This is a genomic window from Sphaerotilus hippei (genome assembly GCF_003201595.1).
GTDB classification, from domain to species: Bacteria; Pseudomonadota; Gammaproteobacteria; order Burkholderiales; family Burkholderiaceae_C; genus Sphaerotilus; species Sphaerotilus hippei.
Map to the genome: position 1 here is coordinate 1 of NZ_QJJS01000013.1, position 57,671 is coordinate 57,671.

Below are 57,671 nucleotides of genomic sequence, written 5' to 3' on the forward strand. Positions count from 1 at the left end.
CGGGGGGATCAAGGTGGACAACATCAGGCGGGTGGCCGATGCGGGGGCGGACACCTTCGTGGCGGGCAGCGCGATCTTCAATGCGCCGGACTACCGCCGCGTGATCGACACGATGCGGGCCGAGCTCGCCGAGGGACAGCGATGAACGCACCGCTCTACGCCATTCCCGGGTCGGCTCACCCGCCGGCGTCCGCTCCGGCCGCCGGGACCGTGCCGCGGTCCGATGCCCCCCGCACCGTCGCCGAGGTGCTGGCCGCCAGCCAGGTCGAGGCGGTGATCGACGAGCTCGAGCGTGACCTGATCGGCCTGGCGCCGGTCAAGCAGCGCATCCGCGACATCGCGGCCCTGCTGGTGATCGACCGGCTGCGCCTGAGCTTCGGCCTCGCGGCGCAGAACCCCAGCCTGCACATGTGCTTCACCGGCAACCCGGGCACGGGCAAGACCACCGTGGCGTTGCGCATGGCCGAGATCCTGCACCGGTTGGGCCATGTGCGCAAAGGCCATGTGGTCAGCGTCACGCGCGACGACCTGGTGGGCCAGTACATCGGCCACACGGCCCCGAAGACCCGCGAGGTGCTGAAGAAGGCCATGGGCGGCGTGCTGTTCATCGACGAGGCCTACTACCTCTACCGTCCCGACAACGAGCGTGACTACGGCCAGGAGTCCATCGAGATCCTGCTGCAGGTGATGGAGAACCAGCGCGACGACCTGGTGGTGATCCTGGCCGGTTACCAGGACCGGATGCAGACCTTCTTCCAGTCCAACCCGGGCATGAGCTCGCGCATCGCCCACCACATCGAGTTTCCGGACTACGCCGCCGCCGAGCTGCTGGAGATCGCCGACCGCATGGTCACGGGCATGAACTACCGCTTCGGCAGCGAGGCCCGCGACAAGATGGCTCATTACCTGAGCCTGAGGATGGGGCAGCCGCATTTCGCCAACGCCCGCAGCGTGCGCAATGCGCTCGACCGTGCCCGCCTGCGCCAGGCCAGCCGGCTGTTCGCCGATCGCCACCGCGAGCTGAGCCGCGAGGACCTCGTCACCCTGGAGGTGGCGGACCTGGCCGGCAGCCGGGTGTTCGACCTGGCCGCAGCGCCGCCCCGTCCGGCGACACAGGATTCCTGAAACGACCGCAGAACCGAGGATGCCGAGATGAACACGACATTGGAGACCTGGCTGGCGACCCAGCCGACCGCACTGGCCGACGTGCTTCGCCACATCGCCCAGGCCTGCAGCGAGATCGCCCGCCTGTGCGCGCATGGTGCGCTGACGAGCGCCTCCGGGGGCGACGGTGGCCACGGCCCGGCCGGCGAGGCCAATGTGCACGGCGAGGTGCAGCAGCGGCTCGACGTGCTGGCCGACCGGGCGATGGCCCTGGCGCTGGCCCGCAGCCCGTTCGTGGCCGGCTGGGCCAGCGAGGAGCAGACGCTGCCCGTGGTCGCCCCGCTGGCCGATCCGGCTGCGCCGTATCTGGTGCTGTTCGATCCGCTGGACGGATCATCCAACATCGAGGCCAACATCTCGGTGGGCACGATCTTCTCGGTGCTGCCCCACCTGTTCCGTGGCGCGGCACCGACCGAAGCCGCCTTCCTGCAGCCGGGGCGTCGCCAGCTGGTGGCGGGTTACGCCCTGTACGGTCCGGCCACGGTGCTGGTACTGACGGTCGGGCAGGGCGTGCTGACCTTCACGCTCGATCCCGTCGGTGGCCAGTGGCTGCTGACCCGCAGCGCCGTGCAGGTGCCGGCCTGCACGTCGGAGTTCGCGATCAACACGAGCAACCAGCGCTTCTGGGAGAAGCCGGTGCAGCGCTACGTGGCCGAATGCGTGGCCGGCGAGGACGGACCGCGCTCGCGCCACTTCAACATGCGCTGGGTCGCCAGCCTGGTGGCCGAGGTGCACCGCATCCTGTCGCGCGGCGGGGTGTTCCTCTACCCGCGTGACCATCGCGAGCCGCGCCGGCCGGGTCGCCTGCGGCTGATGTACGAGGCCGCACCGATGGCCTGGCTGATGGAGCAGGCCGGCGCCAGCGCCAGCACCGGCACCAGCGAACTGCTCGACATCACGCCCGACACGCTGCACCAGAAGGTGCCGGTCATCCTCGGCTCGCGCGACGAGGTCGAGCGCATCACGCGCTACCACGCCGATCCGAGCGAGAACGTGTCCTGGCAGCTGTTCAAGACGCGCTCGCTGTTCGTGCAGGCCCAGCCCTAGTCCGGCCCTTCCCGCACGTCCGTCTTCCGCACGGCCCTGGCGCATCGAGCCGGGCCGCCGCATGCACGGATCACCTTGTGCATCCAGGCGATCCCGTGCCGTCGTCCTTCCAGAACAGCAGAGGCCACGCCATGAGCAAGAGACATCCGATCATCGCCGTCACCGGTTCCAGCGGCGCGGGCACCACCACCGTCAAGCGGGTGTTCGAGAACATCTTCCGGCGCGAGGGCATCACCGCGGCGGTCATGGAGGGCGATGCCTTCCACCGCTACACCCGCGTCGAGATGAAGGAGCGCATCGCCGCGGCCGACCGCGAAGGCCGGCCGATCAGCCACTTCGGCCCGGACAGCAACGAGTGGGAGGCCCTCGAGGGCCAGTTCCGCGACTATGGTCGCCAGGGCCGCTGCAAGTCGCGCTTCTACCTGCACAACGACAGGGAGGCACAGCCCCACGGCCAGGAGCCCGGCACCTTCACGCCGTGGCAGGACATCGCCGCCGACACCGACCTGCTGTTCTACGAGGGACTGCATGGTTGCGTGAAGACCCCGCAGGTCGACCTGGCTCGCCACGTGGACCTGAAGATCGGCGTGGTGCCCATCATCAACCTGGAGTGGATCCAGAAGCTGCACCGCGACACCCGCGAGCGGGGCTATTCGACCGAGGCGGTCAGCGACACCATCCTGCGGCGCATGCACGACTACGTGCACTACATCTGTCCGCAGTTCGGCGAGACCGACATCAACTTCCAGCGTGTGCCGGTGGTCGACACCAGCAACCCCTTCATCGCCCGCGACATCCCCACGGCCGGCGAGAGCATGACGGTGATCCGCTTCCGCAACCCGAGCGGCATCGACTTTCCCTACCTGCTGAGCATGATCGACAACGCCTTCATGAGCCGGGCCAACACCATCGTCGTGCCCGGCGGCAAGATGGACTTGGCGATGCAGCTGATCCTCACGCCGATGATCCTGCGGCTGATGGACATGCGCCGTGCCCAGCACTCCTGAATCCGAGACCCGAGACCCGAGACGAGGAGACTCCCATGCGCACCGCCCCCCGTTCCCAGGATCTGGCCCATGCCCTGCGCGCACTGGCGATGGATGCCGTGCAGCAGGCCGCCTCCGGCCATCCCGGCGCCCCGATGGGCATGGCCGAGATGGCGGTCGCGCTCTGGACCCGCCACCTCAAGCACGACCCCGCGGATCCGCACTGGCCGGACCGGGACCGCTTCGTGCTGTCCAACGGCCATGCGTCGATGCTGCTCTACGGCCTGCTGCACCTGAGCGGCTACGCGCTGCCGATGGAGCAGCTGCGGCGCTTCCGCCAGCGGGGCAGCCTGACGCCGGGCCACCCCGAGGTCGACCACACGCCCGGGGTCGAGACCACGACCGGCCCGCTCGGCCAGGGCCTGGCCAACGCGGTGGGCATGGCGCTGGCCGAGAAGCTGCTGGCCGACCGCTACAACCACGACGGCCACACCGTGGTCGACCACCGCACCTGGGTCTTCGTCGGCGACGGCTGCCTGATGGAAGGCCTGAGCCAGGAAGCGATCTCGCTGGCCGGCGCGTGGCAGCTGGGCAAGCTGACCGTGCTGTACGACGACAACGGCATCAGCATCGACGGCCCCGTGCGGGCCTGGTTCGCCGACGACACCGCGGCGCGGTTCCGGGCCTGCGGCTGGTCGGTGATCGGCCCGGTCGACGGCCATGATGTCGAGGCCGTCGATGCGGCGCTGCAGCAGGCCCGCCGCAGCGTCGACCGGCCGACGCTGGTGATCTGCCGCACGACCATCGGCCGCGGCTCGCCCGCCCGGGCGGGCACGGCCCGGGCCCATGGCGAGCCGCTGGGCGAGGCCGAGATCGAGGCCACCCGGGCCGCGCTGGGCTGGACGGCCGCGCCTTTCGAGATCCCGCCGCAGATCGGGGCGGCCTGGGACCAGCGTGAACAGGGCGCCGCTGCGCAGGCGGCCTGGCGGGTCCGCTGGAACGACTACCGGCGCGACTGTCCGGCCGATGCGGACGAGCTCGAGCGCCGCCTGCTCGGCCGGCTGCCCGAGGGCTTCGAGATCGACTGGCTGCGTCTGCTCGCCCGCACCCAGCAGCAGGGCCGCACGCTGGCCAGCCGCAAGGCCTCGCAGCACACGATCGCCGCGCTGGCGCCCCGGCTGCCCGAGCTGCTGGGCGGCTCGGCCGACCTGACCGGCTCGAACCTGACCGACTGGCCCGACTGCGGTGCGGTGCGTGGTGGCGAGCGGGGCGGGCGCCACATCAACTACGGCGTGCGCGAGTTCGGCATGGCCGCGGTGATGAACGGCCTGGCGCTGCACGGGGGGTTCATCCCCTTCGGTGGCACCTTCCTGACCTTCAGCGACTACAGCCGCAACGCCATCCGCATGGCCGCGCTGATGAAGCGCCGCGTCATCCACGTGTTCACGCACGACTCCATCGGCCTGGGCGAGGACGGCCCGACCCACCAGCCGGTGGAGCATGCCGCGAGCCTGCGCCTGATCCCGGGCCTGGACGTCTGGCGGCCCGGCGACGAGGCCGAGACGGTGGCGGCCTGGGGCCATGCGCTGATGCAGGCCGACCGCCCGAGCGCGCTGCTGCTGTCGCGCCAGAACCTGCCGGCCCAGCCGCGCGGCCCCGAACAGACCGCGGCGATCCGGCGCGGGGCCTATGTGCTGAGCGACCGGCCGCAGGCCGTCGCGGTGCTGATCGCGACCGGCTCGGAGCTGTCGCTGGCCATGGCGGCCCAGCAGCTGCTCGACCAGCAGGGGGTGCCGGTGCGGGTGGTGTCGATGCCGTCGAGCACGGTGTTCGACCGCCAGGACACGGCGTGGCGGCAGGCGGTGCTGCCCCCCGGGCCGCCCCGCATCGCGGTCGAGGCCGGGGTCACGCCGCCCTGGGCCGCCTACGGCTGCACGGCGGTGCTGGGGCTGGATCGCTACGGTGAATCCGCTCCGGGCCCCGAGCTGATGCAGGCGCTGGGCTTCACCGCGGCGCATCTGGTCGAGCTGGTGCGGGCCGAGGTCGCCCGCTGCCCGGCGGGAGTGCCACGATGAGCGGCCCCTACACGCTGATCAGCTTCGACCTCGATGGCACGCTGGTCGACACCGCCGGCGAGATCGCCGAGGCGGCCAACCGCACGCTGGCCGAGTTCGGCGTGCCGCGCCAGGACGAGGCCTTCGTGCGCGGCTTCATCGGCGCGGGCACCCGGCAGATGATGCTGCGGCTGATGGCCCACCTGCTGCTGCGTGATCCGGCGCTGGCCGGACGGCTGCGCGCCGAGCGGGTGCTCGAGCGGCTGGAGGTGCACTACGGCCAGACCGTGGGCACCTCGGCCCGGGTCTATGCCGGTGCGCACGAGGCCCTGGCGGGCCTGCGCCAGGCCGGCCTGCGGCTGGCCTGCGTGACCAACAAGGAGCACCGCTTCGCACTGCGGGTGCTGCAGGCCACCGGGCTGGCGGAGCGGCTCGACGTCGTCATCGGCGGGGACACGCTGGCGCGCCACAAGCCCGATCCGCTGCCGCTGCGGCAGGTGATGGCGCAGTTCGGGGCTGAGCCGCACCAGACGGCCCATGTCGGCGACTCCTCGATCGACGTCGAGGCCGCGCGGGCCGCCGGGGTGCAGGCCTGGGCCGTGCCCTGGGGCTACAACGCCGGCCAGCCGATCGAGGCCGCCGGCCCGCACCGCATCTTCCACAGCCTGCCCGAGGTCGCGGCCCATGTGCTGGCGCCGCCCCGCGTGGCGCAGGCCGCCTGAGCGACTTCCCGTTCTCTCCAAGGAGCGATCCCATGGCCCTGATCTCGCTGCGTCAGCTGCTCGACCACGCCGCCGAGCACCACTACGGCGTGCCCGCCTTCAACGTCAACAACCTGGAGCAGGTCCAGGCCATCATGGAGGCGGCCCAGGCGACGATGAGCCCCGTCATCCTGCAGGCCTCGGCCGGCGCCCGGCAGTACGCCGGCGAGGCCTATCTGCGCCACCTGGTGCGGGCGGCCATCGAGAGCCATCCCGACCTGCCGGTCGTGCTGCACCAGGACCATGGCGCGTCGCCGTCGGTGTGCCTGCAGGCCATGCGCTCGGGGTTCTCCAGCGTGATGATGGACGGCTCGCTGCTGGAGGATGCCCGCACGCCGGCCCCGGCCTCGTACAACCTCGAGGTCACCGCCCAGGTCTGCCGCATGGCTCATGCGGTGGGCGTGTCGGTGGAGGGGGAGCTGGGCTGCCTCGGTTCGCTCGAGACGGGCGAGGCCGGCGAGGAGGACGGCGTCGGCGCGGCCGGCCAGCTCACGCACCGGCAGATGCTGACCGATCCGGCCGAGGCGAAGGACTTCGTCGCCCGCACCGGCGTCGATGCGCTGGCCATCGCCATCGGCACCAGCCACGGGGCCTACAAGTTCACCCGCCCGCCCACCGGCGACCTGCTGGCGATCGAGCGCATCGCGCAGATCCACGCCGCGGTGCCCGACACCCACCTGGTGATGCACGGCTCGTCGAGCGTGCCGCAGGAGTGGCTGGCCATCATCCGGGCCCATGGCGGGGACATCCGGCCGACCTACGGCGTGCCGGTCGAGGAGATCGTGCGCGGCATCGCCAGCGGCGTGCGCAAGGTCAACATCGACACCGACATCCGCCTGGTGATGACCGGGGCGATGCGCCAGCTGCTGGCGCTGCAGCCCGCCGAGTTCGATCCGCGCAAGGCACTGGCCGCCGCCCGCCAGGCCGCGCGCGGCCTGTGCGAGTCCCGCTTCGAGGCCTTCGGCTGTGCCGGCATGGCCGAGCGCATCCGCCCCGTGCCGCTCGAGGCGATGGTGCAGCGTGACCGCTGAGGGCCCGGGCATGCTGCGGGCGCTGATCTGGGATGTCGACGGCACCATCGCCGAGACCGAGCTCGACGGCCATCGGGTCGCCTTCAACCTGGCGTTCAAGGAGTTCGGCCTGTGCTGGCGCTGGGGACGGGCCCGTTACCTCGAGCTGCTGCAGGTCACCGGGGGCCGGGAGCGCCTGCTGCACGATCTGGCGCAGCGCCCGCCGTCGCAGGTGCCTGCCGGTGCCGTCGAGCGGGAGCGGTTGGTGCGTGCGCTGCACCAGCGCAAGAACCAGCTGTATGCGCAGCGGGTGGCCCGGGGGGAGGTCCGGGCCCGCCCGGGCGTGCTGGCGCTGATGGCGCAGGCCCGCGCCGCGGGACTGCAGCAGGCGATCGCGACGACGACCAGCCGCGGCAATGTGCAGGCGCTGATGAGCAGCCTGCTGGGCGAGCGCTGGAGGGCGGGTTTCGCGGCGGTGGTCTGCGGCGAGGACGTCGAGCGCAAGAAGCCCGATCCGCAGGTCTACCACCAGGCGCTGGCGCAGCTCGGGGTGGCCGCACACGAGGCGCTGGCGCTCGAGGACTCGGCCCCGGGCCTGGCGGCGGCCGTCGCTGCAGGCGTGCCGGTGCTGCTGACCCGCAGCGCGGCCGGTGCCGTGGGGCCGATGCCCGCGGCGCTGGCCGAGGGCGGGGATCTGGAGGGTGAGTTCCACGGCCCGGCCGGGGCCTGGCCGGGGGGCGCGCAGCTGCTGATCGCACTGCAGGCGCACTGGCCGGGCCTGCCGACGGCCGATGGCCCCGCGGGGCACGAGGCCCCGGCCACCCGCGCCGGCCCGTGGCTCAGCGCACCTTGTTGAGCAGGGTCTGGACCTCTTCGAGCATCTCGCCCAGGATCGGGCCCTGTGCCTCGGTCATGCCCAGGCGCTGCTGCAGCTCCTGCTGCATGAAGCACACCGTCATGCGCACGTAGGCGCTGTCGAGGGCGTTGCGCACGGCCGCCATCTGGCTGGCGATGTCCAGGCAGGGCTCGCCCCCTTCGATCATGCGCTGGATGCCACGCAGCTGCCCTTCGGCCCGCTTGAGGCGGTTCAGCAGGTCGGTGCGCGATTTTTCATCCTGGAGTTGAGCCATGGTGCAGGGGTCCGACTTCTTGTGGGGGGCTGGGAAGTCGGTCATTTTGTCCGCTGCGCCCGGGTTGCGTGCACACGCTGACGAATTACTTGCAAGGACAAGGGCCGGACTGTTCCGGAATGCCCATTTTTTTCAGCATCCAGCCCAGCGGGCAGACGTCGGTGAAGCCGAACTGCAGCAGATTGGCCCCGACGAAAGCCGTGAAAGCCAGTGCCCACTTGCTGAAGAACAGCGGGCTGCCCTCGATGCCGAGGGCCAGCGAGATCAGGATGAAACTGCCCGCGAAGATGCGGATGAGGCGGTCGACGGTCATGGCGAAAGCTCCTGGTTGCAAGGGGGAAGGGGTGAGTTCAGGTCGTGGCACGGGCTGCCGTGTCGTGCTGCTGGTGATACATCGCGTAGTACAGCACCGGGATCACCACCAGCGTCAGCATGGTCGAGACCAGGATGCCGAAGATCAGCGAGATGGCCAGGCCGTTGAAGATCGGGTCGTCGAGGATGAAGAAGGCGCCGATCATCGCGGCCAGGCCCGTGAGCGCGATGGGCTGGGCGCGCACGGCCGCCGAGCTCATCACCGCCGCCTTGAAGTCCATGCCCTGCGCCACCTGCAGCTCGATGAAGTCCACCAGCAGGATGGAGTTGCGCACGATGATGCCGGCCAGCGCGATCATGCCGATCATGCTGGTGGCGGTGTACTGCGCACCCAGCAGCGCATGGCCCGGCATCACGCCGATGAGGGTCAGCGGGATGGGCGCCATGATGATCAGCGGCGTCAGGTAGCTCCTGAACTGAGCCACCACCAGCAGGTAGATCAGGATCAGGCCCACGCCGTAGGCCGCACCCATGTCGCGGAAGGTCTCGTAGGTGATCTGCCACTCGCCGTCCCACTTGACGGCGTACTGGCGGTAGGGATCGCCGGGCTGCCGGATCCAGTATTCCTCGATCTTGCCGGTGCCGGGCAGGGCGGCCTTCTCCAGGTTCGGGCGGATGGCGAACAGGCCGTACAGCGGCGAATCCAGCTTGCCGGCCATGTCGCCGAAGACGTAGCTCACGCCGTGCAGGTCCTTGGTGAACAGCGGCTTGTCGATGACGGCCTTCTCGACGCGGACCAGCTCGGACAGCGGCACGAGCTGGCCGTTGCCCGCGCGCAGCGGCAGCGCCAGCAGGGCCTCCAGGCCGACCTGGGATTCGGGCGGCAGCTGCAGGCGCACCGGCACCGGGTACTTGCTCTGGCCGTCGTGCAGCCAGGCCGCATCCATGCCGGACAGCGCGCCGTGCACGGTCTGCGCCACGGCGGCCACCGGAATGCCCAGTGACGCGGCCCGCTGGCGCTGCACGCGCAGGAAGGTGCGCGGCGCATCCTCGCGCAGCGTGGTGTCGATGCCGACGATGTCGGGCGTGGCGGCAAAGGCCTTGGCCACGTTGGCGGCCAGTTGCTGGCGTCCTGCTTCATCGGGGCCATAGATTTCGGCGACCAGCGGGCTCATCACCGGCGGGCCGGGCGGCACTTCCACGACCTTCAGACGCGCGCCGTGGGCGGCGGCGATCTTCTCCAGCTCCGGGCGGTGGCGCTGGGCGATGGCGTGGCTCTTTTCACTGCGGTGGTGCTTGTCGACCAGGTTCACCTGCAGGTCGCCCTGCTCGGCGTCGGCGCGCAGGTAGTACTGGCGCACCAGACCGTTGAAGGTGATGGGGCTGGCCGTGCCGGCGTAGCACTGCAGGTTGCGCACCTCGGGCTGCTTGGCCAGCCAGGCGCCCAGGTCGTTCAGGGCGGCGGCGGTGTTTTCCAGCGGCGTGCCGGCGGGCATCTCGACCACCACCTGGTACTCCGACTTGTTGTCGAAGGGCAGCATCTTCAGCACCACCCACTGCACGCCGGCCAGGCCGACGCTCAGCAGCAGCGCGACGAGGATGCCGGCCAGCAGCAGCCAGCGCTTGCGGGCGCTGTCCAGGAAGGGCGAAAGCACGCGGGCGAAAAAGCCCGGCAGCCTGGCCGCCAGCCCGGTGGGCGCAGCGTGTGCCGACGCGTCGCCGGGGCCGTGCGACTTCATCAGCCGCGCGGCCAGCCACGGCGTGACCGAGAAGGCGATGGCCAGCGAGATCGCCATGCCCAGGCTGGAGTTGATCGGGATGGGGCTCATGTACGGCCCCATCAGGCCGCTGACGAAGGCCATCGGCAGCAGCGCCGCGATCACCGTGAAGGTGGCCAGGATGGTGGGGCCGCCCACCTCGTCCACCGCGCCGGGAATGATCTCCAGCAGCGGACGCCCCGGGTGCAGTTGCTGGTGGCGGTGGATGTTCTCGACCACCACGATGGCGTCGTCCACCAGGATGCCGATGGAGAAGATCAGCGCGAACAGCGAGACGCGGTTGAGCGTGAAGCCCCAGGCCCAGCTGGCGAACAGCGTCGCCGTGAGCGTCAGGATCACCGCCGCGCCGACGATCACCGCCTCGCGCCGCCCCAGCGCCATGCCCACCAGCAGGATCACCGAGCCCGTCGCGAACGCCAGCTTCTGGATCAGCTTGTTGGCCTTCTCGGCCGCGGTCTCGCCGTAGTCGCGGGTGATGGTCATCTCCACGTCGGCGGGGATGACGGTGTTGCGCAGCTCGTCCAGGCGGGCGCGGACAGCGCGGGCCACGTCCACGGCGTTCTGGCCGGGCTTCTTGGTGACGGTGATCGTCACGGCCGGATGGACGCTGCCCGGGCGGGCGCCGGCACCGCTGGCACCGGCTTCGGCAGCCTTCGTGGCTTCCCCGTCGGCCGGGGCCGATCCGGGGGTGAACCAGACGTAGCGCGTGGGCTGAGCGGCACCGGCCTCGATGCGGGCCACTTCACGCAGGTACACCGGCTTGCCGGCGTGCGTGCCGACCACGAGCTGACCGACGTCGTCGGCCGAGCGCAGGAATTCACCCGTCTCGACGGTGATCATCTGCGGCGCGGCGCTGTCGCGGTTGACCACGCTGCCCGAAGGCATGGCGAGGTTGGCCGCGGCCAGCGTCTGCTTGAGCGAAAGCACGTCCACGCCGCGTTCGCGCAGCCGGGTCGGGTCGAGCAGCACCTGCACGGTCTGGCCGGGGCCGCCGATGGTTTCCACCTCGCGGCTGCCGGGCACACGCTTGAGCTCGGCCTCGACGGAATGGGCCACGCGCTCCAGGTCCACGCCCGGTGTGCCGTCCTTGCTCCACAGCGTCACGCCCAGCACCGGCACGTCGTCGATGCCCTTGGGCTTGACGATGGGAGCCAGCGTGCCCAGGCCGGCGGGCAGCCAGTCCTGGTTGGCGTTGAGCACGTCGTACAGGCGCACCAGGGCCTCGGTGCGCGGCACGCCCACCTTGTACTGCACCGTCAGCACGGCCACGCCGGGGCGGGCCACCGAGTAGGTGTGCTCGATGTCGGCGATCTGGCTGAGCACCTGCTCGGCTGGGCGCGCGACCATGTTCTGCACGTCCGCCGCGCTGGCCCCGGGGAAAGGGATCAGCACGTTGGCCATGGTCACGTTGATCTGCGGCTCTTCCTCGCGCGGCGTGACGAGCACGGCGAACAGGCCCAGCAGCAGCGCCACGAGGGCCAGCAGCGGCGTGAGGGCGTTGTCCTGGAGCCGGGCGGCCAATCGGCCCGAGAAACCGAGCGGCGCCCGGGTGTTCGATGGGGTGGGCGAGTTCATGGTGTCGTGTCCGGCCTGGGCTCAGCGAGCGGCCGCGGGGCGGGCATCGGCCAGGCCGGCGCGCACCGCGTCGGTGGCGACCCGTTCGCCGGCGCTCAGGCCGGCCAGCACCTCGACGCGGTCGCCCTGGGTGGCTCCCGGTCGCACCGCCCGCAGCACGAACTGGCCGCCCCGCGCGACGTAGACCGCCGTCAGCTCGCCGCGCCGCAGCAGGGCACCGACCGGCACGCTCAGCGCGGTGGCCGACGCGGTCGTGGCACCGGCCGGGTCCGCGAAACGCACCCGCACGGTCTGGCCGGGCAGCAGGCTGCCGCCGTCGGCACCCGACAGGTCGAGCCGCCATTCGACGGTCTGCGTCACGGCATCGGCCGTGGGCAGGTCGGTGCGGCGCACCGGAGCGACCCAGCGCTGGTCGGGCAGCTGCACCTCGATGCGCCGGGCCGTGCGGGCCAGCATCGCCTGCGAGGCCGGCACCTGCACCACCGCCCGCAGCGCGCCGGGCTGGTAGACGGTGGCCACCGCTCGGCCCGGGATGGCCAGGTCGCCGGTGTCGAGGTGGGTGGCCAGCACCACCCCCTCGAACGGTGCGGTGACGCTGGCGAAGCTGCGTGTCAGCGCCGCCTGCTGGCGCCCGGCGCCGGCCTGGGCCATGCCGGCCTCGGCGGCCTTGAACTGGTTCTCCGCGTTGTCCAGCGCCGACTGGCTGACGTAACCCTGGGCGCGCAGCTCGCGGCTGCGCTCCAGCTGGGTGCGGGCGTTGCGCAGGTCGGCCTCGGCCTGGGCGACCCCGGCACTGCTCTGGGCCAGCGCCGCCACTGCGCCGCGTTCGTCGATGCGTGCCAGCGGCTGGCCGGCCTTGACCTGATCGCCGGCCCGGACCTGCAGCTGCAGCACGTTGCCGCTGACCTGCGCGGCAACGGTCGCCTGGCGCACCGCCTGGACCGCCCCGTCGATCTCCAGCCCCCGGCGCGTGGCCTGCGAGCGCACCTCGACCACCGGCACCTCGACCGCTGCCCGGGCCTGCAGCGGGCCGGCCATCAGGGCTGCCAGCAGCAGCGTGCGGCCACGCCGAAGGGCCACGAAGGGGAGGGGCGGGGCGGGCGTGCGGGGCATGACGGACTCCTGTATACCCTGCATGGTATATCAGAACGATGTTTCCGGGAGCGACCGTCCCATGTTGGTCCGCCGGTCACGCCGATGGGGTGAGCGCCCTCAGTGGCCGATCGGACGGACCTCGGCGGGCCTGGAAACTGCATCGCTGGGCTACAGTTCCCGTCGTTTCAATCGCGGAGTTCGCCCATGGCCATCGCCACCCTGACCCCCGCCCTGGCCGCTGCGCTCGACGCGCTGCCCGCGTCGCGCCTGCCGGCCCTGCTGTGCACGATGCCCAAGGCCGAGCTGCACCTGCACATCGAGGGCTCGCTCGAACCCGAGCTGATCTTCCGCCTGGCCGAGCGCAACGGCGTCACGCTGCCGTATGCGAGCGTCGAGGCGCTGCGTGCGGCCTACGCCTTCACCGACCTGCAGAGCTTTCTCGACATCTACTACGCCGGTGCCAGCGTGCTGCTCCAGGAGGCGGACTTCTTCGACATGGCCTGGGCCTACCTCGAGAAGGCCGCGGCCGAGAACATCGTGCACGCCGAGCTGTTCTTCGACCCGCAGACCCACACCGACCGGGGCGTGCCCATCGACGTCGTGATCCGCGGCCTGGCCCGGGCGGTCGAGCGGGCCCGCACCGAACTGGGGGTCAGCGCGGCGCTGATCCTGTGTTTCCTGCGCCACCTCAGCGAGGCGGCGGCCTTCGGGACGCTGGAGGCCGCGCTGCCGTGGCGCGAGCACTTCATCGGCGTCGGGCTCGACAGCAGCGAGCTCGGCCACCCGCCGTCCAAGTTCGAGCGGGTGTTCGCCCGCTGCCGCGAACTGGGCCTGCACGTCGTCGCCCACGCCGGCGAGGAGGGGCCGCCGGCCTACATCCACGAGGCGCTGGACCTGCTGCACAGCGAGCGCATCGACCACGGCGTGCGCTGCCTCGAGGATCCGGCGCTGGTGCAGCGCCTGGCGGCCAGCCGCATGCCGCTGACGGTCTGCCCGCTGTCGAACATCAAGCTGTGCGTCTTCGACTCGCTGGCCGGGCACAACCTGCCGGCGCTGCTCGACGCCGGGCTGTGCGCGATGGTCAATTCCGACGATCCGGCCTACTTCGGCGGCTACCTGAACCAGAACCTGGTCGAGACCTTCGCCGCGCTGCCGCAGCTGGGGGCCCGCCAGGCCTGGCAGCTGGCGAGCAACAGCTTCGAGGCGAGCTTTGCCGATGCCGCCGAGAAGGCCCGCTGGCAGGCCCGGCTCGACACGTTCTTCCTCACCGCCGCGGCCTGACCGCCGGCCGGCGCCACCCCACCGGGTTTGGGGGGGGTGGCGCCGCTCCAGGGGGCGAACAGGCCGTCGCTCGCTGGTTTTATCGGCCGTTGAAGGCCCGGGACGGCAGCCTACATTGGCTTGGCCATGTCCGCCCAGCCCCCGACCCTCGACCTGCCGCCCGCCTTGCGCGATCCGGCCGCCCTGCGCCGCATCGAGCGGCTCGTGCTGCTCGGGTTCGTGCTGCTGTGGGCGCTGATCGTCGTGGTCAGCGTGCTCGACATGCGCGCCGACGTGCGCCTGCGCACGGCCGACCTGATCCACGAGGCCGAGCTCGGCACCCGCACCAAGGCGCAGGAGCTGCAGGCGATGTTCCGCGAGCTGCACGTCTCCATCCGCACGATGAGCCTGCTGCCGCCGCTGCGCGAGGCCGAGGCCCGCAACCGCGCCAGCCCGGACGACGATGTCGTCGACGGCCGGCGTTTCCGCAGCAGCGACGCCCAGACGCTGCAGCAGCTCTACAACCACCAGGCGGCCTTGCTGTCGGTCTCCGAGGTCTACGTCGTCTACGACGGCTTCCAGCCCGACCGGGGCGAGGTGCCGTTCCTGATGTTCGACCAGGTCATCGTCGACCGCTTCCGCTCCCGCATCGGCCGCCACCTGGCGGTGCTGGGCCTGCCCGATTTTTCGGCCATGGAGGCCACGGCAGCCGGCGTGCTGGCTCGGCCCGGACGTGACGAGGCCGCGGCCCGGGACCGCTGGCATGGCGCGCTGTCCGGCCCCGCCCGGGACGATGCCGACATCCCGCTGGAGGACGAGCACGAGGAGTACGCCTACCTCGAGCGCCTGCTCGCCCGGGAGCGTCAGGCCCATGCGCAGCTGCCGGCCACCGGGCCGGAGGGCATTCCGATGACGGTGTCGCCGCTGCTGCGCACCTGCGACAACAGCCAGTTCCTGTCGATGCGCCACGGGGATGAGCGGGACCGCACCGGCCTGATCTTCAGCAGCCCGATCTACGACGCCCGCAGCGGCCGCTTCAAGGGCGTGGTCGCCACCACGGTGCGCACCAACATGATCGAGGCGCGGCTGATCGGCTGGCCTTTCCTGCCGGTCTCCGAGGCCGATCGCGGCGAGGCGGTCCAGGCCGGCATGAACCTGCAGGCGCCACCGGCCGAATGGGTGCTGGAGCACGCCGGGCTGGGCGTGCGGGTGATGGACCGGCGCCACCCGCAGCTGGCGAGCTGGCTCGAAGCCCCGGGCGGATCCGCACAGGGCTCGATCGTGCGGGTCAGTGCCGAGGTGCCGGTGGCCGGCGAGGCCGGCTGGATGCTGCATCGCTACCTGGCGCCCGCGCAGATCGAGCAGATCGAGCGGCAGGCCGGCCTGAGCCTGCTCTGGCGCGCCGGGGCGGCCACCGTGCTGCTGCTGCTGCTGGGCGGCACGGTGCTGCACAGCCTGCGCAGCCAGCGGCGCGGCCATGTGCAACTGCATGCGCTGGCCAACTTCGACCCGCTCACCGGGCTGCCGAACCGGCGCCAGCTGCAGTCGCGCATCGAGGCTGCGCTGCTCGGCGCCCGCCGCCGCCACGCACGCATGGCGCTGGTGATGATCGACCTCGACGACTTCAAGCAGGTCAACGACACGCTGGGCCACGGCGCGGGCGACCGCCTGCTGGTGGAGCTGTCGCGCCGCTTCGGCGAGCGCCTGGCCGCCGACGACCGCGCCCGCCACGTGCCCGGCTGGGGCGAGACCCCGCTGCGGCTGATGGCCGATGCCTCGTCCGAAGGGGCGCTGCTCGGCCGGCTGGGCGGGGATGAGTTCCTGGTGCTGCTGCCCGAGGTGTCCGACGACCGCGAGGCGCTGGCCGTGGTCGACAGCCTGCTGGCCGCGCTGATCGAGCCGGTCCACATCGACGGCCAGCCGACCTACTGCCGCGCCAGCATCGGCGTGGCGCTCTACCCGCAGCATGGCCACGATGCCGACACCCTGCTGCGCAGCGCCGACCAGGCGATGTATGCGGCCAAGCGCGTCAACGGCAGCAGCGTCGCGCTGTTCGAGCAGGAGCTCGACCAGGATTCAGTGCGCCGGCTCAAGCTGCTCACCGAGCTGCACGGCGCCCTCGAGCGCGGCGAGTTCCTGCTGCACTACCAGCCGGTGCTCGACGTGGCCAGCGGCAGCTTCCGCAGCGCCGAGGCGCTGCTGCGCTGGCGCCACCCGCAGTTCGGCCTGGTCTCGCCGGGCGAGTTCGTGCCGCTGCTCGAGCGCTCGGGCCTGATCGTGCCAGTCGGCCGCTGGGTGCTGGGCGAGGCCGCCCGCCAGGTGCAGCGCTGGCGCCTGGCGGGCTCGCCGCTGCGCGGCGTCAGCGTCAACCTCTCGGCGGTGCAGATCGCCCAGACCGACTACTCCGCCGAGGCGGTGCACATCGTCGAGACCATCGGCGTCGAGCCCGAGGCGCTGACCGTCGAGATCACCGAATCGGTGCTGATGGACAACTCCGAGCGCAACATCGCCCAGCTCGAGGTGCTGCGGGCCGCCGGCATGCGCCTGGCCATCGACGACTTCGGCAAGGGCTACTCCTCGCTCGGCTACCTGCGCCAGTTCCCGGTCAACGTGCTCAAGATCGACCGCGCGCTGCTGACCGACGCCAACAACGCCACCGGCCGCGCCATCCTCTACACCGTCGCCGACCTGGCCCAGCGCATGGGCATCGACTCGGTGGGCGAAGGCGCGGAGGACCGCGAGCAGTTCGACAGCCTCATCGATGCCGGCTGCACCGCCGTGCAGGGCTACTTCCTGGCCCGCCCGATGCGGGCCGACCTGGCCGATGACCTCGCCCGGCACTTCGACCTGGACGATCACCTGATCGAGCACCCCGCGCTGCCGCCGCTGCCCACGCCGCGCCGGCCGCTTCCGGGCCCGGGCGCGATGTTCATGCCCGGCACGGCCTGAGCCGGCGCTGAGCGACAATCAGGCGCTGCTCGCGTGCCCCCGCGGGCAGCGCCTTTTGCATCCGGGGCCATGTGGAGGAACACCATGTACAAAAACCTCGTGCGCGCCAGCGTGGCCGCCGTCGTTGCCGCCGCCTGCGGGTCGGGCCTGGCGCAGGGCACCGCCCCCGCGCCCCGGGCCCCCGCCGAAGCCCTGAAGGTCGCCTTCGTCTACGTCAGCCCCGTCGGCACCGCCGGCTGGACCTACCAGCACGACCTCGGCCGCCTGGCGATGGAGCGCCACCTCGGCGCGGCGGTGCGCACCACCCGGGTCGAGAACGTCGCCGAGGGGCCCGACTCCGAACGGGTGATGCGCGACCTCGCGGCCCAGGGCCACCGCCTGATCTTCGCCACCAGCTTCGGCTACCTCGAGCCGGCGCTGAAGGTCGCGGCCGAGTTCCCGCAGGTCGCCTTCGAGCACATGGGCGGCTACAGGACCGCGGCCAACCTCAACACCTACAACGCCCGCTTCTACGAAGGCCGCTACCTGGCCGGTCTCGTCGCCGGCCGGATGAGCAAGACCGGCACCGCCGGCTACGTCGCCGGTTTCCCGATCCCCGAGGTCGTCCAGGGCATCAACGCCTTCACGCTGGGCATGCGGGCGGCCAACCCCAAGGCCACGGTCAAGGTCGTCTGGCTCAACACCTGGTTCGATCCTGCCCGCGAGCGCGAGGCCGCCCAGTCCCTGCTCAACGACGGGGTGGACACGCTGACCCACCACAGCGGCTCCACCGCCATCCCGGTGCTGGCCGAGGAGAACGCCGCCCGGGGCGTGATGCTGCTGGGCTACCAGAGCGACATGCGCCACATCGCGCCCCAGGCGCAGCTCACCTCCGTCACGCACGACTGGGGCGCGCACTACACCGCGGTGGCACGTGCCGTGATCGCCGGCACCTGGAAGCCGCAGCCCTTCTGGGGGGGCGTGCGGGAGCGCATCATCCACCTCGCGCCGTTTTCCGAGCGGGTGCCCGTGCCGGTGCGCCAGCAGGTCGCGGAGATCGAACGGGCCCTGGCGGCCGGTCGCCTGCACCCGTTCACCGGCCCGCTCGTCGACCAGGCCGGCTCCGTGCGTCTGGCCCGCGGTGCGATGCCCGATGCCGAACTGGCGAAGATGGACTACTTCGTCCAGGGTGTGGTGGGCACCTTGCCCAGGCACTGAGCGGCGTGCAGCGCATGGAATCGCGCTGCGATGACACCATCACGGGGAGCCTTCATGGACATGAAATCGAATCCTTTCCACCGGGCACGGTGGTCGATCGCCGTGCTGGGCGCGCTGGCGCTGGTGGCCTGTGGCGGTGGGGGCGGCACCGGCGACGCGGGCACCCCGTCGACCGAGGGCGTCTATGCCGGCGTGCTCAACGGCAGCAGCAGCGGCAGCACGGCCTTCCAGTTGCTGATGCTCGACAACGGCGAGCTCTGGTCGATGTACGGCACGCAGGGGGCCAGCGCCTTCGTGGCGGCCGGTTTTGTCCAGGGCTCGGGCACGCAGGTCAGCCACGCCTTCGTCTCGACCAACACCCGCGACTTCGGCACCGTGCCGGCGCAGGGCGTGACCACGAGTGCCCTGCACGACCCCACGGCCAACACCCTCTCCGGCACCGTCGGCTCGACCTCCTTCGTCGGTACCCCGCTGCCGACGTCGCTCTACACCTACGGCACCCCGGCGGTGCCGGGCACCGTGACCGGCTCGTGGACCACCACCAGCCTGAGCGGCGAGCGCGTGACGGTCGACATCACCCCCGGCGGCACGTTCACGGCCACCTCCAGCCTCGGCTGCAGCCTGTCCGGGACGATCGTGCCGAGGCCCTCCGGCAAGAATGTCTTCAACGTGGCCGTCACCTTCGGCGCCTCGCCCTGTGCGCTGCCGTCGCAGGCCGCCTCGGGCATCGCGATCGCCTATCCCCTGCCCACGGGCAGGACCCAGTTGCTGGTCGCGGTGGTGAACCCGGCCCGAACGGCAGGCCTGGCCCTCGTCGGCACGAAGTGAGGCCGGGATCGGGAGGACAATGCCGTTCGATTCCCAAGAAGGCATTCCATGAGCATGAAAAAGACCGATCTCGTCAAGGGCCTGGCGAAAAAACTCGAAGGCAGGATGAAGACGGTCGGTGTGCCGCCCCGGTTCGGCCAGGGGTCCGCCGCGGCCGCCGAACCACGCGGTGCGCGTGAAGCCGCGACCGTCGCCCGGCCGGTGTCCGTCACCTGCCGCCTGCCCGCCGATCTGGCCCGTCGCCTGCGCGAGCGGGCCGTCGGCCAGGAGGGCGGGGTCAACACCGTGATCGCCCAGGCGCTGGAGCAGTGGCTGGCCGCCGACACCACGGCCCCTGCCCCGGCGTCCGAGCCTTCGCCGGACTGACGTCGGCACGAGACGCTGGCGTCGTGGCGCGTCCATGGCACGATGCTTCTCCCGAAGGAGAAGACCATGGCGATGGACACCAAGGATTACCTGAGCTTCAGCCTGTCCGTGATCGCGCTGGGGGTGTCGCTCTACAACCTGTGGCGCGCCCGGCGCGACGCGCTGCTGCAGAACCAGCGCAGCTTCGAGCAGAAACGCTTCGAGGCCGCGGCCCTGGCCTCGGACATCAAGAGCCACTACCTGCAGAGCGAGGGGGCGCTCGAGGCGGTGCGCTTCGAGGCGAAGCGGGCCAGGGATGCGTCGCTGGTGTCGGATCTGGAGGTGCACATCGCCTCGGGCAAGTCGTCCCTGCAGACCTTCACGGCCGTCGAGGCCGAACTGGCCGGCCTGCCGCCGTCCAGCGGCGATCCGGCCGAGCTGCTGGTCATCGAGAAGCTGCTCGGCCAGATCAAGGTGCAGAAGGCCGCCGCGGCCGAACGCGACCGGCGGGTGCTGAACTTCATCGAGACCGCCCGCCGCAAGCTGCTGGCGGCATCGTTGGTGCCACCGCCATCGCCTTCTCCTGTCCCCTGAGCCGCCCGACGGTCAGGTCTGCCGCAGCAGGCGGTCAATCCTCCGGATGCCCGTCCCAGCGCTTCACCATCTCCGCCTGCACCGTTGCGGGCACGGCGTCGTAGTGCGACAGCGCCAGACGGTAGCTGCCGTGGCCGCGGGTGAGGGCGTGCAGGCGGATCTGGTAGCCGGTCAGCTCCGACAGCGGCACGAGTGCCCTGATCACGCCCTGGTCGGTGCCACGCACCTCGCCGCGGCGTGAGGCGAGGTCGCCGGTGATGTCGCCGATGCCGGGACCGGCCGCGGTGATCTCGACCTCGGCGATCGGCTCCAGCACGACGGGGCGGGCCTCGCGCACGGCCGCGATGAAGGCCTTGCGGGCGGCGGTGATGAAGGCGATCTCCTTGCTGTCGACGCTGTGGTGCTTGCCGTCGAGCACGGTGACCCGAACGTCGACGACGGGATGGCCGGAAATGACCCCCTGGGCCATGGCCAGCCGCACGCCTTTTTCCACGGCGGGCATGTACTGGCCGGGGATGGCGCCGCCCTTGACCACGTCGACGAACTCGAACCCGGCGCCCCGTGGCAGCGGGTCGACCTGCAGGTGCACCTCGCCGAACTGGCCGGCGCCGCCGGTCTGCTTCTTGTGGCGGTACTGCGCCTGGGCGGTGCCGGTGACGGTCTCGCGGTAGGCGATGCGCGGCGGGGCGGTGTCGACCTCGACGCGGTAGGTCTCGCGCAGGCGTTCCAGCATCACGCGCAGGTGCAGCTCGCCCAGGCCGTAGACGACGGTCTCGTGGGTGTCGGGCACCTGCTCGATCCGCAGGCAGGGGTCCTCGGCGCCCAGGCGCGCCAGCACTTCGGTGAGGCGCTGGTCGTCGCCGTGGCGCCGGGGCCGCAGCGCCAGGCCGTGGACCGGCATCGGGAACTGCAGCGGCTGCAGGTGGATGGGGTCGTCCTCGGCCGCGTCGTGCAGCACGGCGTCGTGGTGGATGTCGTCGATCTTGGCCACGGCGGCGATGTCGCCCGGGCCGGCCTGCGCGATCTCGACCACGTCCTTGCCCTGCAGCCGGAACAGGTGCCCGACCTTGAAGGGCTTGCGGCCGTCGCCCACGTGGAGCAGGCTGTCGCGGGTGACCGTGCCCTGGTGGACGCGGAACACGCCCAGCCGGCCCACATAGGGGTCGATCACCACCTTGAACACGTGCGCCAGCACGTGCGCGGCCGGGTCCACTGCCGCGTGCATGAGCCGGGCGGCCTCACCTTCGCCTCGAAGGAAGTCGGGCGGGTTGCCTTCGCCGGGGTCGGGCAGCAGCCGGGTGATCACGTCGAGCAGCGCGGCGACGCCGGCGCCGGTGCGCGCCGACACGAAGACGACCGGAATCAGGTGGCCCTCGCGCATGGCCTGCTCCAGCGGCGCGTGCAGCTCGTCCGCCTGCACGTCGCCGTCGTTCAGGTAACGCTCGACGAGGTCGGCATCGATCTCCACCACCTGTTCGACCAGCGCCCGGTGCGCCGCCGCCACCGAGGAGAAGTCGGCCTCGTGGCCCGGCTCAGCCTCGGGGGCGAACCAGCAGTCGACCACCTCCCGGCCACCGTTGGCGGGCAGGTTGAGCGGCAGGCATTCGCGTCCGAACACCTCCTGGATGCCGGCCAGAAGCGCGGCGAGGTCCACGCCCGGGGCATCGATGTGGTTGACGACGATCAGGCGGTCAAGGCGGCGTCGGGCGGCCTGCTCCATCATGCGCACCGCCATGGGCTCCAGGCCGGTCGGTGCGTTGATGACGATGGCGGCGGTCTCCACCGCCTCGAGCGCCGGCAGCGAATGGCCGAGGAAGTCGGGGCTGCCGGGCGTGTCGAGCAGGTGGATGCGGACCTGCCGGTGCTCGAGGTGCAGCACGCTGGTCGACAGCGAATGCTGCATGCGGCGCTCGATCGGGTCGAAGTCGCTGACGGTGCTGCCGTGTTCGATCGAGCCGGCCGCGCCGATCATGCCGCCGGCCTGCAGCAGCGCCTCGGCGAGGCTGGTCTTGCCGGCGGCGGCCGGGCCGAGCAGCGCCAGGTTGCGGATCGGCAGCGGGCTGCCGGACGGGAGCTTGGCAACGCTGGACGCGTTGCCCGGGGCTGGGCTGGACATGACGAGTCGCCTCCTCAGCACCCGGATCACCGGAATCGGTCAGGACAGGCCGGGCACCGTCTGTTCGAGCCGATCCAGCCTACGCCGCTTGCCGGATGCGCACAAGCGAGCCACCCTGCCGCCGCCGTGGAGGACACGCGCCGGGCGCCGTCCTCAGCGGGCGCGCATGCCGTCGAGGTAGAACCTCAGCGCGTGCTGTCCGGTGAGCACCGCCTGGTCGGGTGACAGGTTCAGCGTGGCCTGGCTCAGCAGGCCGTCGACCAGCGCGAACAGGCCGCGCGCGCCCGACTCGATGTCGAAGTCGTCGCGGATGCGGCCACGCTCCCGCGCGATGCGCAGCAGCGCCGAGATGTCGGCGATGTAGCCGTTGATGCAGTCGAGCTGGCGCTGCTGCGCGCTCTGCATGTCGGCGCTGTATTCGGTGCGGTGGATCGCGATCGTGAACACCCGCCGCGTGCGTTCGTCGTCGCGCAGCGCGCGCAGCGGGGTCATGGTCAGCTCGAACAGCAGCTGCAGCGGGTCGGCCTGCTCGGGCATCTGTTCGGCGCGGGTCACGGCCTCGCAGGGCATGGTGGCGCGGTCCATCATCGCGATGAACAATTCGGCCTTGTCCTTGAAGTGCCAGTAGATGGCGCCTCGCGTCACGCCGGCGGCGGTGGCGATGTCCTGCAGCGTGGCGCGGGTCACGCCATGTTCCAGGAAGACCGCCTCGGCCGTGTCCAGCAGCCGCTCGCGGGTGGCCGCGGCTTCTTCTTTGGTGCGTCGAGCCATGGTGGGATGTGGTGTCGTGTCGTGATGTGTTCACGCCCTCAGGTCGGCGTCAAGCAACGACCGTCCGGCGGTGCGGGCTTTCCCTAACAGCTGTTCTGCATACATGCATGATTGTATGTAAACTCTGAACACTTCTTCTGCCGGAAGTTCCCCCGTTCGGGGTGCGCCCGGTCAATCCTTTGTGTTTCTTGAACGACGGGGCGGGCCGTGGCGCGCTTCGATGGGGATGTTCTGATGCGATCCGAGTCTCGATCCATGTTGATGTCGACCGGCACGGCGCTGGTGGCGGTGGCCGCGGCGGTGCTGCTGGTGGCCTGCGGTGACAAGGGTGCGGCCGCGGCCGGCCCGGCAGGCGCGGGCGGCATGCCCCCGCCGCCGCCGGTGGGCGTCGTCACCACCGCGCTCGGCTCGGCCGGCCTGAGCACCGAGCTGCCCGGTCGCCTCGAGGCCTGGCGCACCGCGCAGGTCCGTGCCCGCGTGACGGGCATCGTGCAGAAGCGCCTGTTCACCGAAGGCGCCGACGTCAAGGCCGGCCAGTCGCTGTTCCAGCTCGACGCCGCGCCGTATCGCGCCACGCTCGACAGCGCCCAGGCCGCGCTCGGCAAGGCCGACGCCAACCTGGCCCAGGCGCAGGCCACCGCCCAGCGCAACGAGCCGCTGGCCGCCGCCAAGGCGATCAGCCAGCAGGAATGGATCGCCACCCAGACGGCGGTCAAGCAGGCGCAGGCCGACGTGGCCTCGGCCAAGGCTGCGGTGCAGACCGCCCGGCTGAACGTCGACTACGCCTCGGTGCTGGCGCCGATCGGCGGGCGCATCGGCCGTTCGCAGGTCACCGAAGGGGCGCTGGTCGGGCAGGGCGAGGCCACGCTGCTGGCCACGATCCAGCAGATCAACCCGCTCTACGTGAACTTCACCCAGTCGGCCAGCGAGGCGCTGCGCCTGCGCCAGGCGATCGAGCGTGGTGCGCTCAAGCGCTCCGGGGACGCCAGCCGCGTCACCGTGGTGCTCGACGACGGCAGCGAATACCCGCTGGCCGGCAAGCTGCTGTTCAGCGACCTGACGGTCGACCCGACCAGCGGCCAGGTCACGCTGCGCGCCGAGCTGCCCAACCCGAAGGGCGATCTGCTGCCCGGCCTGTTCGTCAAGGTGCGCCTGCAGCAGGCGCAGACCGAGTCGGCCATCCTGCTGCCGCAGCAGGCGGTCAGCCGCGGTTCGTCCGGCGACACGGTGCTGGTCGTCGGTGCGGACCACCAGGTCAGCCCGCGTCCGGTCAAGGTCACGGCTGGTCTGGACAACCAGTGGGTGGTCACCGACGGCCTGAAGCCGGGTGAGCAGGTGGTGGTCGACGGCTTCCAGAAGATCCGTCCCAAGACGCCGGTCACGCCGGTGCCGTGGTCGCCCGCGGGGGCGGCCTCCGGCGCCGCGCCGGCTGCGGCACCGTCGGCTTCGGCCGCGGCCAGCCGCTGAGGAGGCGCCGACATGTCATCCAAGTTCTTCATCGATCGCCCCATCTTCGCGTGGGTGATCGCGCTGTTCATCCTCGTGCTCGGGGGGGCGGCGATCACCAAGCTGCCGGTGGCGCAGTACCCGACGGTGGCGCCGCCGTCCATCATCATCACCACCGCCTACCCGGGAGCCTCGGCCCAGGTGCTCGAGGACAGCGTGCTGGCCGTCATCGAGCAGGAGCTCAACGGCGCGCCGGGCCTGATCTACATGGAGTCCAGCGCTGACGCGACCGGCGCGGGCACCATCACCGTCACCTTCGAGCCGGGCACCGACGTGTCGATCGCCCAGATCGAGGTGCAGAACCGCCTGAGCCGCGCCACGCCGCGCCTGCCGAGCTCGGTGGTGCAGCAGGGCGTGCGGGTCGACAAGGCCCGCGCCAACTTCCTGATGTTCGTCACGCTGATCTCCAAGGCCGGCACGTTCGATCCGGTGGCGCTGGGCGACTACGCGGTGCGCAACCTGCAGCCCGAGCTGCTGCGCGTGCCGGGGGTCGGCCAGGCCCAGCTGTTCGGCACCGAGCGTGCGATGCGCGTCTGGATCGATCCGGCCAAGCTGGTCGGCTACGGCCTGACGCCGGCGGACGTCAACGCCGCCATCCGTGCGCAGAACCTGCAGGTGTCGGCCGGCTCGATCGGCGGCCAGCCCAACGAGGCCCGCCAGACGGTCTACGCCACCGTCACCGTCAGCGGCCAGCTGACGTCGGTGCGCGAGTTCGGCCAGATCATCGTGCGCGCCAACGCCGACGGCTCGTCCGTGCGGCTCAAGGACGTCGCCCGCCTCGAGCTGGGCGGCCAGTCCTACGCCACCTCGATGCGCCTGAACGGCGTGACCGCCACCGGCATCGGCATCCAGCTCGCGCCGTCAGGCAACGCGCTGGCCACCGCCCAGGCGGTCAAGGCCCGCATGGCCGAGCTGCAGAAGTTCTTCCCCGAGGGCATGAGCTACGAGGTGCCCTACGACAGCTCGAAGTTCGTCTCGATCTCGATCGAGCAGGTCATCAAGACGCTGCTGGAGGCGATCGCGCTGGTGTTCGTCGTGATGTTCCTGTTCCTGCAGAACTGGCGCTACACGCTGATCCCGACCATCGTCGTGCCGATCGCGCTGATGGGCACCTTCGCCGTGATGCTGGTGGCGGGCTTCTCGATCAACGTGCTGACGCTGTTCGGCATGGTGCTGGCCATCGGCATCCTGGTCGACGACGCCATCGTGGTGGTCGAGAACGTCGAGCGCCTGATGGCCGAGGAGGGCCTGTCGCCCGCCGCGGCCACGCGCAAGGCGATGGGCCAGATCACCGGCGCCATCATCGGCATCACCGTGGTGCTGGTGAGCGTGTTCGTGCCGATGGCCTTCTTCGCCGGCTCTGTGGGCAACATCTACCGGCAGTTCTCGCTGTCGATGGTGGCCTCGATGCTGTTCTCGGCGCTGATGGCGCTGACGCTGACGCCCGCGCTGTGCGCCACGCTGCTCAAGCCGGTCGATCCGGAGCACCACGAGAAGAAGGGCTTCTTCGGCTGGTTCAACCGCGGCTTCAAGCGCACGACCCATGGCTACGAAGGCCTGGTGGCGCGCATCATCCGCAAGGCCGGTCGCTACATGGTCATCTACGTGGCGGTGGTGGCGGCGGTGGGCTTCCTCTACAGCCGCCTGCCGACGTCCTTCCTGCCCAACGAGGACCAGGGCTACATCGTGGTCAACGTGCAGCTGCCCCCGGGCGCGACGATCGGCCGCACCGAGGCGGTGATCAAGCAGGTCGAAGGCTTCTTCATGCAGCAGCCCGAGGTCGACAAGATCGTCGCGGTGCTGGGCTTCAGCTTCTCCGGTTCGGGCCAGAACGCGGGCATCGCCTTCGTGCCGCTCAAGGACTGGAGCGAGCGCCACGGCGCCGGGCATTCCGCCCAGGCGCTGGCCGGGCGGGCCTTCGGTGCGCTGATGGGCATCCGTGACGCGTTCATCTTCCCGCTCAGCCCGCCGCCGATCCCGGAGCTGGGCAACGCGACCGGCTTCACCTTCCGCCTGCAGGACCGCACCGGCCAGGGCCACGAGGCGCTGCTGGCCGCGCGCAACCAGCTGCTGGGCATGGCCGGCCAGAGCAAGGTGCTCGCCGGCGTGCGTCCCGACGGCCTGGAAGATGCCCCGCAGATCAAGCTCGACATCGACCGCGAGCGTGCGGCCGCCCAGGGCGTGGGCTACGACAGCATCGCCAGCGTGCTGGCCACCGCGTTCGGCTCCACCTACGTCAACGACTTCCCCAACCAGGGCCGTCTGCAGCGTGTGGTGGTGCAGGCCGAAGCGGCTGCCCGCATGCAGCCCGAGGACCTGCTCAAGCTCTACGTGCCCAACAGCAAGGGCCAGCAGGTGCCGTTCTCGGCCTTCGCCACCACCCGCTGGGTGACCGGTCCGATCCAGACCACCCGCTACAACGGCTACCCGGCGATGAAGATCGCCGGTGACGCCGCCAAGGGCTACAGCACCGGCGACGCGATGAACGAGATGGAGAAGCTGGCCGGCCAGCTGCCCCCGGGCTTCGGTTTCGAGTGGACCGGCCAGTCCCGCGAGGAGAAGCTCTCGGGCTCGCAGGCCATGATCCTGCTGGCGTTCTCGATGCTGGCGGTGTTCCTGTGCCTGTCGGCGCTCTACGAGAGCTGGAGCATCCCGGTGGCCGTGCTGCTGGTGGTGCCGCTGGGCATCCTCGGCTCGCTGCTGGGCGTGTGGATGCGTGACATGCCCAACGACGTGTACTTCAAGGTCGGCCTGATCACCATCATCGGCCTGTCGGCGAAGAACGCGATCCTGATCATCGAGTTCGCCAAGGACCTGATGGCCGAGGGCAAGGGCCTGCTGGCGGCGACGCTGGAGGCCTGCCACCTGCGCTTCCGCCCGATCATCATGACCTCGTTCGCCTTCATCCTCGGCGTGCTGCCGCTGGCCATCGCCAGCGGTGCCGGCTCCGCCAGCCAGCGGGCCATCGGCACCGGCGTGATGGGCGGGATGATCACCGCGACGGTGCTGGCCGTGTTCCTCGTGCCTGTGTTCTTCGTGGTGATCCGCCGCCTCTTCCCGGGCGGTCACGAGGTCGAACACCCGACGGGCGTCAGCTCCCACGTGACCGATGCCGCGACGGCCGGCCTGATCGCCGACCTGGAGGACAAGAAGTGAAGTCGACCCTGACCCTGACCACGCTGGCGCTGGCCGCAGCCCTGAGCGCCTGCACCAGCCTCGCGCCCGACTACCAGCGTCCGGCCGGCGCCGTGCCGGCCCGGCTGCCGGTGCCGGCCGAGACGGCGGTCGCGGCGCCGGCCTCGCCGATGGCCTGGACCGAGTTCGTGCGCGAGCCGCGGCTGCGCCAGCTGGTGCAGCAGGCGCTGGAGCACAACCGTGACCTGCGCGTGGCCGCCCTCAACGTGCAGCGGGCGCAGGCCCAGCTGGGCGTGACCCGGGCGGACCGCTGGCCGACGGTGGGCGCCGGCCTGAGCGGCTCGCGTGCGCCCAACAGCTCGGGCGTGCAGACCACCACCCTGCAGGCCGGCCTGCAGGTCAGCGCCTGGGAGATGGACTTCTTCGGTCGCATCGCCAGCCTGACCGACGCCGCCCAGGCCCAGCTGCTGGCCACCGAGGCCGGCCGGCGCAGCGCCGAGCTGAGCCTGGTGGCCAGCGTGCTGGCCGCCGACCGCACGCTGGCGGCCGACGAGGCCCTGCTGGCGCTGGCCGAGCGCACCGTCGCCTCGCGCGCCGAAAGCCTGAAGCTGACGCGCCTGCGGGATCACCACGGCGCCGCATCGCAGCTGGAGCTGCAGAGCGCGCAGAGCCTGTCCTCGCAGGCCGAGGCGACGCTGATCCAGGCGCGCCGCCAGGTGGCGCAGGACCGCAACGCGCTGGCCCTGCTGCTGGGCGCACCGGTGCCGACCGAGCTGCTGCCCGCGGCCGCGACGGTGGTGGTGCCGGGGGCCGATGCCGCCGCCACCCCCGAGGTGCTGGCCATCGTGCCCGCCGGGCTCGACTCGTCGGTGCTGCTGCGCCGTCCCGACGTGCAGCAGGCCGAGCAGCAGCTGATCGCGGCCAACGCCAACATCGGCGCGGCCCGGGCGGCGTTCTTCCCGCGCATCACGCTGACCGCCAGTGCCGGTCTGGCCAGCAACCAGCTGTCCAGCCTGCTGGAGGCGGGCAGCTTCGCGTGGACGATCGCGCCACAGGCGCTGCTGACCGTGTTCGACTACGGCCGCAACCGCAACAACCTCGAGGCGACCCGGCTCAGCCGCGACATCGCGGTGGCGCAGTACGAGAAGTCGGTGCAGAGCGCCTTCCGCGACACCGCCGACGCGCTGGCGGGCCTGGCCACCTGGCGTGACCAGCTCTCCGCGCAGCAGCGCCAGGTCGATGCCACGCGCGACATCCAGCGCCTGACCGAGCTGCGCTACAGCAACGGCGCGGCCAGCGAGCTCGAGCGCCTGGACGCGCAGCGCAGCCTGTTCGGCGCCGAGCAGCTGCTGATCCAGACCGCGCTGGCCGAGCAGCAGAACCGCATCGCGCTGTTCAAGGCCCTGGGCGGCTGATCCGCCCGGCCGTGCCCCGGGAGCGGCCTTCCGGCCGCCCCGGGCACGCTCCTCGCTTGTCTGCCGCGGCCCGACCCGCACAGGAGACAAGACGATGCGCACCTTCATCCAGGTCACCGAAATCTGGACCCCGAACGAGGATCGCACGGTGCTGCGCTACCACGACGGGCTCTACGGTCGCCACCAGACCTTCCGCCTGGCCAGCCAGAAGATGAGCTTTGGCTACGACGAAGGGCTGCCCGGGCGGGCCTGGGCCGCCCGCGAGCCCATCCTGCTCAAGGACCTGCAGCACTCCTACTTCCTGCGGGGCGAGGCGGCGGCCCGTGCCGGCCTGACCTGCGCGGTGGCGCTGCCCATCTTCGCGGGCGACTTCCTGCTGGCGGTGGTGGTGTTCTTCTGTGGTGCCGACGATGACCACGTCGGTGCGATCGAGCTCTGGCGCAACGATCCCCGCAGCGAGTGGGACATGGGCCTGGTGGACGGCTATTTCGGCATTGCCGAGAGCTTCCAGTGGGTCGCCGAGCACACCCGGTTCATGCCCGGCTTCGGCCTGCCGGGCATCGTCTGGCAGAGCGGCCTGCCCGAGGTGCTGCAGGACATGGTGCATTCGGCGCGTTTCGTGCGCCGCGACGACGCCCGCCGCATCGGCCTGAACAAGGGCCTGGGCCTGCCGGTCTTCTCCGACCCGCAGCGCCACCACGTGATGACCTTCCTGTCCGCGCTCGGCACCCCGATCGCGCGGCGCTTCGAGGTCTGGCGCCCCACCGAGGCCGATCCCGGCGTGCTCGAGTTCGCCAAGGGCGACTGCGACCGCCGCCCCGGCTTCGCGCTCGACTACCACGGCGTTCAATTGCCCCGCGGCAGCTGCCTGCTGTCCCGGGTCGCCGCCAGCGGCGTGCCCGCCGTCAGCGCCAGCATCGCCACCGAAGCCTCGCCGGTCGGCGAGTCCGCCCGCCAGGCCGAACTCGCCGAGATGCTCGCCCTGCCGGTCATCGAGCACGGCCGCCTCAAGGCGGTGGTGGGGTTCTATTTCTGAGCCTCACTCATGCCGCAGCGCCTCGATCGGATCGAGCATCGCGGCGCGGCGGGCGGGGAAGTAGCCGAAGACCACGCCGATGGCGGCGGAGAAGACGAAGGCCAGCAGGTTGATGCCGGTCTGGAACTCGTAGGCCACGCCCATCAGGCTGGAGATGCCGATCGAGGCGAGCGTGGCCAGCACGATGCCGATCAGGCCGCCCAGCGCGGACAGCGCGACCGCCTCGATCAGGAACTGCAGCAGCACCTCGCGCTCGAGCGCGCCGATGGCCAGGCGGATGCCGATCTCGCGGGTGCGCTCGGTGACGCTGACCAGCATGATGTTCATGATGCCGATGCCACCCACCAGCAGGCTGACCGCGGCCACCGCGCCCAGCAGCGAGGTCATCAGCTGGGTCGTGCCCGACAGCGTCTCGGCGATCTGCTTGGTGTCGAGCACGTTGAAGTTGTCGTCGTCGGCGGGGCCGAGCTTGCGGCGGTCGCGCAGCAGCTGGCTGACCTGGCGCGACACGGCCGCGCTGTCCGCCCCGTCCTGCAGCGAGACGAGCAGGGTGTTGACGGTGGTCTTGCCGGTGACGCGGCGCTGCGCGGTCTGCAGCGGCACGAGGATGGTGTCGTCCTGGTCCATGCCCATGGCGGCCTGGCCCTTGGCGCCGAGCGTGCCGATGACCTCGCAGCTGAAGGACTTGACCCGCACCTGGCGGCCCAGCACGTCGGTGCCGGCGCCGAACAGCTCACGCTGCACGGTCGCGCCCAGGATGCACACGGCGGCCCCGGCCTTGAGCTCGTCGCCGGAGAACAGCCGCCCGGAGGCGAGCGTCCAGTTGTTGGTCTGGAAGTAGCTGTTGGTGCTGCCGGTGACGGTGGTCGACCAGTTGCGGCCGTCGGCGATCACGGTCACCGCGCCCCGCACCTCCGGTGCCACCGCGGCGATGCCGCCGATCTCCACGGCGATCGCGTCGAGGTCGCTGAGGTTGAAGGGCGGCGCGCCGGCGCTGTCGCGTCCCGGGCCCAGGCGCTGGCCGGGGCGCACCTGCAGCAGGTTGCTGCCCAGGCTGGAGATCTGCGCCTTGACGGCCCGGGTCGCGCCGTTGCCGACGGTGACCATGGTGATGACCGCGGCCACGCCGATGACGATGCCCAGGATGGTCAGGAAGGAGCGCAGCAGGTTGCGGCGGATCTCGCGCAGCGACAGCAGCAGGGTGTTCCACAGCATCAGGCGGCTCCGGTGCCTGCGGCCGGCGCGGGCGGGCGCTGCAGGGCGGTGGGGTGCGGGTTGCGCTCGTCGCGCTCGATGCGCCCGTCGCGGAAATGCACGACCCGCCGGGCATAGGCGGCCATGTCGGGCTCGTGGGTGACCATCAGCACGGTGATGCCGTGGTCGGCGTTGAGCGCCCAGAGCAGTTCCATGATCTCGTTGCTGCGGGCGGAGTCGAGGTTGCCGGTCGGCTCGTCGGCCAGCAGCACCGTGGGCTGGGTGACGATGGCCCGCGCGATCGCCACCCGCTGCTGCTGGCCACCCGACAGCTCGGCGGGCGTGTGGTGCTCCCAGCCGGTCAGGCCGACCTGGGCCAGCGCGGCCTGGGCGGCACGGTGCCGGTCGGCGGCGCTTTCGCCGCGGTAGAGCAGCGGCAGCTCGACGTTCTCCTGCGCCGAGGTGCGGGCCAGCAGGTTGAAGCCCTGGAACACGAAGCCGAGGTGGCGCCGCCGCAGCCGGGCGCGCTGGTCGCGGCTGAGCTGCTGCACCTCGATGCCGCGGAAGCGGTAGCTGCCGTCGGTGGGCACGTCCAGGCAGCCGAGCACGTTCATCACCGTCGACTTGCCCGAGCCGCTCGGTCCCATGACCGCGATGAACTCGCCGGCCTGGATCTCGAGGTCCACGCCCTTGAGCGCCAGGAAGGCGGCCTGGCCGGTGCCGAAGGCCTTGGTGATGCCGCTCAGCCGGATCAGCGGCTCGGCCGTCGCGGCGGCCGCGGCCTCGGTCACGGCGCCGCTCCGGCGCTGCCCTGCTCGGTGATGACGGCCAGGCCTTCGCTCAGGCCCTCGCCGCTGACCTCGGTCTGGCGGCCGTCGCTGAGGCCGGCCTGCACCGCCAGCGCCACCGGCTGGCCGTCGCGCAGCACCCAGATCTGCTTGCTGCCGCCGCTGCTGCTGCCGGCCTTCTTGCTGGCGGGCGCACCCGGCGGGCGCGGCATCAGCTTCGACAGGATGCTGGTGCCACCCGCACCGCCGGGCGCGCCCCCCGTGGCCGCGCCGGCCGCGGCCGGCGTGAAGCGCAGCGCGCGGTTGGGCACCAGCAGCACCCCCTGGCGTTCGGTGGCGGTGATCTGCGCGGTCGCGGTCATGCCGGGGCGCAGGCTGAGGTCGTCGTTGGTGACGTCCATCAGCGTGGTGTAGGTGACGACGTTGTCGGTGGTGGTCGAGCCGTAGGCGACCCGCCGCACCGTGGCCGGGTAGCTGCGGCCGGGCCAGGCGCTGACGGTGAAGCTGGCCCGCTGCCCGTTCCTGACCTGGCCGACGTCGGCCTCGTCGACGTTGACCGACAGCTGCAGGCGGCTCAGGTCCTCGGCGATGGTGAACAGCGTGACCGCCTGCAGCGAGGCGGCCACCGCATAACCCGGGTCGACGCTGCGCGTCAGGATCACGCCGTCGATCGGCGAGCGGATCGAGGCCTTGGAGAGGTTGATCTCGTTGGTGCTGAGCGTGGCGCGTGCGCTGGTGACGTTGGCCCGCGCGCTGGCCTCGGCCGCGACGGCCTTGTCCAGCGTGGCGCGCGCGCTGTCGAGCTCGGTGGCCGACGGCACCTTGCCGCCCGACAGCCGATGCACCTCCTCGAGCCGCTGCAGGCTGGCGCGGGCCTCCTTGACCGTGGCCACGGCCTGCTGCACGGCGGCGTCGGCGGCGGCCACGGCCGCCCGGGCGCTGGTGATCTGGTCGCGCAGCTTGGCGGTGTCGAGCTCGACCAGCACCTGTCCCTGGCGCACCCGGTCGTTCACGTCGACCTGCACCCGCGCGACCGTGCCCGACAGCTCGCTGCCGAGGCTGACGGTGCGCGTCGACTGCAGCTTGCCGGTCGCGGTGACGGTGAGCTGCAGGTTGCCGCGGGCCAGCGGCTGGGTCAGGTAGCGGGGCTGCGCCTGGGCGGCGCTGCGGCCGAGCCAGAACCAGCCGGCCAGCGCCAGCAGGATCACGGAGGCCGCCAGCACCCAGGGCAGCGTGCGGCGCCAGGCGGGCCGCACGGCCTCTTCGCCCAGCAGGTCTTTCAGGGAGGATGCAGGGGTGGACATGTTCAGGAGGCGGTGAAAGTCGTCGGGGCGGTGGGGTCGGCCTGGTCGTCGGACCAGCCGCCACCGAGGGCCTTGTAGAGGCGGATCAGGTTCAGGCTGGCGTCGGTGCGGGCGCTGGCGAGGCTGTCGGCCGCGCTCAGCGCGCTGCGCTGGGCGTCGAGCAGCGTGCCGAAGTCGATCAGGCCGGCCTGGTAACGCTGCTGCGCCAGCAGCAGGGCGTTGCGCGCGGCCTCGTCGGCCTGCTGCAGCGCCTCGGTCTGGCGGTGGGTGGCGCCCAGCGCGACCAGCGCGTTCTCGACGTCCTCCAGTGCCGTCAGCACCACGCTGCGGTAGCTCAGCCGGGCCTGCTCCAGCACCTCCTGCTGCTGCTCGATCAGCGCCCGGCGCTCGCCGGCGTCCCACAGCGGCCAGCTCACGGCCGCCCCGATGGCGCTGGCCAGCGCGCCGGGTCCGGTCAGCGCGGCCAGCGTGCCCGCCTGCAGCGCCAGGCTGCCGGTGATGGCGAAGCTCGGCCAGCGCTCGGCGCGGGTGCCGGCCAGGCGCTCGGCCTCGGCGCGCAGGCTCCATTCGGCCGCCCGCACGTCGGGCCGCTGGCGCAGCACCTCGGCGGGCACGCCGGCGGGCAGCGGGCTCGTGTCGATCGGCAGGGCGCTGGTGTCGCCCAGCAGCGGCCGCAAGGCCTCGGGCGAGCGCCCCAGCAGCACGGCGATGCGGTGTTCGTACTGGGCGATTGCCGACTCGCGCGCGGGCAGGGCCGCGCGCAGCGTCTCGACGCTCAGGCGCGCCTGCTCGGCATCGAGCGAGCTGGCCAGGCCGGCCTGCACCCGCCAGCGCATCAGCGCCAGCGTCTCGTCCTGGGCGGCGAGGTTGTCGCGGGCGATGCCCAGCGCCAGCCGGGCCCCGCGCAGCTGCACGTGGGCGAGCCCGACCTCGGCGGCCAGGCCCATGCGGGTCGTGGCCAGGTCGGCGGCGGCGGCGGCCACGTCGGCCTCGCGGCCGCGCAGGCGGTCGGCCTGGGCGCCGTGGAAGTCGGGTTCCCAGCTGGCATCCAGCCCCGCCGACAGGCTGGTGCTGCCGACCTGGCGGGTCCGGCTGCGGCTGGCGCTGGCGCTGCTGCCCAGCTGCGGCGAATCGACGGCCTGCTGCTGGTCACGCAGCGCACGCGCCTGGCGCAGCCGGCTGCCCGCCAGCGCGAGGTCGGTGTTGGCCTGCAGGGACTCCTCGATCAGCGTGGACAGCAGCGCATCGTCGAAGCGCTGCCACCAGCGGCCCAGCGCACGGGCCTCCAGCGCCCCGGTTGCCTGCAGCACCGCCGTCGGGGTGGCGCTCCACTGCGCGGGCAGGGCGGGGGCTGCGGGCACCGCGGCGGCGGAGGCCGTCCGCAGGCTGGACTGGGCACAGCCCGGCAGCCACGGCAAGGAGGAGAGGCACAGCGCCAGCAGCGCCAGTCGGGAAACAGGGGGCATCGCTCGCATGGAAGGTCCGGTCAACCCCGTGCCGCCTGCACCCAGGTCCGGGGATCTGGCCATGGTTGTACCAAGCGCTGCCCGGCGGCTTGATGCCGCTCATGTAAAGAAGCTTGTCTTCAGGGGGCGATGACGAGCTGGCCGCGGCCAGCGTGTTTCGCTTCGTAAAGCGCGTGGTCGGCCCGGCGCAGCATGTCGTCGAGCGTCTGGTGGTCGGCGTGGAAGGCCGCCAGGCCCGCGCTGTAGTCGATCGGGAAGCCCAGCTCCTCGGTCGAGACCCGCCGCAGCGTCTGGCGCAGGCGCTGGTCCAGCGCGATCGCCGCGCCTTCGCGGGTGTGCGAGAGCAGCAGGCAGAACTCCTCGCCGCCGTAGCGTGCGGCCAGGTCGCCGGTGCGCAGCTGCTCGCGCAGCAGGCGTGCCACCAGCATCAGCGCGGCGTCGCCCTTGGCGTGGCCGTGCTGGTCGTTGACGACCTTGAAGTGGTCGAGGTCGAGCATCAGCACGATCAGCGGGTGGCCGTAGCGCCGCGCGTCGGCCAGCAGCGCGGCGGCCCGCTCGGACCAGGCCCGCCGGTTCAGCAGGCCGGTCAGCCCGTCGGTGATGGCCAGTGCGCGCAGCTGGCGCTCGGCCTCCTCGCGGTAGGCCATCAGCAGGCTGGCGGCCACCAGCAGCAGCGTCAGGTTGCTGACCAGCGCGGCGGCGATGTTGACCGGATGCGGGCTCTCGAAGTGCGGGTAGGCCGAGGTGAAGAAGGCGCCCAGCACGCCGCGCCAGCTGGTGACCACCGACTGCAGCGCCATCGCCAGCGCGAGCAGCGCGCGCCAGCGCCAGCTGGCCTGCTCGGTGGGGCGCAGCAGCTCGACGCAGAGCAGGCCCATCTGCAGAGCCAGCACCGCGTTGGCGATGCCGACCCGGAAGGCGTAGTGCTCGAAGCCCAGCGCATAGGCCAGCGGCATCAGCACGGCCAGGCTCCACATCGTCCAGTGGCCGTCGCGCGGACTGATCCAGCGCTGCAGCGCCTTCCACAGCAGCACCAGGCTGGCCGACAGCGCGGCCATCGACGCGGTCGACAGCAGCAGGTCGAACACGGTGCCGGCCCAGCGGGACGAGGCGATCAGGCACACCCAGCCGACCGCCTGCAGGCCCATCGACCACTGTGCCCGGCGGGCTGCGGCGCTCACCTTCAGGCCCATCAGCAGGGGCAGGGCGAGCGCGACGGCGATCAGGTTGACGGTGAAGACGACCAGCAGGGTGTGGACGTCGAGGTGGGAGAACACGGGCGGCGGTGACGATGGAGTGGGGTCTGGACCCAAATGTAACGGGCGGCGCCCTCGACGGCGCCGCCATCCCCCTCGACAAGGGCCCCGGAACGGGCCGAAGTGTTACTGGAACGCCACTTCCGCGAAGCTGCGCAGCTTGCGGCTGTGCAGCTGGTCGAGGCGCTGCTGGCGCAGCAGGTCGACCGCGTGCATGCCGATGCGCAGGTGCTGGTCGACCCGCTCGCGGTAGAAGTGGTTGGCCATGCCGGGCAGCTTGATCTCGCCGTGCAGCGGCTTGTCGCTCACGCACAGCAGCGTGCCGTAGGGCACCCGCAGGCGGAAACCGTTGGCGGCGATGGTCGCGCTCTCCATGTCCAGCGCCACCGCGCGGCTCTGGCTGAAGCGCCGCGCCGGCGTGCTCTGGGCGTTGCGGAAGGGCAGCAGCTCCCAGTTGCGGTTGTCGGTGGAGGCGACGGTGCCGGTGCGCATGATCTTTTTCAGTTCGTAACCCGAGAGCTGGGTGATCTCGGCCACCGCCGACTCGAGCGCGACCTGGATCTCGGCCAGCGGCGGGATCGGCACCCACAGCGGCAGCTCCTCGTCGAGCACGTGGTCCTCGCGCACGTAGCCGTGGGCGAGCACGTAGTCGCCCAGCTGCTGCGTGTTGCGCAGGCCGGCGCAGTGGCCGAGCATCAGCCAGGCGTGCGGGCGCAGCACCGCGATGTGGTCGGTGATGGTCTTGGCGTTGCTCGGGCCCACGCCGATGTTGACCATCGTGATGCCGCTGTGGCCGTGGCGCTTGAGGTGGTAGGCCGGCATCTGCGGCAGGCGGGGCGGCGTCGCCCCCAGCTCGTCGCCCGGCTCGGCGGCCAGGCCGGTGCGGCGCGTGACGACGTTGCCGGGTTCGACGAAGGCGACGTACTCGCTGGACTCGTCGGCCATCAGCTCATGGCCCAGGCGCACGAACTCGTCGATGTAGAACTGGTAGTTGGTGAAGAGCACGTAGTTCTGGAAGTGCTCCGGCACCGTGCCGGTGTAGTGGCGCAGGCGGTGCAGCGAATAGTCGATGCGCGGGGCGGTGAACAGCGCCAGCGGGTGGCGCAGCGGGCCGCCGTCCGCGCCCGGCTGGGGCTCGTAGGTGCCGTTGGCGATGCCGTCGTCCATCGCCGCCAGGTCGGGCAGGTCGAACAGGTCGCTCAGGCGGGCCCGGCGCTCGCGGCTCATCGAGCCTTCGATGTGGTCGTTCTCGGCGAAGCTGAAGTGCACCGGGATCGGCTGGTTCGACAGCCCGACCTCCAGCGCCACGCCGTGGTTCTGCAGCAGCAGCCGGAACTGCTCGCGCAGGTAGTGGCGGAACAGGTCGGGCCGGGTCAGCGTGGTCTCGTAGACCCCGGGGCCGGCGACGAAGCCGAAGGCCAGCCGCGAGTCGGCCCGCTCGACCGTGTCCACCCGCACCCGCACGAAGGGGTAGCAGGCCCGCACCCGTTCGGTCAGGTCACGCCCGCCGACGAACTCCTGCAGCGACTGCCGCAGGTGGGCGATGCCCGAGTCGTAGATGGCCTTGGCATGCGCGAGCGCGGCCTCGGCGTCGGTGAAGCTCTGGGTGGTGATCAGGGTGCGATGCATGGGCCATTGTCACCCTGACCGGCCGGTTTCTGCCGGGTTACAGGCGGCCCAGCAGCTCGGCTTTCTTGCCGATGAACTCCTGCTCGCTCAGCAGGCCGCGCGAGTGCAGTTCGCCCAGGCGTTCGATCGACGCGAAGATCGCGTCCGCATCGCTCGGTGCACCGCTGGCCGGAGCGGCCGGCGGTGGCGCCACCGGTGGCGGCGGGGCGTAGGTCACCGGCTCGAAGGGCGGCGGGGCGATCGCCGGGGCCGGGATGGGCATCGGGGTCTGCACGGCCTGGCCGTTGCGCATCACCACCGGCAGGCTGCCCAGGTCGACGGTGCCGTACTGGCTCGACAGCGTGATGCCGCTGCCCGAGCCCTGCTGCTGCGAGAAGCCGCCGATGTGGTGGTCCAGCGTGTCGTAGACCCACACGTCGCCGCCGCTGTCGACCGCCAGGCGGCGGCTGTCGGCGAACCAGGCGTAGCGCAGCTGGTTCTGGCCGCCCGAGGCGCTGGGCGAGCCCAGGCCGTCGGGCCACCACGAGGTCGGCGCGACCGGCGCGGGGATCAGGTCGCGCTGGCTGGCCAGCAGCTGGCTGAGGTCGTTGCACAGCGCGTCGACCCGGCCCTTGAGCTGGTTGTTGAACATGTCGCCCAGCATGATCATGCCCCCGCGCATCCACTGGCCGCTGCCGGCGAACTCGCCGTGGCTGAACTGGGCCATGCTGCCGTTGCCGTGGTAGACGGCCCACAGCATGTGCGTGGTCGCGTCGATGCTGAAGCCGTGGCGGGATGCGATCTGCGCGATCGCCTGCTGGCCCTGCGGGCTGAGTTGTTGCATGTCGGGCTGCTTTCTTGGGGGCTGGGAGGCGGCCCCGGATGGGACCAGACTATCAGACTGTGATGGCGGAGCCGGGGTTCAGGGTGACGCGGGGTCGGCCGCGGCGGCGTAGCGCTCGCGCCCGGGCTGGGCCTTGCAGGGCTGGCGCAGCACCCGCAGCAGCTGCCGGGCCTCGCCGAGGTCGCCGGCCTCGGCCTGCCGGACGGCCTGCTGCAGCAGGTGCTGGCGGGGCACGTAGAGCGGATTGACCCGGTGCATGCGGGCGGCGCGGCCGAGGTCGTCGATGCTGCCTTCGGCGACCAGGCGGGCCCGGTAGTCGCGCACCCAGGCGTCGAATTCCGGCAGCACCCGCGCGAACGAGTCGCGCACGCCGTGGGCCACCCGGTCGGACACCGCCTGGATCAGCGCCAGCGCCCGGAAGGTGCGGGTGAAGTCGCAGCGCCCGGCCTGCATCAGCGTGAGCAGGCGGTTGAGCAGCGCCTGGTCCTCCGGCCGTTCGGTCGCCAGGCCCAGCTTGGCGCGCCAGCGCAGCATCACCTCGCGGTTGTACCGGGCCGAATAGGCCGGCAGCAGCGCCTGGGCCAGCGCGCGCGCCTGCGGCCAGTCGCTGCGGTCCTGCTCCCCGGTCTCGTGGGCCAGCAGCGGCAGGCAGGCGTCGAGCAGGCGCTCGCAGTTCCAGCGCCCGACGCGGGCCTGTTCGCCGTAGGCGTAGCGGCCTTCGCCATCGGCCGGATTGCAGACGTGGTGATCGCGGAAACGCTCCATGAAACCGAACGGGCCGTAGTCGAGCGTCAGGCCGAGCACGGAGAAGTTGTCGGTGTTCATCACGCCGTGGCAGAAGCCCAGCGTCTGCCACGTCGCGATCAGCCGGGCGGTGCGGCCCAGCACGTCGGTGAGCCAGCGGCCATGGCGCTGCGGCGTCCCGGCCAGATCGGGCCAGTGCGCCGCGATGACCTGATCGGCCAGCCGCAGCAGGCCGTGGAACTCGGTCGCCGGCGGGGGCAGGGCCGTGCTGCGCCGGTTCGCCCCGGGCGCGCCCAGCCCCCCGAGGCCGTGGTATTCCAGATGGCCGAAGCGCACGAATCCGGGCGCCGTGCGACACAGCACCGCGGCCGGCTCCGGGCGCTCCCGCTCGATCACCAGTCCGGTGCCCGTCAGGCTGAGCGCGCGGGTGGTGGGCACGCCCAGCGCGGCCATGGCCTCGCTGGCGAGGTATTCACGCAGCGCCGAGCCGAGGGTGCAGCGCCCGTCGAGCCCGCGGCTCCACGGCGTCGGGCCGCTGCCCTTGAGCTGCAGCTCGGTGTGGTGGCCGGTGGCGGCGGTGATCTCGGCGATCAGCAGCGCACGCCCGTCACCGAGCTGGCGCACCGGGTTGCCGAACTGGTGCCCGGCGTAGACCGAGGCGGTCGCGCCGTAACCCGGCCAGGGGTGCTGGCCCGACAGCACCGCCAGTCCGTCGGGGGTCTGCAGCCAGTCCAGCGGCAGGCCGAGCTGCTGGGCCAGCGTCTCGTTGTAGAGCAGCGCGTGGGCGCCGGGCACCGGCTGGGGCGCGACCTCCACCGACCAGGGGGCACCGAGGGCCGCCCATCGGCGGTCCGGGGGCGTCAGCAGCTCGGGCAGCGGGGCCGGGCTGCGGGGAGGGGCGGGGTCTCGAAGGATCACGGAAGCACTGCGGGTCGACGGGGCCGGGCGGGTTGACCGCGATGGTGGGGCGCCAGCATGTCAGCCGTGCGGGTCCGATCGGGACGGTGCGGCGACCTGCCGGCGCGGGCGGGGCATTCACGCCCGCAACGCATGCAAGACGGGTGCCCGTCAGCCCGGCGTCGGTCGCACGGCCGCGTAGAGCCAGACGTCGCGTGGCTGGTCGCTGATGTTGGGGTGCAGGCTGTGGCGGCGCATCAGGCCCTCGCGCTCGAAGCCCTGGCGCTCGAGCAGGCGCGCCGACGCCAGGTTGTCGACGTCACACACCGCGTCGATGCGCCACAGCCCCGGGTGCAGGCGCCAGGCCTGCTCCAGCACCGCGGCCAGCGCCTCGCTCATCAGCCCCTGTCCCCAGCGGTCGCGGGCCAGCAGGTAGCCCAGCCGCAGGTGGTGTGCCGGCCCGTCCAGCCGCTGCGGGGTCAGGCTGACCAGGCCGATCGAGCGCGCCGGACTCGCCGGCTCGTCGGTCAGCAGCAGCCAGGTCCATGCACTGCGCTTGTGCCAGCGCGACTCCTCCCAGCCCAGCTGCACCCGGGTCTGGTGGGCGTCGGCGTGCGGGCGCAGGCCGAGGTAGCGCAGCACGTGCGTGTCGCGGGCCCAGCCGTCGTAGGCCGCCGCGGCGTCACTGGTGCGGGGCGGCCGCAGCCGCAGTCGGGGCGTGTGCAGGTCCGCTTGCATGCGCCGGGACTAGCCAGCCGCGTGCCAGCCCGGGTCGGCACGCCTGGCTCGGAAGATGCATCGAGGCGTTCATGATCACCGCACCGATGTTGGATTTGATACAACGCGCCGGCGAAGGTGTGCTGACCCTGACAGAAGACGTCAGCGAAGCCGACTTCCTGCGCTCCCGCCTGACCCGCAACGAGACCCGCCGCCAGATGGCCCTGCTGGCCGACAGCCTGCTCGGCCTGCCCGAGGCCGCCCGCGCCTGCATGCCCGAGATCGACTGGGCGATCTGGCACACCACCCGCGTGGAGCTCGACCGGATCGGCCCCACCCACGACGAGGCGCTCTGGTTCGGCGCGCGCTCGCTGGTGCCGGCGACCCTCAGCTGGCTGCGGGTCTACCGCCAGGAAAGGCCCGAGCTGTTCCGCTGGGGCTGAGCACCCGGGTCGGCCCCTCATCGGGGGGCTGCTGTCCGACATGTAAACAAATGCAAAATGTGTGACGTTTACCTGTGAGACCGACCCCCTTCCATGACCGCACCCGGCGCGCCCGACTCCGCTGACGCTTCACCCCTGTTCCGATCCGAGGTCATCGAGGGCCGCCGGCCGCAGATGACCGGCGAGGTCCTGCTCACCGCCCGCCGGGCCAGCCGCTGGGCGGCCGGGCTGGCCGGGGTGTCGGCGCTGGCGCTGGTGACGCTGGTGGCGGCGGGCAGTTACACCCGGCGCGCGGCGGTGTCGGGTTACCTGGCGCCCGACCAGGGGGTCGTGCGCCTGTATGCCCCCGCCACGGCCACCGTGCTGGAGCAGCGGGTGCGCGAGGGGCAGCAGGTCGATAAGGGCGAGGTGCTCTACGTGCTCAGCACCGACCGCATCGGCCCGGGCGAGGTCGACTACCAGCAGGCCATCAGCGGCACGCTCGAGGAGCGGCGGCGTTCGCTGGAGGTCGAGCGCCAGGCCGTCGACGGGGCCGGGGTGGTCGACCTGCAGGCCCTGCGCCAGCGGCTGCAGGTGAGCCGCCACGAGCGTGAGCAGCTGGGCCGCCAGCTGCAGGCGCTGGAGCTGCAGATCCAGGGCGCCGAGGAGACCCGGCTGCGCTACCGCGACCTGTTCCAGCAGGGCCTGGTGACCCGTGACGTCTGGCAGGACAAGGAGCGCGAGACGCTCGAGCTGCGCCAGCGCCTGCAGGGCCTGGTGCGCGAGCAGCTGGCGCTGCAGCGCCTGGGCGTGGAGCTGGGCCAGCAGCTGGAGGCCGCCCAGGCCCGCCGGGTGACGCAGCAGCAGTCGCTCGGCCGTGAGCTGGCGGCGCTGCGCGAGCAGTACACCGGCTCCGAGGCGCGCCGCCGGGTGATCGTCACGGCGCCCCACGGCGGGCGGGCGACCCTCGTGCAGGGCCTGCCCGGCAGCACCGTCGACGGCAGCCGTCCGCTGCTCACGCTGCTGCCCGAGCAGGTCACGCTGCAGGCCCAGCTGTATGCGCCCAGCCGGGCGGTCGGCTTCATCCGGCCCGGCACCTCGGTCTGGCTGCGCCACGAGGCCTATCCGTACCAGAAGTTCGGCCACCAGGAAGGCGAGGTGGTGTCGGTGTCGACCTTCCCGGCCGAGCTCGACGAGCTGGTCGGCCTGGCCGCGTTCGCCGATGCCGCCAACCGCGAGCCGCTGTACGCGATCACGGTGCGCCTGCGCAGCCAGTCGATGCCGGTGCAGGGCCAGGCCCAGCCGCTGAGGCCGGGGCTGCGTGTCCAGGCCGACCTGATGATGGAGCGGCGCCGGCTCTACGAGTGGATGCTCGAGCCGCTGTTCGGGCTGCGCCGGGCGGTGTCGCTGTGAGCGCGTCCTGGCGTTCGCCGCTGCAGGACAGCCTGCGCATGGCGCTGGCGATGCGTGCCGGCGTGCCGCTGGTGCTGCAGACCGAGGCGGCCGAGTGTGGCCTGGCCTGCCTGGCGATGGTGCTGGGCCATTTCGGCGTGCGCACCGATCTGGTGGCGCTGCGCCAGCGCCACCAGGTGTCGATGGCCGGGGTCACCCTCGGCGGGCTGATCGGCATGGCGGCGCAGGAGCAGCTGGGCACCCGCGCGCTGCGCCTGGAGGTCGACGAGCTGTCCCAGCTGCGCCTGCCCTGCGTGCTGCACTGGGACCTGGGGCACTTCGTGGTGCTCAAGTCCTGCGATGCGCGCTCGGCGGTGATCCTCGACCCGGCCCGTGGCGAGCGCCGGGTCGGGCACCACGAGCTGTCGGCGCATTTCACCGGCGTGGCGCTGGAGCTGTGGCCGGCCGAGGGCTTCCGGCCGCGCAGCGAGCGCACCCGCGTGTCCGTGCGCCAGCTGATCGGCCAGATCCGCGGCGCCCCGGCCATCGCCGTGCAGCTGCTGACGATGTCGATCGCGCTGGAGCTGTTCGGCCTGGCCCACCCGCAGTTCATGCAGTGGGTCACCGACCAGGTGCTGGTGTCGCGCGACGAGCCGCTGCTGACCGTGCTGGCGCTGGGCTTCGTGCTGATCACCGTGGTGGAGCAGGGCCTGGCGCTGATGCGCTCCTGGCTGCTGGAGACGATCTCGGCGTCGGTGCGCCTGCAGTGGCGCAGCAACGTGCTGCGCCACCTGATGCACCTGCCGGTGACCTGGTTCCAGAAGCGCCACCTGGGCGACGTGATGTCGCGCTTCAACGCGATCGACCACATCCAGCAGGTGCTGACCACCACCTTCGTCGAGGCCACGCTCGACGGCGTGATGGCGCTGTTCGCGCTGGTGCTGATGGCGCTCTACAGCCCGAAGCTGGCGGCCGTGGCCGTCGCCTCGGTGCTGCTGTACGTGCTGGTGCAGGCGCTGCTGTTCAAGCCGCTGCTGCGCGCCCGCGAGGAGGAGATCGTGCGCGAGGCGACGCAGTCCTCGCACGTGCTGGAGTCGCTGCGCGGCGTGCGGGCGCTCAAGCTGTTCGGGCGCCAGGCCGAGCGGCTGGCGCACTGGCAGAGCCTGCTGGCCGCCGAGCTCAATGCCGGCCTGCGGGTGCGCTCCATCCAGCTGCTGCGTGGCCTGGCGCGCGGCCTGACGTCGGGCCTGGCCACGATCGCGCTGCTGTGGCTGGGCGCGGGCGACGTGCTGCAGGGTGAACTCACGCTGGGCATGCTGCTGGCGTTCATCGCCTACCGCACGCAGTTCGACACCCGCATGACCGACCTGGTGGCCCGGCTGATGGACCTGCGGCTGCTGAGGCTGGAGGCCGAGCGCCTCGCCGACATCGTGCTCACGCCCACCGAGCTGGCCGAGCAGGGCATCCACCGCCTGGCCCACCTGCCGCTGGGGGCGGCGCGCCAGGTCAGCTTCCGGCAGCTGCGCTTCCGCTATGCCGACCAGGAGCCGTTCATCCTCGACGGCATCGACCTCGAGATCCCGGAGGGCCAGTGCATCGCCATCGTCGGCCCGTCGGGCTGCGGCAAGACCACGCTGATCAACCTGCTGCTCGGCGACCTGAAACCCACCAGCGGCGACGTGCTGGTGGCCGGCGTGTCGCTGCAGCGCCTGGGGCGCACCGCCTGGCGGGGCGAGCTGGCCGCGGTGATGCAGGACGACGCGCTGTTCGCCGGCACGATGGCCGACAACATCTGCTTCTTCGACCCCGAGCCCGATCACGCGCTGATCGAGCAGGCGGCCCGGCTGGCCGCGATCTGGGACGACATCACCGCCATGCCGATGGGCCTGCAGACGCTGACCGGCGACATGGGCACGACGCTGTCGGGCGGGCAGAAGCAGCGCATCCTGCTGGCCCGCGCGCTCTACAAGCGGCCCCGCGTGCTGGTGCTCGACGAGGCGACCAGCCACCTCGACGTGCTGCGCGAGGCCCGGGTCAACGCCGCGATCGCCCGCATGGGCATCACCCGCATCGTCGTGGCCCACCGGCCGGAGACGGTGGCCGCCGCCTCGCGGGTGGTGGCCCTGCAGTCCGGCCGCATCGTCTTCGATGGCGCGCCCGCCGAATACCTGGACCGGCTGCGGCGCACGCCGCCATGAAAAAAGCCGCCCGCAGGCGGCTTGGCATGACGGCCCGGGCCGATCAGCGGCAGGTCGGGGCCGGAGCCGGCTGGCAAGGAGCCGGTGCGGGGGCCGGGGCCGGCGCGCAGTAGCTGCTCGACTTGAAGCTGAACAGCGAGAAGATGGACTTGAACAGACCACCGGTCAGGCAGAACGTGCCACCGGAAACGGCTTGCAGTTCGTTGCTCTTGAGTTCGCGCATGGTGAAACCTCCTGATGACTTTAAGGACAGGCGCCGTGAGGCGCCGCGGCGTCGCTCCACATCGATCCGGGACTGCAATCATTGGTACGACGGGGTCCAGTTTCCATCAGGCCGAAACACTTTGCAACATTTGTTTACATTTTGGGGCGCCGCGCAGGGAAATGCACCTCGATTTGAGGGGGCGGCCGGTCTGCGGCAGAATTTTCACCCCCTGGAATCGAGGTCGCTCAGTAGGTGTACACGCCTCGACCGGTCTTGCGGCCCAGCCGGCCGGCGGCGACGTATTCCTTGAGCAGCGGGCAGGGCCGGTACTTGGAGTCGCTGAACTCCTTGAAGTAGACGTCCATCACCGCCAGGCAGACGTCCAGGCCGATCATGTCGGCCAGCGCCAGCGGGCCGATGGGCTGGTTGCAGCCCAGCTTCATGCCCGCGTCGATGTCCTCGGGCGTGGCCAGCCCTTCGGCGAACACGAAGAAGGCCTCGTTGATCATCGGGATCAGGATGCGGTTGACCACGAAGCCCGGGGCGTTCCTGACCGTGATGGGGCTCTTGCCCAGGCGCTGGGCCAGGTCCTTGACGCGGTCGTGGGTCTCGTCGCTGGTCTGCAGGCCGCGGATGATCTCCACCAGCGCCATCATCGGCACCGGGTTGAAGAAGTGCATGCCGATGAAGCGGTCGGCGCGCTTCGTGGTGGCGGCCAGCTGGGTGATCGAGATCGAGCTGGTGTTGGTGGCGACGATGACCTCCGGGGCCAGCAGGGTGTCGAGCTGGTTCAGGATCCTGATCTTCAGCGCCTCGTTCTCGGTGGCCGCCTCGATCACGAACTGGGCCGCATGCAGGTCCTCGTAGTTCGTCGAGCCCTTGATCAGCGCCAGCGCGGCGTCCTTCTGCCCGGCCGTGAGCTTGTCCTTCTTGATGAGGCGGTCGAGGCTGCCGGCGATGGTGGCGACCCCCTTGGCCACGGCCGCCTCGTTGATGTCGATCATCACCACGCCGATGCCCGCCTGGGCGCACACCTGCGCGATGCCGTTGCCCATGGTGCCTGCACCGATGATGCCCACTGTCTGGATGCTCATGAAGGATTCCTCTCCGTGTTGGGATGAAAAAGCACGACCGTTCGATAGCGCCAGAGATTTTGCCTCGGGCCCGCGGGCCACAGTTCATAAAATCTCGGCTCCGCTTGCGCGACCACACCAGAACCGATTCCATGACCGACGCCCTCTCCAAGTCCTTTGAACCGTCTCCGATCGAGGCCCACTGGGGGCCGCTGTGGGAGTCCAGCGGCGTCTACGAGCCCACGCTGGACCCGGCGCGGCCGAGTTTCTGCGTCCAGCTGCCGCCGCCCAACGTGACGGGCACGCTGCACATGGGTCATGCGTTCAACCAGACCATCATGGACTCGCTGACGCGTTACCACCGCATGAGCGGCGACAACACGCTGTGGGTCCCAGGCACGGACCATGCCGGCATCGCCACGCAGATCGTGGTGGAGCGCCAGCTGCAGGCCCAGGGCATCAGCCGCCACGACATGGGCCCGACGCCGGCCGAGGCGCGCAAGAACTTCGTCGCCAAGGTCTGGGAGTGGAAGCAGCAGTCCGGCTCGACCATCACGCAGCAGATGCGCCGCATGGGCGACAGCGTGAGCTGGCCGCACGAGTACTTCACGATGGACGACAAGCTGTCCAAGGTGGTGACCGACACCTTCGTCAAGCTGTACGAAGAAGGCCTGATCTACCGCGGCAAGCGCCTGGTGAGCTGGGACCCGATCCTGAAGTCCGCCGTGTCGGACCTGGAGGTCGAGAGCGAGGAGGAAGACGGCTCGCTGTGGCACATCCGCTACCCGGTGGACGGCTCGGACGAGTCGCTGGTGGTGGCCACCACCCGCCCCGAGACCATGCTGGGCGACACCGCCGTGATGGTGCACCCGGAAGACGAGCGCTACACCCACCTGATCGGCAGGCAGGTCAAGCTGCCCGTCACCGGCCGCCTGGTGCCGGTGATCGCCGACGAGTACGTGGACAAGAGCTTCGGCACCGGCGTGGTGAAGGTCACGCCCGCGCACGACCAGAACGACTACCAGGTCGGCCTGCGCCACGGCCTGCCGATGCTGACCATCTTCGACCTGGCCGCCAAGGTCAGCGCCCATGAAGCCACGGACATCCCGGCCGAGTACGTCGGCCTGGACCGCTTCGTCGCCCGCAAGCAGCTGGTCGCGCGCTTCGAGGCCGAAGGCCTGCTGGTCGAGGTCAAGAAGCACAAGCTGATGGTGCCGCGCTGCGCCCGCACCGGCCAGGTGATCGAGCCGATGCTGACGGACCAGTGGTTCGTGGCCATGACCAAGGCCAGCCCGAGCACCGGCAAATCCATCGCCCAGGGCGCGATCGAGGCGGTCGAGTCCGGCGACGTGAAGTTCGTGCCCGAGAACTGGGTCAACACCTACAACCAGTGGATGAAGAACATCCAGGACTGGTGCATCTCGCGCCAGCTCTGGTGGGGCCACCAGATCCCGGCCTGGTATGGCGAGAGTGGCGAGCTGTTCGTGGCCACGTCGGAAGAGGACGCCCGCGCCAAGGCGACGGCCGCCGGCTACACCGGCGCGCTCAGGCGCGACGAGGACGTGCTCGACACCTGGTACTCGTCGGCGCTGGTGCCCTTCAGCACGCTGGGCTGGCCCGAAAAGACGATCGAGCAGGACCTCTTCCTGCCGTCCTCCGTGCTGGTCACGGGCTACGACATCATCTTCTTCTGGGTCGCCCGGATGATCATGATGACGAAGCACTTCACCGGCAAGGTGCCGTTCAGGCACGTCTACATCCATGGCCTGGTGCTCGATGCGCAGGGCAAGAAGATGAGCAAGAGCGAGGGCAACGTGCTCGACCCGGTCGACCTGATCGACGGCATCGACCTGGCCCCGCTGCTGGACAAGCGCACCACGGGTCTGCGCAAGCCCGAGACCGCGCCCAAGGTGCGCAAGGCCACCGAGAAGGAATTCCCCGAGGGCATCCCGGCCTACGGCGCCGACGCGCTGCGCTTCACCTTCGCCGCGATGGCCACGCTGGGCCGCTCGGTCAACTTCGACAGCAAGCGCTGCGAGGGCTACCGCAACTTCTGCAACAAGCTGTGGAACGCGACGCGTTTCGTGCTGATGAACACCGAAGGCCAGGACTGCGGCCTGCAGGAGCACACGGCGGCCGACTGCGCGGGGGGCTACCTGAGCTTCTCGCCGTCGGACCGCTGGATCACCGGCGAGCTGCAGCGGGTCGAGGACACGGTGGCCCGCGGTTTTGCCGATTACCGCCTCGACAACGTCGCCAACACGATCTACCAGTTCGTCTGGGACGAGTACTGCGACTGGTACCTGGAGATCGCCAAGGTGCAGCTGCAGGTGGCCAAGGAGGCCGGCGACGAGGCTTCGGCCCGCGGCACGCGACGCACGCTGATCCGGGTGCTGGAGACCACGCTGCGCCTGCTGCATCCGGTGGCGCCGTTCATCACGGCCGAGCTGTGGAACACGGTGGCGGTGGTGGCCGGACGCAAGGCGGCCGACTCGAGCGACACGGTGGCCACGGCGGCCTACCCGGTCGCCCAGCCCGGCAAGATCGACCCGGTGGCCGATGCCTGGGTGGCACGCCTGAAGGACGTGGTCGGTGTCGTGCGCAACCTGCGCGGCGAGATGGGCCTGTCCCCGGCCGAGCGGGTGCCGCTGCTGACCTTCGGGGATGCCGACTTCATCACCCAGGCCGCGCCGGTCATCCGGGCGCTGGCCAAGCTGGGCGAGGTCCAGGTGATCGCCGACGAGGCGGCCTTCGCCACGGCCACCGAGATGGCGCCGGTGGCGGTGCAGGGCGCGGCGCGCCTGGCGCTGAAGGTGGAGATCGACGTGGCCGCCGAGCGCGAGCGCCTGGGCAAGGAAGTGGCGCGCCTGGAGGGCGAGATCGTCAAGGCCAATGCCAAGCTGGGCAACGAGAGCTTCGTGGCCCGGGCTCCGGCCGCGGTGGTCGAGCAGGAGCGTGCGCGTCTGGCCGACTTCAGCGCGACGCTGGCCAAGCTGCGCCAGCAGCTGGAGCGCCTGGCGGCCTGATCAGGCCCGAGGCCGTGGGGCCGGCCGGTGGCGCGGCCACCGGCTTCATCGGCTCGTCGGTGGCGTGGCTGGCCCGGCGGGTGCCGCTGCGGGCGACCGCCGGGGTGCAGCGCAGGATCTCGTCGAGCCGCCGGGCCACGCCCCAGGCGCTGCGCAGGCGGGACTCGCGCGTGTAGCTGGCCAGCCGCGGCGTCGTCATCAGGCCGCGCACCCGGTGCAGCACCTGGCCGGGCGCCTGCAGGTCGAGTTCGGCCTGGTCCAGCCAGGCCGAGGTCATGCGTCCGCTGCCCAGCACCCGGGCCAGCGTCGCGTGGTCGAACAGCGCGGACGAGGCGGTGCACACCAGCACCTGCCCCGGCTTGCACGCCGCCAGGTTGCGCTCGCCCAGCACGCCGCGGTAGCGGCTGAAGTAGGCCAGGCCGACGCAGACCACGTCGGCCGTCTCGAACAGCTCCCGCAGCGCGATCGGCTGCACTTCCCACTCGTCCCAGCGGCGGTCGCTGGCGTGCACCGTCGGGTCGTAGCCGATGACGGTGCAGCCGAACGGCCTCACCAGCTGGGCCAGCCGGCGGGTGGCCGCCGTCATGCCCACCAGCCCGATCGTGCTCTGGCCGAGCTCGCGGCCGGCCAGCCGCCCGAGGTCCTCCGGCGCGGGTCGCAGCAGCGACAGCACGGCACCCAGCATGAATTCGGCCTCGGCGGGCACGGTCGCGTCCATGCAGCGCACCACTTCGATGCCGGCCCGCTTGCAGGCGGCGTGGTCGATGTTCTCGGGGCCGCCGACGATGCGCCCGATCGCCCTCAGCATCACGGCCTGAGCCAGCGTGCGTGCGTCGACGCGGGTGCGTGCGGGCAGCATCGCCGCACGAGCCTGCGAGAGGGCTTCTTCGAGCAGGGCGGGCTCATCGGCCAGCCGTGGCGCATAGTGCAGTGCGTGGCGGCTGTCGAGCCACTGCAGCACATCCGCCTCCAGCGGCTCGGCGATGAGCAGATCCATGATGAATATATTCAAATGTTTCACGAAGAGTTGCCATCTTCACCGCGAATGAGCTGATCTGTCAGGATTTCCCCCGTGAACAGGGGTCGCAATGCCGTGTGCTCATGCCAGAATCAAGAGGATTCAGCAGCAACAGGGATTCCCCTCATGAAAGTCAGAAAAGCGATCTTCCCCGTCGCCGGTCTCGGCACCCGGTTCCTGCCCGCGACCAAGGCGCAGCCCAAGGAAATGCTGCCGGTGGTGGACAAGCCGCTGATCCAGTACGCGGTCGAGGAAGCCTACGCGGCCGGCATTCGCCAGATGATTTTCGTGAACGGCCGCAACAAGCGCGCCATTCCTGACCACTTCGACACCGCCTACGAGCTCGAGGCCGAACTGCTGGCCTCGGGCAAGAACGAGCTGCTGTCGATGGTGCACTCGATCAAGCCCGACGACATGGAGTGCATCTACATCCGCCAGCCCAAGGCCCTGGGCCTGGGCCACGCGGTGCTGTGCGCCCAGTGCGTGGTCGTCAACGAGCCGTTCGCGGTGCTGCTGGCCGATGACCTGATGGTCGGCAAGCCGCCGGTGCTCAAGCAGATGGTGGACCAGTTCGCCGAGTGGCAGGCCTCGATCCTGGCGGTCCAGGAAGTGCCCACCGAGCACACCAAGCGCTACGGCATCTGCGCCGGCACGCCGGTGTCGGACCGCATGATGGACCTGACCCACATCGTCGAGAAGCCGTCGCCCGAGGAGGCGCCTTCGCGCCTGGGCGTGGCCGGGCGCTACATCCTGACGCCGGGCGTGTTCCGCGAGATCGCCAACCAGCCGCGTGGCGTGGGCGGCGAGATCCAGCTGACCGACGGCATCGCCGCGCTGATGCGCCGCGAGAAGGTGTTCGCCTACCGCTACGACGGCAAGCGCTACGACTGCGGCAGCAAGGAAGGTTTCCTGGAGGCCAACGTCGAGCTGGCGCTGCAGCACCCGCAGCTGGGCGAGTCCTTCCGCAACTACCTGCGGCAGCTCGACGTCTGAGCCGGGTCCTGTTCCCGCGATGAACGACGGCCGCGATCGCGGCCGTCGTCGTTTCCGGGGTGGTGGTTCAGCGCCGGCGCAGCACGTGCACGAACTCGCCGTCCGCGGGGGCCTGCTGCTCGACCAGCTCGTTGCCGGTCTGCCGGCAGAAGGCCTGGAAGTCGCGCATCGAGCCCGGATCGGTGGCCAGCACCTTCAGCAGCTGGCCGCTGTCCATGTCCGCCAGCGCCTTCTTGGCCTTCAGGATGGGCAGCGGGCAGTGCAGTCCGCGGGCGTCGAGTTCCTTGTGGATGTCCATGGCGTGCGGGTTCGGGGCGGCAGAAGCGGTGGTGTCGATTCTAGCGAGCCGCCCCCCGGGCCGCTTCAGTCCTGGTAACGCCGCGTCAGCGCCTGCTGGGCGCCCGGGCCGGTGCGGTCCACCCGGTGGTAGTGCCCGTCGGCGTCCAGCGACCAGGCGTCAATGCGGTCGTGCAGGTAGGGCACCAGGCATTCGTCGATCACCTGCTGGCGCATGTCGGCGTCGCGGATCGGCCAGGCCACCTCGATGCGCCGCATCATGTTGCGGCTCATCCAGTCGGCGCTGCTGAGGTAGAGCGCCTCGTCGTTCTCGCCCGCGCCCCAGCGGAAATACAGCACGCGGGTGTGCTCGAGGAAACGCCCGACCACCGAGCGCACCCGGATGTTGTCGGTCTGTCCCGGCACGCCGGGGGCCAGCATGCAGGCGCCGCGCACGATCAGGTCGATCTGCGCCCCGGCCTGGCCGGCCGCGACCAGCGCGGCGATCAGGCCCGGATCGGTCAGCGAGTTGAACTTGACGACGATGCGCGCCGGCTGGCCGAGCAGCGCGGCCTTGCGCACCCGCTCCATGCGGGCGCACATCTCGCTGTGCAGGTTGAACGGGGCGACCAGCAGGCGGCGTGGTGTCTTCAGCGGGTTCAGGCTGGCCAGATGCTGGAAGATCGCGTCGGCGTCGGCCGTGATGTCCGGGTCGGCGGTCAGGTAGCCGACGTCGGTGTAGAGGCGCGCGGTCTTGGTGTTGTAGTTGCCGGTCGACAGGTGGGCGTAGCGTGCCATGCGCAGCCCCTCCTTGCGGGTGACCAGCAGCAGCTTGGCATGGGTCTTCAGCCCGACGATGCCGTAGACCACCTGCACGCCGACGGCCTCCAGCCGCTCGGCCCAGTTGATGTTGGCCTCCTCGTCGAAGCGGGCCTTGAGCTCGACCACCGCCAGCACTTCCTTGCCCCGCTCGGCCGCCTCGATCAGCAGCTCCATCAGCACCGACTCGGTGCCGGTGCGGTAGATGGTCTGCTTGATGGCCAGCACCTTCGGGTCCTGCACGGCCTCGCGCAGCAGCTCGATGACGGGGTCGAAGGACTCGAAGGGGTGGTGCAGCAGCACGTCACGCTCGGAGATGCTCTCGAACATCGAGCGGCCCCGCGGCAGGCGCTGGCGCGGCCACATCGGCTCGTGCGGCGGGAACCGCAGCGCCGGCGCCTGGCACAGGTCGATCAGCGTGTTCAGCCGCACCAGGTTGACGGGGCCGTTGACCCGGTAGAGCGCGGCCTCGGGCAGGTTGAACTGCGAGCGCAGGAAGTCCGACAGCACCGGCGGGCAGGTGTTGACCACCTCCAGGCGCACGGCCTTGCCGAAGTGGCGCGAGGCCAGCTCGCTGCGCAGGGCCTGGCGCAGGTTGGTGACGTCGTCCTCGTCGACATCGAGGTCGGAGTCGCGGGTGACGCGGAACTGCGAGAAGGCCTCGACCACCCGGCCCGGGAACATGTCGGCCAGATGGGCGCGGATCATGCTGGTCAGCAGCACGAAGGCCTGGCGCCCGTCGCTGAGCCGGTCGGGCAGGCGGATCACGCGCGGCAGCACCCGTGGCACCTTGACGATGGCGATCGAGTTCTCGCGCCCGAAGGCGTCGGCACCCGAGAGCTGGATGATGAAGTTCAGCGACTTGTTGAGCAGCTGCGGGAAGGGGTGCGACGGATCGAGCCCCAGCGGCACCAGCAGCGGCTGCACGTCGCGGTGGAAATAGCGCGCGACCCACTGGCGCTGCGCCTCGTTGCGCTCGGCGTGGTTCAGGATGACGACCCCTTCGCGCACCAGCGCGGGCATCACCTCCTGGTTGAAGATGGCGTACTGCTCGTCGACCAGCTCGTGCGCCTCGGCGGCCACGGCCCGCAGGTCGGTGCGGGCCAGGCCGCTGCCCGGGCCGCGGGCCGCCTCGACGGCGTCCGAGAAGCGCACCTCGAAGAACTCGTCCATGTTCGACGAGACGATGCAGATGTAGCGCAGGCGTTCCAGCAGCGGCAGGTCCGCGCGACGAGCCTGGGCCAGCACCCGGCGGTTGAACTCCAGCATCGACTGCTCCCGGTTGAGCAGCGGCAAGGATTGGGTGACCGATTTGATGACAGGCATCCGAATATCCTATGAAGATTCGGTGACGCCTTGATGAAAACCGCGGGCGTGTTGCGAACGGTTCGTGAATAGGCCGCGCCCGCGGCGCAAAAGCGCCGGACGCGTCGATCGGGGCAGGCCGGCGGTGCGGGTCAGGCCGTGACCACGGCCGGTGCGCTCGCTTCGCCCCGGGCGCGCAGGCGCATCGTGGCGGCCCAGTCGATGATTTCCAGCCGGCCGTCGTCGTGCTCGACCAGCGCGGTCAGGCTCTCGACCCAGTCGCCGTCGTTGGCGTAGAGGATGCCGTCGATGTCACGCAGCTCGGCATGGTGGATGTGGCCGCAGACGACGCCCTGCACGCCGCGGCGGCGGGCTTCGCGCGCGACCGCCTGCTCGAAGTCGCTGATGAAGCTGACCGCCCGCTTGACCTTGAGCTTGAGGTAGCCCGACAGCGACCAGTAGGGCAGGCCCAGGCGGGCGCGTGCCGAATTCAGGTGGCGGTTGAGCCTGAGGGTCCATTCGTAGGCGGTGTCGCCCACGTGGGCCAGCCAGCGCGCGCACTGCACGACGCCGTCGAACAGATCGCCGTGCGTGATCCAGAGCCGGCGGCCGTCGGCGGTGGTGTGGATGCAGTCCTGCACCACCTCGATGCCGCCGAACTGGTGGCCGATGTAGCGCCGCGCGAACTCGTCGTGGTTGCCGGGCACGAACACCACGCGCGTGCCCTTGCGGGCCTTGCGCAGCAGCTTCTGCATCACGTCGTTGTGGGCCTGAGGCCAGTACCAGCGCCGGCGCAGCTGCCAGCCGTCGATGATGTCGCCGACCAGGAAGAGCTGCTCGCACTCGACGGTGCGCAGGAAGTCCAGCAGCGCGTCGGCCTGGCAGCCGGGCGTGCCCAGGTGCACGTCGGAGATGAAGACCGTGCGCACCGACAGCGGGGTCGCCGCCGCGCCGCTGTCCTCGGGGGTTCGGGCGGGGGCCGGTTCGCTCGCCGCGAGCGGCGCGAACCAGGCATCGATGCGGGGGGCTTGGGCAGGCATGGGTGCATCGTCGGCCGTGGCCGTGACGGTGCGTTGAAGCCGATGTGAAACCCCGATGACGCCCGGCCGGGGCCGGACGCCGCCAGCGTCAGGACTGCACGCGCAGCTTCAGGCTGTTGACCCGGGTCCAGGCATCGAGCTCCTCGCGCAGCAGGTGCAGGGTGCGCGGGTGCTGCGCGGCCCAGGCCGCGTCGAGGTGCAGCAGCGCGCCACCGCCCCGCGGATCGGCCTGCAGCGTCGGCGCCTGGGCGTCGGGCTCGCTGCGGGCGTGGCACAGCAGCACGGCCAGGCGCAGCGCCAGCACCTGCCAGGCCATCTGCACGTCGGCCAGCGCCAGCTCGATCTTGCGCAGCCCGCCGCGCTGGCCCATCACCAGGTCGGCCAGGCGGCGCTGCTGGTTCTGCGAGAAGCCGGCCGCATCGACATGGCCCATCAGGTAGGCGCAGTGGCGGTGGTGATCGTGGTGCGAGATCATCATGCCCATCTCGTGCAGCGCGCCGGCCCAGCCCAGCTCGCGCCGGTGCTCCAGGCTGGCGCGGGGCTGGGCGTGCTGGAACAGCGCCAGCGCGGCCTGCTGCACCCGGTGCGCCTGGGCGACGTCGACGTGGAAACGCTGCTGCAGCTCGACCACGGTGTCGTCGCGCAGGTCGTGGTGGGCCGGGTCGCGCTGGGCGGCCAGGCGCTCGTCGAGGTCGAAGATCACGCCCTGGCGCAGCGCCCCGCGGGCGGGCTGCAGTGCCTCGATGTCGAACTGCGTGGCCAGCGTGCGCAGGATGGCCAGGCCGCCGCCGAGCACGGCCCGGCGCTCGGGCTTCAGGCCCGGCAGGTTCAGCGCGTCGATGCTGCCGGCGGCGATGCACCGGGCGATGCACCAGTCCAGGCCCGCCAGCGTGATGCGCCCGTCGGTGATCTGGTTGGCGGCCAGCAGCTGCGAGACCGCCCCGGCCGTGCCGGAGGAGCCCAGCGCCTCGACCCAGTGCTCGCGCGCGAAGGGCTCGAAGGCCTCTTCCAGCTCGGCGCCGGCGGCGATCTGGGCGGCCTCGAAGGCCGGTGCGGTGAAACGGCCGTCCGGGAAATACTGCATCGACAGGCTGACGCTGCCGATGCGGAACGACTCGGCGCGCAGCGCCTGGCTGCCCTGGCCGAGGATCATCTCGGTGGAGCGCCCGCCGATGTCGATCACCAGCCGCTGCAGCGCCGAGGGCTGCAGCCGGGCGACCCCCTTGTAGATCAGCCGGGCTTCCTCGCGGCCCGAGATGACCTCGACCGGGTGACCCAGCGCCTCGCAGGCCCGCTCCAGGAAGGCGTTGCGGTTGGTGGCCTCGCGCAGCGTCTGGGTGGCGACGGCGCGCAGCTGCTGCGGCGGGATGCCCTGCAGGCGCTGGCGGAACCGTGCCAGGCAGGCCAGGCCGCGCGCGGCGGCCTCCTCGCCGAGCCGGCCTTCGCCGTCGAGGCCGGCGCCCAGGCGCACGGTGTCCTTCAGGTAGTCGATGCGGCGGTAGCGGCCGCGGCTGAGCTGGCCGATCTCGAGCCGGAAGCTGTTGGAGCCGATGTCGATGGCGGCGAGCACGCCGCGCCAGGTCAGTCCGGCGCCATGCGCGGAGGGATCGGCCGCGGCGGCGGCACGGGCGGCGTCGTTCGAGGGCAGGGAAGACATGCCGGGATTGTCCATGCTGAAGACCCTTTCATCCCGCGCCTGCAGGGTCGCTTCCTAGAATCGTTGTTTTCCTCGACCAGGAGACGGTGATGGACGATGCGGTGGACCAGAGCGATTTCGACAGCCTCGTGCCCGGGCGCGGCGAGCTGAGCCGACGGGCCTTCGTGCGGACCTCGGTGGGCTGCGGCTTTGCCGCCGCGGTGCTGCCGGTGGCGGCGCAGAGCGTCATCTCGACGCCGGCCGACGGGCTGGTCGCCGGCCCGGTGAGCATCGACGTGGCGGGTGTGCGCATGCCGGCCTACCGCGCGGCGCCAGCGGGCCGCACCGGCCTGCCCGTGGTGCTGGTGGTCAGCGAGATCTTCGGCGTGCATGAGCACATCGCCGACGTGACCCGCCGGCTGGCGCGCCAGGGTTACCTCGCGATCGCGCCCGAGCTGCTGGTGCGCCAGGGGGACGCGGCCCGCTACACCGACATCGCCCGGCTGATGAGCGAGGTCATCGCCAAGGTGCCCGACGCCCAGGTGATGAGCGACCTGGACGCCACCGTGGCCTGGGCCGCCACGCAGGGCGGTGACGTGAAGCGCCTGGCGGTGACCGGCTTCTGCTGGGGCGGGCGCATCACCTGGCTGTACGCGGCGCACCAGCCGATGGTGCGTGCCGGCGTGGCCTGGTACGGTCGCCTGATCGGCAACGGCACCGAGCTGACGCCGCGTCATCCGGTCGACCTGGCCGGCAGCCTGAAGGCGCCGGTGCTCGGCCTGTATGGCGGACAGGACGGCGGCATCCCGCTGGCCACGATCGAGCAGATGAAGACCGCGCTGGCCGCCGGCAGCGATCCGGCCCGCCGCTCGATCTTCATGGTCTATCCGGACGCGCCCCACGCCTTCCACGCCGACTACCGGCCCAGCTACCGCAAGGAGGCCGCCGAAGACGGCTGGCGGCGCTGCCTGGAGTGGTTCCAGGCCCAGGGCGTGGCCTGAGCGGCACGGGGCGGGCCCGGCCCGCCTCGCTGATCCGCCTCGTTGATGCGCATCAGCGAACCGGCCGGGCCTGTCGCGGGAATGCTGCAGTCGCGCCCCTACACTCGCCGGGCTCGTGCTCATTGGAAACGTCTTGAAGAACTCTGCAGATCGTCGTGGCGGCTTGGCCGCTCGCTGGTGCCGGCCCGTCGGCGTGTGGTCGGCCGCAGTGCTGATGTCCGCCCTGGGGGCGCCGTTCGCCCTGGCGCAGCCGGCGGTGCCGGCGGCCACGGCGCCTGCCGTGGTGGCCTCGGGCAAGCCGCCCATCTTCGTGCTGAACTCGCTGGATGCGACCATCAGCGTGATCGATGCGGTCACGCAGGCCGAGATCCGCCGCCTGCCCACC

General features: G+C 71.2%; 46 protein-coding genes and 1 pseudogene (1 of these 47 running past the window's edge). 25 read left to right on the plus strand and 22 right to left on the minus strand.

What is annotated here, in order from left to right; translation table 11 throughout:
- From C7444_RS13660 to C7444_RS13695, 8 genes and pseudogenes are all read left to right on the plus strand, one after another.
- Positions 1-145: pseudogene (locus tag C7444_RS13660) on the plus strand (ribulose-phosphate 3-epimerase); the annotation flags it as partial.
- Complete coding sequence (cbbX, locus tag C7444_RS13665) at positions 142-1,125, plus strand: CbbX protein (protein WP_110401410.1); 984 nt, start codon at positions 142-144, stop codon at positions 1,123-1,125. The pseudogene C7444_RS13660 and the gene cbbX, both read left to right, overlap by 4 nt.
- Before the next feature lie 27 nt (positions 1,126-1,152).
- Complete coding sequence (locus C7444_RS13670; protein ID WP_110401411.1) at positions 1,153-2,211, plus strand: class 1 fructose-bisphosphatase; 1,059 nt, start codon at positions 1,153-1,155, stop codon at positions 2,209-2,211.
- A gap of 131 nt (positions 2,212-2,342) precedes the next feature.
- Positions 2,343-3,218: a phosphoribulokinase gene (locus tag C7444_RS13675; protein WP_110401412.1), complete on the plus strand. Its 876-nt coding sequence runs from the start codon at positions 2,343-2,345 to the stop codon at positions 3,216-3,218.
- A 35-nt stretch (positions 3,219-3,253) separates the two neighbouring features.
- On the plus strand, positions 3,254-5,272 hold the full coding sequence (gene tkt, locus C7444_RS13680; protein WP_110401413.1) for a transketolase: 2,019 nt from the start codon (positions 3,254-3,256) through the stop codon (positions 5,270-5,272).
- Positions 5,269-5,973 carry a phosphoglycolate phosphatase gene (gene gph, locus C7444_RS13685; protein ID WP_110401414.1) on the plus strand — a complete coding sequence of 235 codons (705 nt, stop codon included), beginning with the start codon at positions 5,269-5,271 and terminating at the stop codon, positions 5,971-5,973. The genes tkt and gph overlap by 4 nt, the downstream gene beginning before the upstream one ends.
- Positions 5,974-6,005: 32 nt before the next feature.
- Positions 6,006-7,043 (plus strand): class II fructose-bisphosphate aldolase, encoded by a 1,038-nt coding sequence (fba, locus tag C7444_RS13690; protein ID WP_110401415.1) that lies wholly within the window; start codon positions 6,006-6,008, stop codon positions 7,041-7,043.
- Positions 7,033-7,878, plus strand: a complete 846-nt coding sequence (locus C7444_RS13695) for an HAD-IA family hydrolase (RefSeq protein ID WP_245909564.1) — start codon at positions 7,033-7,035, stop codon at positions 7,876-7,878. The genes fba and C7444_RS13695 overlap by 11 nt, the downstream gene beginning before the upstream one ends.
- Here C7444_RS13695 and C7444_RS13700 read toward each other — a convergent pair.
- The 4 genes from C7444_RS13700 to C7444_RS13715 all read right to left on the minus strand — a co-directional run bounded on the left by C7444_RS13700 (position 7,862) and on the right by C7444_RS13715 (position 12,930).
- The gene (locus C7444_RS13700) at positions 7,862-8,152 is read right to left on the minus strand and encodes a metal-sensing transcriptional repressor (RefSeq protein ID WP_110401417.1); all 291 of its coding nucleotides are present in this window, start codon (positions 8,150-8,152) and stop codon (positions 7,862-7,864) included. The two genes, C7444_RS13695 and C7444_RS13700, sit on opposite strands and share 17 nt — an antisense overlap.
- Positions 8,153-8,237: 85 nt before the next feature.
- Positions 8,238-8,465: a YgaP family membrane protein gene (locus tag C7444_RS13705; RefSeq protein ID WP_110401418.1), complete on the minus strand. Its 228-nt coding sequence runs from the start codon at positions 8,463-8,465 to the stop codon at positions 8,238-8,240.
- Between the two features lie 37 nt (positions 8,466-8,502).
- A complete protein-coding gene (locus C7444_RS13710) occupies positions 8,503-11,817 on the minus strand; it encodes an efflux RND transporter permease subunit (protein ID WP_110401419.1) in 3,315 nt (1,104 codons plus the stop codon).
- A 21-nt stretch (positions 11,818-11,838) separates the two neighbouring features.
- A complete protein-coding gene (locus C7444_RS13715) occupies positions 11,839-12,930 on the minus strand; it encodes an efflux RND transporter periplasmic adaptor subunit (RefSeq protein ID WP_110401420.1) in 1,092 nt (363 codons plus the stop codon).
- A 186-nt stretch (positions 12,931-13,116) separates the two neighbouring features.
- On the opposite strand from C7444_RS13715, the gene C7444_RS13720 reads away from it, so the two are divergent.
- The 6 genes from C7444_RS13720 (at position 13,117) to C7444_RS13745 (ending at position 20,085) form a co-directional block, all read left to right on the plus strand.
- Entirely contained in the window at positions 13,117-14,193 is a 1,077-nt protein-coding gene (locus C7444_RS13720) for an adenosine deaminase (RefSeq protein WP_110401421.1), read from the plus strand.
- A 126-nt stretch (positions 14,194-14,319) separates the two neighbouring features.
- On the plus strand, positions 14,320-17,121 hold the full coding sequence (locus C7444_RS13725) for a putative bifunctional diguanylate cyclase/phosphodiesterase (RefSeq protein ID WP_110401422.1): 2,802 nt from the start codon (positions 14,320-14,322) through the stop codon (positions 17,119-17,121).
- An 84-nt stretch (positions 17,122-17,205) separates the two neighbouring features.
- Positions 17,206-18,318 carry a BMP family ABC transporter substrate-binding protein gene (locus C7444_RS13730; protein WP_110401423.1) on the plus strand — a complete coding sequence of 371 codons (1,113 nt, stop codon included), beginning with the start codon at positions 17,206-17,208 and terminating at the stop codon, positions 18,316-18,318.
- A 60-nt stretch (positions 18,319-18,378) separates the two neighbouring features.
- Positions 18,379-19,146: a hypothetical protein gene (locus C7444_RS13735; RefSeq protein WP_170130754.1), complete on the plus strand. Its 768-nt coding sequence runs from the start codon at positions 18,379-18,381 to the stop codon at positions 19,144-19,146.
- Between the two features lie 48 nt (positions 19,147-19,194).
- The gene (locus tag C7444_RS13740) at positions 19,195-19,512 is read left to right on the plus strand and encodes a hypothetical protein (protein ID WP_110401425.1); all 318 of its coding nucleotides are present in this window, start codon (positions 19,195-19,197) and stop codon (positions 19,510-19,512) included.
- 42 nt (positions 19,513-19,554) lie between these two features.
- Positions 19,555-20,085, plus strand: a complete 531-nt coding sequence (locus C7444_RS13745; RefSeq protein WP_170130755.1) for a hypothetical protein — start codon at positions 19,555-19,557, stop codon at positions 20,083-20,085.
- 34 nt (positions 20,086-20,119) lie between these two features.
- Here C7444_RS13745 and fusA read toward each other — a convergent pair whose 3' ends face one another.
- Together fusA and C7444_RS13755 are read right to left on the minus strand one after the other, a co-directional pair.
- Positions 20,120-22,201, minus strand: coding sequence for an elongation factor G (gene fusA, locus C7444_RS13750; protein ID WP_110401427.1), 2,082 nt, complete (start codon positions 22,199-22,201; stop codon positions 20,120-20,122).
- A gap of 153 nt (positions 22,202-22,354) precedes the next feature.
- Positions 22,355-22,972, minus strand: coding sequence for a TetR family transcriptional regulator (locus tag C7444_RS13755; RefSeq protein ID WP_110401428.1), 618 nt, complete (start codon positions 22,970-22,972; stop codon positions 22,355-22,357).
- 255 nt (positions 22,973-23,227) lie between these two features.
- Between C7444_RS13755 and C7444_RS13760 the strand changes: the two genes are divergently transcribed.
- From C7444_RS13760 to C7444_RS13775, 4 genes are all read left to right on the plus strand, one after another.
- The gene (locus C7444_RS13760; RefSeq protein ID WP_245909565.1) at positions 23,228-24,439 is read left to right on the plus strand and encodes an efflux RND transporter periplasmic adaptor subunit; all 1,212 of its coding nucleotides are present in this window, start codon (positions 23,228-23,230) and stop codon (positions 24,437-24,439) included.
- A gap of 12 nt (positions 24,440-24,451) precedes the next feature.
- The gene (locus C7444_RS13765) at positions 24,452-27,634 is read left to right on the plus strand and encodes an efflux RND transporter permease subunit (protein WP_110401429.1); all 3,183 of its coding nucleotides are present in this window, start codon (positions 24,452-24,454) and stop codon (positions 27,632-27,634) included.
- A complete protein-coding gene (locus C7444_RS13770; RefSeq protein ID WP_110401430.1) occupies positions 27,631-29,028 on the plus strand; it encodes an efflux transporter outer membrane subunit in 1,398 nt (465 codons plus the stop codon). The genes C7444_RS13765 and C7444_RS13770 overlap by 4 nt, the downstream gene beginning before the upstream one ends.
- A 94-nt stretch (positions 29,029-29,122) precedes the next feature.
- Positions 29,123-30,064, plus strand: a complete 942-nt coding sequence (locus C7444_RS13775; protein WP_110401431.1) for a GAF domain-containing protein — start codon at positions 29,123-29,125, stop codon at positions 30,062-30,064.
- Positions 30,065-30,067: 3 nt separating this feature from the next.
- Here the strand turns inward: C7444_RS13775 and C7444_RS13780 are convergent, their stop codons facing one another.
- The 9 genes from C7444_RS13780 to C7444_RS13820 all read right to left on the minus strand — a co-directional run bounded on the left by C7444_RS13780 (position 30,068) and on the right by C7444_RS13820 (position 40,903).
- Positions 30,068-31,279, minus strand: a complete 1,212-nt coding sequence (locus C7444_RS13780; protein WP_110401432.1) for an ABC transporter permease — start codon at positions 31,277-31,279, stop codon at positions 30,068-30,070.
- The gene (locus C7444_RS13785; RefSeq protein WP_110401433.1) at positions 31,279-32,049 is read right to left on the minus strand and encodes an ABC transporter ATP-binding protein; all 771 of its coding nucleotides are present in this window, start codon (positions 32,047-32,049) and stop codon (positions 31,279-31,281) included. The genes C7444_RS13780 and C7444_RS13785 overlap by 1 nt, the downstream gene beginning before the upstream one ends.
- Complete coding sequence (locus C7444_RS13790) at positions 32,046-33,350, minus strand: efflux RND transporter periplasmic adaptor subunit (RefSeq protein ID WP_110401434.1); 1,305 nt, start codon at positions 33,348-33,350, stop codon at positions 32,046-32,048. Before C7444_RS13790 ends, C7444_RS13785 begins: the two co-directional genes overlap by 4 nt.
- Positions 33,351-33,352: 2 nt before the next feature.
- Complete coding sequence (locus C7444_RS13795; RefSeq protein WP_245909566.1) at positions 33,353-34,816, minus strand: efflux transporter outer membrane subunit; 1,464 nt, start codon at positions 34,814-34,816, stop codon at positions 33,353-33,355.
- 119 nt (positions 34,817-34,935) lie between these two features.
- Complete coding sequence (locus tag C7444_RS13800; RefSeq protein ID WP_245909567.1) at positions 34,936-36,093, minus strand: GGDEF domain-containing protein; 1,158 nt, start codon at positions 36,091-36,093, stop codon at positions 34,936-34,938.
- A gap of 105 nt (positions 36,094-36,198) precedes the next feature.
- Positions 36,199-37,701 (minus strand): AMP nucleosidase, encoded by a 1,503-nt coding sequence (locus C7444_RS13805; RefSeq protein ID WP_110401436.1) that lies wholly within the window; start codon positions 37,699-37,701, stop codon positions 36,199-36,201.
- Positions 37,702-37,738: 37 nt separating this feature from the next.
- Positions 37,739-38,524, minus strand: coding sequence for an SHOCT domain-containing protein (locus C7444_RS13810; protein ID WP_110401437.1), 786 nt, complete (start codon positions 38,522-38,524; stop codon positions 37,739-37,741).
- A gap of 78 nt (positions 38,525-38,602) precedes the next feature.
- Positions 38,603-40,186: a protein adenylyltransferase SelO gene (locus C7444_RS13815; RefSeq protein ID WP_211317558.1), complete on the minus strand. Its 1,584-nt coding sequence runs from the start codon at positions 40,184-40,186 to the stop codon at positions 38,603-38,605.
- Positions 40,187-40,336: 150 nt separating this feature from the next.
- Positions 40,337-40,903, minus strand: coding sequence for a GNAT family N-acetyltransferase (locus tag C7444_RS13820; protein WP_110401438.1), 567 nt, complete (start codon positions 40,901-40,903; stop codon positions 40,337-40,339).
- Between the two features lie 86 nt (positions 40,904-40,989).
- Between C7444_RS13820 and C7444_RS13825 the strand changes: the two genes are divergently transcribed.
- The 3 genes from C7444_RS13825 (at position 40,990) to C7444_RS13835 (ending at position 44,894) form a co-directional block, all read left to right on the plus strand.
- Positions 40,990-41,325: a hypothetical protein gene (locus tag C7444_RS13825; RefSeq protein WP_245909568.1), complete on the plus strand. Its 336-nt coding sequence runs from the start codon at positions 40,990-40,992 to the stop codon at positions 41,323-41,325.
- A gap of 93 nt (positions 41,326-41,418) precedes the next feature.
- Positions 41,419-42,717 carry an HlyD family secretion protein gene (locus C7444_RS13830; protein WP_110401440.1) on the plus strand — a complete coding sequence of 433 codons (1,299 nt, stop codon included), beginning with the start codon at positions 41,419-41,421 and terminating at the stop codon, positions 42,715-42,717.
- Complete coding sequence (locus tag C7444_RS13835) at positions 42,714-44,894, plus strand: peptidase domain-containing ABC transporter (RefSeq protein ID WP_245909569.1); 2,181 nt, start codon at positions 42,714-42,716, stop codon at positions 44,892-44,894. The genes C7444_RS13830 and C7444_RS13835 overlap by 4 nt, the downstream gene beginning before the upstream one ends.
- Before the next feature lie 43 nt (positions 44,895-44,937).
- On the opposite strand, the gene C7444_RS13840 is transcribed toward C7444_RS13835, so the two are convergent.
- Positions 44,938-45,117 (minus strand): hypothetical protein, encoded by a 180-nt coding sequence (locus C7444_RS13840; protein ID WP_110401441.1) that lies wholly within the window; start codon positions 45,115-45,117, stop codon positions 44,938-44,940.
- A gap of 227 nt (positions 45,118-45,344) precedes the next feature.
- On the minus strand, positions 45,345-46,193 hold the full coding sequence (locus C7444_RS13845) for a 3-hydroxybutyryl-CoA dehydrogenase (protein ID WP_110401442.1): 849 nt from the start codon (positions 46,191-46,193) through the stop codon (positions 45,345-45,347).
- A gap of 131 nt (positions 46,194-46,324) precedes the next feature.
- Here C7444_RS13845 and C7444_RS13850 point away from each other — a divergent pair, with 131 nt between their 5' ends.
- On the plus strand, positions 46,325-49,198 hold the full coding sequence (locus C7444_RS13850) for a valine--tRNA ligase (protein WP_110401443.1): 2,874 nt from the start codon (positions 46,325-46,327) through the stop codon (positions 49,196-49,198).
- Here C7444_RS13850 and C7444_RS13855 read toward each other — a convergent pair.
- Complete coding sequence (locus C7444_RS13855) at positions 49,146-50,195, minus strand: NAD(P)-dependent oxidoreductase (RefSeq protein WP_110401444.1); 1,050 nt, start codon at positions 50,193-50,195, stop codon at positions 49,146-49,148. The two genes, C7444_RS13850 and C7444_RS13855, sit on opposite strands and share 53 nt — an antisense overlap.
- A gap of 147 nt (positions 50,196-50,342) precedes the next feature.
- On the opposite strand from C7444_RS13855, the gene galU reads away from it, so the two are divergent.
- A complete protein-coding gene (gene galU / locus C7444_RS13860; protein WP_110401445.1) occupies positions 50,343-51,209 on the plus strand; it encodes a UTP--glucose-1-phosphate uridylyltransferase GalU in 867 nt (288 codons plus the stop codon).
- A 67-nt stretch (positions 51,210-51,276) separates the two neighbouring features.
- On the opposite strand, the gene C7444_RS13865 is transcribed toward galU, so the two are convergent.
- The 4 genes from C7444_RS13865 to C7444_RS13880 all read right to left on the minus strand — a co-directional run bounded on the left by C7444_RS13865 (position 51,277) and on the right by C7444_RS13880 (position 56,306).
- The gene (locus tag C7444_RS13865; RefSeq protein ID WP_110401446.1) at positions 51,277-51,507 is read right to left on the minus strand and encodes a sulfurtransferase TusA family protein; all 231 of its coding nucleotides are present in this window, start codon (positions 51,505-51,507) and stop codon (positions 51,277-51,279) included.
- Positions 51,508-51,572: 65 nt separating this feature from the next.
- Positions 51,573-53,630 carry a polyphosphate kinase 1 gene (gene ppk1 / locus C7444_RS13870; protein WP_110401447.1) on the minus strand — a complete coding sequence of 686 codons (2,058 nt, stop codon included), beginning with the start codon at positions 53,628-53,630 and terminating at the stop codon, positions 51,573-51,575.
- Between the two features lie 131 nt (positions 53,631-53,761).
- Positions 53,762-54,649, minus strand: coding sequence for a UDP-2,3-diacylglucosamine diphosphatase (locus C7444_RS13875; RefSeq protein ID WP_110401448.1), 888 nt, complete (start codon positions 54,647-54,649; stop codon positions 53,762-53,764).
- A gap of 88 nt (positions 54,650-54,737) precedes the next feature.
- On the minus strand, positions 54,738-56,306 hold the full coding sequence (locus C7444_RS13880) for a Ppx/GppA phosphatase family protein (protein WP_110401489.1): 1,569 nt from the start codon (positions 56,304-56,306) through the stop codon (positions 54,738-54,740).
- Positions 56,307-56,395: 89 nt separating this feature from the next.
- Here C7444_RS13880 and C7444_RS13885 point away from each other — a divergent pair, with 89 nt between their 5' ends.
- Positions 56,396-57,286 carry a dienelactone hydrolase family protein gene (locus C7444_RS13885; RefSeq protein ID WP_110401449.1) on the plus strand — a complete coding sequence of 297 codons (891 nt, stop codon included), beginning with the start codon at positions 56,396-56,398 and terminating at the stop codon, positions 57,284-57,286.
- A gap of 214 nt (positions 57,287-57,500) precedes the next feature.
- Positions 57,501-57,671 carry the 5' portion of a YVTN family beta-propeller repeat protein gene (locus C7444_RS13890; RefSeq protein ID WP_245909570.1) on the plus strand. The gene runs 834 nt beyond the window's last position, so only the first 171 of its 1,005 coding nucleotides appear in the window; it begins with the start codon at positions 57,501-57,503; the stop codon falls past the right edge of the window.

Coding starts and splice junctions, on each gene's coding strand:
- cbbX (WP_110401410.1), top strand. CDS start 142: ATGAACGCACCGCTCTACGCCATTCCCGGGTCGGCTCACCCGCCGGCG.
- C7444_RS13670 (WP_110401411.1), top strand. CDS start 1,153: ATGAACACGACATTGGAGACCTGGCTGGCGACCCAGCCGACCGCACTG.
- C7444_RS13675 (WP_110401412.1), top strand. CDS start 2,343: ATGAGCAAGAGACATCCGATCATCGCCGTCACCGGTTCCAGCGGCGCG.
- tkt (WP_110401413.1), top strand. CDS start 3,254: ATGCGCACCGCCCCCCGTTCCCAGGATCTGGCCCATGCCCTGCGCGCA.
- gph (WP_110401414.1), top strand. CDS start 5,269: ATGAGCGGCCCCTACACGCTGATCAGCTTCGACCTCGATGGCACGCTG.
- fba (WP_110401415.1), top strand. CDS start 6,006: ATGGCCCTGATCTCGCTGCGTCAGCTGCTCGACCACGCCGCCGAGCAC.
- C7444_RS13700 (WP_110401417.1), bottom strand. CDS start 8,152: ATGGCTCAACTCCAGGATGAAAAATCGCGCACCGACCTGCTGAACCGC.
- C7444_RS13705 (WP_110401418.1), bottom strand. CDS start 8,465: ATGACCGTCGACCGCCTCATCCGCATCTTCGCGGGCAGTTTCATCCTG.
- C7444_RS13710 (WP_110401419.1), bottom strand. CDS start 11,817: ATGAACTCGCCCACCCCATCGAACACCCGGGCGCCGCTCGGTTTCTCG.
- C7444_RS13715 (WP_110401420.1), bottom strand. CDS start 12,930: ATGCCCCGCACGCCCGCCCCGCCCCTCCCCTTCGTGGCCCTTCGGCGT.
- C7444_RS13720 (WP_110401421.1), top strand. CDS start 13,117: ATGGCCATCGCCACCCTGACCCCCGCCCTGGCCGCTGCGCTCGACGCG.
- C7444_RS13725 (WP_110401422.1), top strand. CDS start 14,320: ATGTCCGCCCAGCCCCCGACCCTCGACCTGCCGCCCGCCTTGCGCGAT.
- C7444_RS13730 (WP_110401423.1), top strand. CDS start 17,206: ATGTACAAAAACCTCGTGCGCGCCAGCGTGGCCGCCGTCGTTGCCGCC.
- C7444_RS13735 (WP_170130754.1), top strand. CDS start 18,379: ATGAAATCGAATCCTTTCCACCGGGCACGGTGGTCGATCGCCGTGCTG.
- C7444_RS13740 (WP_110401425.1), top strand. CDS start 19,195: ATGAGCATGAAAAAGACCGATCTCGTCAAGGGCCTGGCGAAAAAACTC.
- C7444_RS13745 (WP_170130755.1), top strand. CDS start 19,555: ATGCTTCTCCCGAAGGAGAAGACCATGGCGATGGACACCAAGGATTAC.
- fusA (WP_110401427.1), bottom strand. CDS start 22,201: ATGTCCAGCCCAGCCCCGGGCAACGCGTCCAGCGTTGCCAAGCTCCCG.
- C7444_RS13755 (WP_110401428.1), bottom strand. CDS start 22,972: ATGGCTCGACGCACCAAAGAAGAAGCCGCGGCCACCCGCGAGCGGCTG.
- C7444_RS13760 (WP_245909565.1), top strand. CDS start 23,228: ATGTTGATGTCGACCGGCACGGCGCTGGTGGCGGTGGCCGCGGCGGTG.
- C7444_RS13765 (WP_110401429.1), top strand. CDS start 24,452: ATGTCATCCAAGTTCTTCATCGATCGCCCCATCTTCGCGTGGGTGATC.
- C7444_RS13775 (WP_110401431.1), top strand. CDS start 29,123: ATGCGCACCTTCATCCAGGTCACCGAAATCTGGACCCCGAACGAGGAT.
- C7444_RS13780 (WP_110401432.1), bottom strand. CDS start 31,279: ATGCTGTGGAACACCCTGCTGCTGTCGCTGCGCGAGATCCGCCGCAAC.
- C7444_RS13790 (WP_110401434.1), bottom strand. CDS start 33,350: ATGTCCACCCCTGCATCCTCCCTGAAAGACCTGCTGGGCGAAGAGGCC.
- C7444_RS13795 (WP_245909566.1), bottom strand. CDS start 34,816: ATGCCCCCTGTTTCCCGACTGGCGCTGCTGGCGCTGTGCCTCTCCTCC.
- C7444_RS13805 (WP_110401436.1), bottom strand. CDS start 37,701: ATGCATCGCACCCTGATCACCACCCAGAGCTTCACCGACGCCGAGGCC.
- C7444_RS13810 (WP_110401437.1), bottom strand. CDS start 38,524: ATGCAACAACTCAGCCCGCAGGGCCAGCAGGCGATCGCGCAGATCGCA.
- C7444_RS13820 (WP_110401438.1), bottom strand. CDS start 40,903: ATGCAAGCGGACCTGCACACGCCCCGACTGCGGCTGCGGCCGCCCCGC.
- C7444_RS13825 (WP_245909568.1), top strand. CDS start 40,990: ATGTTGGATTTGATACAACGCGCCGGCGAAGGTGTGCTGACCCTGACA.
- C7444_RS13830 (WP_110401440.1), top strand. CDS start 41,419: ATGACCGCACCCGGCGCGCCCGACTCCGCTGACGCTTCACCCCTGTTC.
- C7444_RS13840 (WP_110401441.1), bottom strand. CDS start 45,117: ATGCGCGAACTCAAGAGCAACGAACTGCAAGCCGTTTCCGGTGGCACG.
- C7444_RS13845 (WP_110401442.1), bottom strand. CDS start 46,193: ATGAGCATCCAGACAGTGGGCATCATCGGTGCAGGCACCATGGGCAAC.
- C7444_RS13850 (WP_110401443.1), top strand. CDS start 46,325: ATGACCGACGCCCTCTCCAAGTCCTTTGAACCGTCTCCGATCGAGGCC.
- C7444_RS13855 (WP_110401444.1), bottom strand. CDS start 50,195: ATGGATCTGCTCATCGCCGAGCCGCTGGAGGCGGATGTGCTGCAGTGG.
- galU (WP_110401445.1), top strand. CDS start 50,343: ATGAAAGTCAGAAAAGCGATCTTCCCCGTCGCCGGTCTCGGCACCCGG.
- C7444_RS13865 (WP_110401446.1), bottom strand. CDS start 51,507: ATGGACATCCACAAGGAACTCGACGCCCGCGGACTGCACTGCCCGCTG.
- ppk1 (WP_110401447.1), bottom strand. CDS start 53,630: ATGCCTGTCATCAAATCGGTCACCCAATCCTTGCCGCTGCTCAACCGG.
- C7444_RS13875 (WP_110401448.1), bottom strand. CDS start 54,649: ATGCCTGCCCAAGCCCCCCGCATCGATGCCTGGTTCGCGCCGCTCGCG.
- C7444_RS13880 (WP_110401489.1), bottom strand. CDS start 56,306: ATGTCTTCCCTGCCCTCGAACGACGCCGCCCGTGCCGCCGCCGCGGCC.
- C7444_RS13885 (WP_110401449.1), top strand. CDS start 56,396: ATGGACGATGCGGTGGACCAGAGCGATTTCGACAGCCTCGTGCCCGGG.